This is a genomic window from Capnocytophaga granulosa ATCC 51502 (genome assembly GCF_000411115.1).
In the GTDB taxonomy this organism is placed as follows: domain Bacteria; phylum Bacteroidota; class Bacteroidia; order Flavobacteriales; family Flavobacteriaceae; genus Capnocytophaga; species Capnocytophaga granulosa.
The window spans coordinates 6,684-64,354 of sequence record NZ_KE150259.1 but is presented as its reverse complement, the minus strand read 5'-3'; the positions used below and the strand labels follow the sequence as shown (position 1 = coordinate 64,354).

General features: G+C 43.0%; 45 protein-coding genes (1 of these 45 only partly in view). 24 read left to right on the top strand and 21 right to left on the bottom strand.

The features are described from left to right. Together HMPREF9331_RS11830 and HMPREF9331_RS11825 are read left to right on the top strand one after the other, a co-directional pair. Nucleotides 1–313, top strand: partial view of an NAD(P)/FAD-dependent oxidoreductase gene (locus tag HMPREF9331_RS11830; RefSeq protein ID WP_009641834.1) — the end only. The gene continues 1,007 nt to the left of window position 1, outside the view; only the last 313 of its 1,320 coding nucleotides appear in the window; its start codon lies off the left edge, out of view; the stop codon is at nt 311–313. Nucleotides 314–473: 160 nt separating this feature from the next. Continuing rightward, the gene (locus tag HMPREF9331_RS11825; protein ID WP_016421131.1) at nt 474–1,379 is read left to right on the top strand and encodes a DUF3078 domain-containing protein; all 906 of its coding nucleotides are present in this window, start codon (nt 474–476) and stop codon (nt 1,377–1,379) included. A gap of 161 nt (nt 1,380–1,540) precedes the next feature. Here HMPREF9331_RS11825 and ftsH read toward each other — a convergent pair whose 3' ends face one another. Then, on the bottom strand, nt 1,541–3,454 hold the full coding sequence (ftsH, locus tag HMPREF9331_RS11820) for an ATP-dependent zinc metalloprotease FtsH (protein WP_009641790.1): 1,914 nt from the start codon (nt 3,452–3,454) through the stop codon (nt 1,541–1,543). 2 nt (nt 3,455–3,456) lie between these two features. Then, entirely contained in the window at nt 3,457–3,813 is a 357-nt protein-coding gene (gene rsfS / locus HMPREF9331_RS11815) for a ribosome silencing factor (protein WP_009641776.1), read from the bottom strand. Nucleotides 3,814–3,860: 47 nt separating this feature from the next. On the opposite strand from rsfS, the gene HMPREF9331_RS11810 reads away from it, so the two are divergent. The 3 genes from HMPREF9331_RS11810 (at nt 3,861) to HMPREF9331_RS11800 (ending at nt 6,953) form a co-directional block, all read left to right on the top strand. Further along, a complete protein-coding gene (locus tag HMPREF9331_RS11810) occupies nt 3,861–4,592 on the top strand; it encodes a biotin--[acetyl-CoA-carboxylase] ligase (protein WP_016421130.1) in 732 nt (243 codons plus the stop codon). An 11-nt stretch (nt 4,593–4,603) separates the two neighbouring features. After that, entirely contained in the window at nt 4,604–5,797 is a 1,194-nt protein-coding gene (locus HMPREF9331_RS11805) for a WG repeat-containing protein (RefSeq protein WP_016421129.1), read from the top strand. Between the two features lie 106 nt (nt 5,798–5,903). Continuing rightward, nucleotides 5,904–6,953: an NAD(P)/FAD-dependent oxidoreductase gene (locus tag HMPREF9331_RS11800; protein ID WP_016421128.1), complete on the top strand. Its 1,050-nt coding sequence runs from the start codon at nt 5,904–5,906 to the stop codon at nt 6,951–6,953. A 71-nt stretch (nt 6,954–7,024) separates the two neighbouring features. Here HMPREF9331_RS11800 and hisS read toward each other — a convergent pair whose 3' ends face one another. The 6 genes from hisS to HMPREF9331_RS11770 form a co-directional block, all read right to left on the bottom strand. After that, complete coding sequence (hisS, locus tag HMPREF9331_RS11795; RefSeq protein WP_016421127.1) at nt 7,025–8,398, bottom strand: histidine--tRNA ligase; 1,374 nt, start codon at nt 8,396–8,398, stop codon at nt 7,025–7,027. A 79-nt stretch (nt 8,399–8,477) separates the two neighbouring features. Beyond that, nucleotides 8,478–10,385 carry a cell division protein FtsZ gene (ftsZ, locus tag HMPREF9331_RS11790; protein ID WP_016421126.1) on the bottom strand — a complete coding sequence of 636 codons (1,908 nt, stop codon included), beginning with the start codon at nt 10,383–10,385 and terminating at the stop codon, nt 8,478–8,480. A 421-nt stretch (nt 10,386–10,806) separates the two neighbouring features. Then, nucleotides 10,807–20,514, bottom strand: coding sequence for a T9SS type B sorting domain-containing protein (locus HMPREF9331_RS11785; RefSeq protein WP_016421125.1), 9,708 nt, complete (start codon nt 20,512–20,514; stop codon nt 10,807–10,809). 238 nt (nt 20,515–20,752) lie between these two features. Then, complete coding sequence (locus HMPREF9331_RS11780) at nt 20,753–22,141, bottom strand: dipeptidase (RefSeq protein WP_016421124.1); 1,389 nt, start codon at nt 22,139–22,141, stop codon at nt 20,753–20,755. 120 nt (nt 22,142–22,261) lie between these two features. Beyond that, nucleotides 22,262–23,788 (bottom strand): glutamine-hydrolyzing GMP synthase, encoded by a 1,527-nt coding sequence (gene guaA, locus HMPREF9331_RS11775; RefSeq protein ID WP_016421123.1) that lies wholly within the window; start codon nt 23,786–23,788, stop codon nt 22,262–22,264. Nucleotides 23,789–23,886: 98 nt separating this feature from the next. Further along, entirely contained in the window at nt 23,887–24,474 is a 588-nt protein-coding gene (locus tag HMPREF9331_RS11770; RefSeq protein WP_016421122.1) for a hypothetical protein, read from the bottom strand. Between the two features lie 129 nt (nt 24,475–24,603). Here HMPREF9331_RS11770 and HMPREF9331_RS11765 point away from each other — a divergent pair, with 129 nt between their 5' ends. Beyond that, nucleotides 24,604–25,830: an MFS transporter gene (locus HMPREF9331_RS11765; RefSeq protein WP_016421121.1), complete on the top strand. Its 1,227-nt coding sequence runs from the start codon at nt 24,604–24,606 to the stop codon at nt 25,828–25,830. 105 nt (nt 25,831–25,935) lie between these two features. Here the strand turns inward: HMPREF9331_RS11765 and HMPREF9331_RS11760 are convergent, their stop codons facing one another. Next, entirely contained in the window at nt 25,936–28,863 is a 2,928-nt protein-coding gene (locus HMPREF9331_RS11760; protein ID WP_016421120.1) for a M16 family metallopeptidase, read from the bottom strand. Between the two features lie 137 nt (nt 28,864–29,000). Here HMPREF9331_RS11760 and HMPREF9331_RS13025 point away from each other — a divergent pair, with 137 nt between their 5' ends. Then, on the top strand, nt 29,001–29,180 hold the full coding sequence (locus HMPREF9331_RS13025) for a hypothetical protein (RefSeq protein ID WP_144267036.1): 180 nt from the start codon (nt 29,001–29,003) through the stop codon (nt 29,178–29,180). A 74-nt stretch (nt 29,181–29,254) separates the two neighbouring features. Continuing rightward, on the top strand, nt 29,255–30,091 hold the full coding sequence (locus tag HMPREF9331_RS11755) for an OmpA/MotB family protein (RefSeq protein WP_016421119.1): 837 nt from the start codon (nt 29,255–29,257) through the stop codon (nt 30,089–30,091). A gap of 64 nt (nt 30,092–30,155) precedes the next feature. On the opposite strand, the gene pepT is transcribed toward HMPREF9331_RS11755, so the two are convergent. Both pepT and HMPREF9331_RS11745 read right to left on the bottom strand, forming a co-directional pair. Beyond that, nucleotides 30,156–31,397 carry a peptidase T gene (gene pepT, locus HMPREF9331_RS11750; protein ID WP_016421118.1) on the bottom strand — a complete coding sequence of 414 codons (1,242 nt, stop codon included), beginning with the start codon at nt 31,395–31,397 and terminating at the stop codon, nt 30,156–30,158. A gap of 34 nt (nt 31,398–31,431) precedes the next feature. Further along, on the bottom strand, nt 31,432–31,917 hold the full coding sequence (locus tag HMPREF9331_RS11745) for a hypothetical protein (protein WP_016421117.1): 486 nt from the start codon (nt 31,915–31,917) through the stop codon (nt 31,432–31,434). Between the two features lie 176 nt (nt 31,918–32,093). Between HMPREF9331_RS11745 and tyrS the strand changes: the two genes are divergently transcribed. From tyrS to HMPREF9331_RS11715, 6 genes are all read left to right on the top strand, one after another. Further along, on the top strand, nt 32,094–33,392 hold the full coding sequence (tyrS, locus tag HMPREF9331_RS11740; RefSeq protein ID WP_009641768.1) for a tyrosine--tRNA ligase: 1,299 nt from the start codon (nt 32,094–32,096) through the stop codon (nt 33,390–33,392). A 33-nt stretch (nt 33,393–33,425) separates the two neighbouring features. After that, nucleotides 33,426–34,199 carry a threonine/serine exporter family protein gene (locus HMPREF9331_RS11735; RefSeq protein ID WP_016421116.1) on the top strand — a complete coding sequence of 258 codons (774 nt, stop codon included), beginning with the start codon at nt 33,426–33,428 and terminating at the stop codon, nt 34,197–34,199. Beyond that, nucleotides 34,186–34,755 carry a threonine/serine exporter family protein gene (locus HMPREF9331_RS11730; RefSeq protein ID WP_016421115.1) on the top strand — a complete coding sequence of 190 codons (570 nt, stop codon included), beginning with the start codon at nt 34,186–34,188 and terminating at the stop codon, nt 34,753–34,755. The genes HMPREF9331_RS11735 and HMPREF9331_RS11730 overlap by 14 nt, the downstream gene beginning before the upstream one ends. A 109-nt stretch (nt 34,756–34,864) precedes the next feature. Continuing rightward, a complete protein-coding gene (locus tag HMPREF9331_RS11725; protein WP_016421114.1) occupies nt 34,865–35,293 on the top strand; it encodes a DUF3127 domain-containing protein in 429 nt (142 codons plus the stop codon). Nucleotides 35,294–35,323: 30 nt separating this feature from the next. Further along, nucleotides 35,324–36,523, top strand: coding sequence for an acetate/propionate family kinase (locus tag HMPREF9331_RS11720; RefSeq protein ID WP_016421113.1), 1,200 nt, complete (start codon nt 35,324–35,326; stop codon nt 36,521–36,523). A 20-nt stretch (nt 36,524–36,543) separates the two neighbouring features. Continuing rightward, complete coding sequence (locus tag HMPREF9331_RS11715; RefSeq protein WP_016421112.1) at nt 36,544–37,038, top strand: DUF4878 domain-containing protein; 495 nt, start codon at nt 36,544–36,546, stop codon at nt 37,036–37,038. 82 nt (nt 37,039–37,120) lie between these two features. On the opposite strand, the gene HMPREF9331_RS11710 is transcribed toward HMPREF9331_RS11715, so the two are convergent. Then, nucleotides 37,121–37,699 carry a hypothetical protein gene (locus HMPREF9331_RS11710; protein WP_040357551.1) on the bottom strand — a complete coding sequence of 193 codons (579 nt, stop codon included), beginning with the start codon at nt 37,697–37,699 and terminating at the stop codon, nt 37,121–37,123. Between the two features lie 185 nt (nt 37,700–37,884). On the opposite strand from HMPREF9331_RS11710, the gene rseP reads away from it, so the two are divergent. Further along, nucleotides 37,885–39,204, top strand: coding sequence for an RIP metalloprotease RseP (gene rseP / locus HMPREF9331_RS11705; RefSeq protein WP_016421110.1), 1,320 nt, complete (start codon nt 37,885–37,887; stop codon nt 39,202–39,204). On the opposite strand, the gene HMPREF9331_RS11700 is transcribed toward rseP, so the two are convergent. From HMPREF9331_RS11700 to HMPREF9331_RS11665, 8 genes are all read right to left on the bottom strand, one after another. Further along, entirely contained in the window at nt 39,201–40,124 is a 924-nt protein-coding gene (locus tag HMPREF9331_RS11700) for a DUF6427 family protein (protein ID WP_016421109.1), read from the bottom strand. The two genes, rseP and HMPREF9331_RS11700, sit on opposite strands and share 4 nt — an antisense overlap. Continuing rightward, entirely contained in the window at nt 40,125–40,547 is a 423-nt protein-coding gene (locus HMPREF9331_RS11695) for a Rieske (2Fe-2S) protein (RefSeq protein WP_016421108.1), read from the bottom strand. Between the two features lies 1 nt (nt 40,548). After that, nucleotides 40,549–41,103: a gliding motility lipoprotein GldD gene (gene gldD, locus HMPREF9331_RS11690; RefSeq protein ID WP_016421107.1), complete on the bottom strand. Its 555-nt coding sequence runs from the start codon at nt 41,101–41,103 to the stop codon at nt 40,549–40,551. Continuing rightward, nucleotides 41,100–42,395, bottom strand: coding sequence for a gliding motility-associated protein GldE (gldE, locus tag HMPREF9331_RS11685; RefSeq protein WP_051113228.1), 1,296 nt, complete (start codon nt 42,393–42,395; stop codon nt 41,100–41,102). The genes gldD and gldE overlap by 4 nt, the downstream gene beginning before the upstream one ends. A gap of 51 nt (nt 42,396–42,446) precedes the next feature. Next, nucleotides 42,447–42,905: a single-stranded DNA-binding protein gene (locus HMPREF9331_RS11680; protein ID WP_040357548.1), complete on the bottom strand. Its 459-nt coding sequence runs from the start codon at nt 42,903–42,905 to the stop codon at nt 42,447–42,449. Between the two features lie 33 nt (nt 42,906–42,938). Beyond that, on the bottom strand, nt 42,939–43,979 hold the full coding sequence (gene mutY / locus HMPREF9331_RS11675; protein WP_016421104.1) for an A/G-specific adenine glycosylase: 1,041 nt from the start codon (nt 43,977–43,979) through the stop codon (nt 42,939–42,941). Nucleotides 43,980–43,981: 2 nt separating this feature from the next. Then, nucleotides 43,982–44,641, bottom strand: coding sequence for a phosphatidylserine decarboxylase family protein (locus tag HMPREF9331_RS11670; protein ID WP_016421103.1), 660 nt, complete (start codon nt 44,639–44,641; stop codon nt 43,982–43,984). A 107-nt stretch (nt 44,642–44,748) separates the two neighbouring features. Then, the gene (locus HMPREF9331_RS11665) at nt 44,749–45,105 is read right to left on the bottom strand and encodes an SPOR domain-containing protein (protein ID WP_016421102.1); all 357 of its coding nucleotides are present in this window, start codon (nt 45,103–45,105) and stop codon (nt 44,749–44,751) included. A 610-nt stretch (nt 45,106–45,715) separates the two neighbouring features. On the opposite strand from HMPREF9331_RS11665, the gene terL reads away from it, so the two are divergent. The 9 genes from terL (at nt 45,716) to HMPREF9331_RS11620 (ending at nt 57,284) form a co-directional block, all read left to right on the top strand. Then, a complete protein-coding gene (terL, locus tag HMPREF9331_RS11660; RefSeq protein WP_016421101.1) occupies nt 45,716–47,767 on the top strand; it encodes a phage terminase large subunit in 2,052 nt (683 codons plus the stop codon). 176 nt (nt 47,768–47,943) lie between these two features. Beyond that, nucleotides 47,944–49,560 (top strand): CTP synthase, encoded by a 1,617-nt coding sequence (gene pyrG, locus HMPREF9331_RS11655; protein ID WP_016421100.1) that lies wholly within the window; start codon nt 47,944–47,946, stop codon nt 49,558–49,560. Nucleotides 49,561–49,662: 102 nt separating this feature from the next. After that, on the top strand, nt 49,663–51,519 hold the full coding sequence (gene yidC / locus HMPREF9331_RS11650) for a membrane protein insertase YidC (RefSeq protein WP_016421099.1): 1,857 nt from the start codon (nt 49,663–49,665) through the stop codon (nt 51,517–51,519). Between the two features lie 28 nt (nt 51,520–51,547). After that, on the top strand, nt 51,548–52,840 hold the full coding sequence (gene eno / locus HMPREF9331_RS11645) for a phosphopyruvate hydratase (RefSeq protein WP_016421098.1): 1,293 nt from the start codon (nt 51,548–51,550) through the stop codon (nt 52,838–52,840). A 440-nt stretch (nt 52,841–53,280) separates the two neighbouring features. After that, nucleotides 53,281–54,000 (top strand): bacillithiol biosynthesis deacetylase BshB1, encoded by a 720-nt coding sequence (gene bshB1, locus HMPREF9331_RS11640; protein ID WP_016421097.1) that lies wholly within the window; start codon nt 53,281–53,283, stop codon nt 53,998–54,000. 8 nt (nt 54,001–54,008) lie between these two features. Further along, nucleotides 54,009–54,842, top strand: coding sequence for a hypothetical protein (locus HMPREF9331_RS11635; RefSeq protein WP_016421096.1), 834 nt, complete (start codon nt 54,009–54,011; stop codon nt 54,840–54,842). A 10-nt stretch (nt 54,843–54,852) separates the two neighbouring features. Then, nucleotides 54,853–55,701 carry a hypothetical protein gene (locus tag HMPREF9331_RS11630; protein ID WP_016421095.1) on the top strand — a complete coding sequence of 283 codons (849 nt, stop codon included), beginning with the start codon at nt 54,853–54,855 and terminating at the stop codon, nt 55,699–55,701. A 231-nt stretch (nt 55,702–55,932) separates the two neighbouring features. Continuing rightward, nucleotides 55,933–56,280: an arsenate reductase family protein gene (locus HMPREF9331_RS11625; RefSeq protein ID WP_009642581.1), complete on the top strand. Its 348-nt coding sequence runs from the start codon at nt 55,933–55,935 to the stop codon at nt 56,278–56,280. A gap of 23 nt (nt 56,281–56,303) precedes the next feature. Beyond that, the gene (locus tag HMPREF9331_RS11620; RefSeq protein WP_016421094.1) at nt 56,304–57,284 is read left to right on the top strand and encodes an outer membrane beta-barrel protein; all 981 of its coding nucleotides are present in this window, start codon (nt 56,304–56,306) and stop codon (nt 57,282–57,284) included. Nucleotides 57,285–57,335: 51 nt separating this feature from the next. Here HMPREF9331_RS11620 and HMPREF9331_RS11615 read toward each other — a convergent pair. After that, the coding region (locus HMPREF9331_RS11615; protein WP_016421093.1) for a DUF4294 domain-containing protein at nt 57,336–57,671 on the bottom strand (336 nt) is incomplete at its 5' end.

Below are 57,671 nucleotides of genomic sequence, written 5' to 3'. Positions count from 1 at the left end.
CAAAAACCTCAAGAGAAAAATTGCTGGCAAAAAGAACCTAGTACCTTTCAGCTATTTTGACAAAGGCGCTATGGCTACTGTCGGTCGTAATAAGGCCGTGGTAGAGATTGCAGGTATGCGCTTTTCAGGCTGGTTTGCTTGGATTCTCTGGATGGTCGTACACTTGGCTTTCTTGGTGGGCTTCCGCAACAAAATGGTGGCCTTGGCCAACTGGATTGTGCAGTACTTCCAATACAACAAAGGGGTACGCCTTATTATCCGCCCTTACAAATCGGCTTATGAGAGGGAACAAGAACAAGCCCTCAAACCATAAACTTTTCATTTTTCTTCCATTAAGAGCTACCCCGTATGTTGAGGTAGCTTTTTTAATTCAAAGTAAAAATTTGGCAGTATATCTTGCTTATTCAAAAAATATAATTACCTTTGCCCCCGATTTTACAAATATCATTATTAATTATCTAAATTATCAAACGATGAAAAAAATGATTCTCTCAGCACTTACTCTCTGGAGTTTTGCTGCTTTTGCTCAAGAAGAAACTACTGCCCCCTCTATGTCGGCTCCAGAGCCTTCTGCGGCCTCTGAAAAGACATGGACTCGTGCGGGACTTATCTCCCTGATGTTCAACCAAACAGCTTTTAACCATGATTGGACTGGGGGGGGTACCAATAACTACGGAGGAAACCTCAACCTTTCCTACGATGCCAACTATAAAAAAGGTGCTTGGACATGGGATAACAAACTCCTTGTGGATTACGGTCTTACCAAAGTAGATGGCGATGCTTTCTCTAAAAAATCTAATGACCGTTTCGCCCTTACTTCTCTTGTAGGACGACAAGTATCCGATACTTGGTTTGTTTCTTTCTTTGCCAATTTCCAAACCCAATTGGCCAAAGGGTATAAGTATGACACAGATAACACTGGAAAACAAATCCGTACCGAAACAACCAACTTCTTAGCGCCTGCTTACTTCTCCTTCGGACCTGGTATGTTGTGGAAAAAGAGCGATAACCTAAAGGTTAATATCTCTCCTGCTACTGCAAGATTTATCTTCACTGATAAGAAGTTCACTGAGGCTGGCCCTCACTTCGGGGTAAAACAAGGAGAAACCTCTCGCTTTGAGTTCGGTGCGGCCGTAAATGGATATGCGAAGTTTGACAACTTGGTAAAGAATGTAACCCTTGAGAATACCCTTAGCCTCTATAGCAACTATTTGGACAAACCCCAAAATGTAGATATAGACTATACGCTCAATGTACTGATGAAGGTAAATGACTTCCTTTCAGCCAACCTCACCTTCCAGGCCATCTACGATGATGACGCTGCAAAAGCCTTCCAGATAAGAGAAGCCTTCGGTGCTGGATTCACCTATAAGTTCTAACAAGATAAAAGAGAAAAAGTAAAAGGTAAAAGAGAAAAATTCTTTTACCTTTTATTATTTTGTTACTCATTACTATCATTGGGTACACTCTTCACGCTTCATTTTTCACTATTCACTCTTCATTTTTCACTATTCACTCTTCACTCTTCATTTTTCACTATTCACTTATCATTATCATGTGGGCGTTTCCCGAAGATATGTTCCAAATCTTCCTTGAAGATCACCTCGCGTTCTAAAAGCAATTCGGCTAAAGTGGTGAGCTTTTCCCTATTGGTTCTAAGGATATCAAGGGCGCGCTGGTATTGTTGTTCTATAATCTCCCTTATTTCCTCATCAATCACCTGAGCGGTTTTCTCACTATAAGGTTTGGTAAATCCGTATTCCTCACCTGTAGGATCGTAATAGGTTAGGTTCCCGATCTTATCATTAAGCCCATAAATAGTTACCATAGCACGAGCCTGTTTGGTTACCTTTTCTAGGTCACTGAGTGCCCCTGTGGAGATTTTCCCAAAGGTAATCTCTTCGGCTGCACGACCACCTAGGGCAGCACACATCTCATCTTGAATCTGGTCGGTGCGCACAATCTGTCGCTCTTCTGGTAGGTACCAAGCCGCCCCAAGCGAACGCCCACGAGGAACTATAGTTACCTTGACCAAAGGAGCTGCATGCTCCAAAAGCCAACTCACGGTAGCATGTCCTGCTTCATGATAAGCAATCGCCTTTTTCTCCTCAGGAGTGATGATCTTGTTCTTCTTCTCCAAGCCTCCGATGATTCTATCCACAGCATCCAAGAAATCCTGCTTATCCACCGATGTTTTGCCACGACGGGCTGCAATCAGTGCGGCTTCATTACACACATTGGCTATATCCGCTCCTGAGAAACCAGGGGTTTGTTTGGCTAAGAACTCTACATCTAAGTCCTCGGTTACTTTGATTGGGCGCAAGTGTACTTTGAAAATCTCCTTACGCTCGTTCAAGTCGGGCAAATCCACATAGATCTGTCGGTCAAAACGTCCTGCTCTCAGTAGTGCCTTGTCCAAAATATCAGCACGGTTAGTGGCTGCCAGAACAATCACATTGGTATTGGTACCAAAACCGTCCATCTCTGTAAGTAACTGATTGAGGGTGTTTTCTCTTTCATCATTGGCATTGGTCAGGTTATTTTTGCCTCTGGCTCTACCTATAGCATCTATCTCGTCTATAAAGATGATAGAGGGCGATTTCTCTTTAGCCTGTCGGAACAAATCCCGCACACGAGAGGCACCCACTCCTACGAACATCTCTACAAAGTCCGATCCTGAAAGGGAGAAGAAAGGCACCTGTGCCTCACCTGCTACAGCCTTGGCAAGAAGCGTTTTCCCTGTTCCAGGAGGGCCTACAAGCAGCGCTCCCTTTGGAATTTTCCCTCCTAAGGAGGTATATTTTTCAGGATTCTTGAGAAAATCCACTATCTCCTGTACCTCTTCCTTGGCGCCTTCGAGCCCTGCTACATCTTGGAAAGTGATTTTCTTATCCTTCTCTCCGTCGAAGAGCTTGGCACGAGAGCGACCTATATTGAAGAACTGTCCTCCCCCAAAGCCGCCTCCTGCACGGCGCATTAAAAATATCCAAAGACCAACAAAGAGTACCAGCGGCAATACTACCGTGATGAGCAGGTCTCCTACAAAATTCTGTTCGGTACGGTATACCAGTTGGGTATTGGAGAGATTGTTTTCGGCTACGATCTTATTGAATCTGTTTTCAAAATTCTCTAAAACGCCTATTTCCATTCTATACTGAGGCACATCGGAATCCTCCCCTGTTTTGAACAAAGGGCTTTCGGCACGCACCTTCTTATGGTCTGGCTTATCCATAGCCTCTGGGAAGAGATAGATACGTGCTTGGTGCTTATTGACCACTACCACTTTGGAGATGTCTCCATCTTGGAGGAATTTTTCAAATTCTGTCTGAGGGATTTCCTCAGGTTGTTTCCATAAGCCCGCACTAGAGAGCGGATTAAGGATAAAAAATAGAATAAGCGCGAGTCCTGCATAGAACCAAAAAGCAGAAAATCGCGATGGCTTGTTCTCGTTCATAACTATTCATTTGTTTTTATATGGGTTATCTGGGCATCTCCCCATAAGCCCTCTATATCATAATATTCGCGTACATGCTTTTGGAAGATATGTACCACCACATCCACATAGTCAAGCAATACCCACTCGGCGTTTTGTTCTCCTTCTACATGCCAAGGCTTCTGTGGGGTCTGCCTTTGTACAGCGCCCGATATGGCCACCACCTGCGTATTGGAGCCCCCTGTACAGATGACAAAGTAGCTACATACGGCATTCTCTATACCTCTGAGGTCTAAAATGGTGATGTCCTGTCCCTTTACTTTTTGAATCCCTTCTAGTACAGAAGAGAGGATTTGTTCTGTGTTATTTTTTTCTGTCATTCAATTTTTTTAATTACTTTTGCAAAGCGACAAAGGTATAACATTTTATGGAAATTATCAAACTTAATGCCACAAATTCTACCAATACTTATCTTAAAAATCTTATTAAGGAAAAACCCATAGCCGACCTTAGTTGTGTATGGGCACTTTCACAGACCCAAGGGCGCGGACAACAGGGCGCTAGCTGGGTAGCTGAACCAGGCAAGAACCTTACTTTCAGCGTTTTTAAAAAATTTGACCAGCTCCCTTCCGAGTATCACTTCTTGCTGAATATGGAAGTATCGCTCGCTATTTTTCGTGCCTTAAAAAAATTATATATACCAGACTTAGCTGTCAAGTGGGCTAATGACATTTTGTCAGCCAAAAAGAAGATCTGTGGGATACTGATAGAAAACACACTCCATAAGGAGTATATCACAGCCTCAGTGATTGGAATAGGACTAAATGTAAATCAACTTTTTTTCAATGATTTGCCCAATGTCTCTTCCCTACAGAAAATCATGGGACACCCCTTTGACCTAGAGGAGGTCTTGCTTCTAATCCTCCATGAACTGGAGGCCGCCCTCTTGAGCCTCTCCCCTACCCGCTTTGAGGAGGTATTGGACGAGTATCACATGCACCTATTTCGCAAGGACAAGCCCTCCACCTTTGAGTACCCCGACGGACAGCGCTTTATGGGCTATATCAGGGGAGTTAGTCACAACGGCCAACTCCAAGTAGAACAGGAAGATGCCCTGATGAGTTCTTTTTCACTTAAAGAAGTCAAATTACTTTACTAACCCCTTATCTTATGAAATATTTTCTCATTGCTCTTATCCTTAGCGGTTGTCAATCCCAAAAAGTAGCCATGGAAGCACTTTCAGGGCAAACTTTCTATGCCTATTCATTAAGCAATGGTACGTATCGAGAAAGTCCCTTTCCGCTCCTACCCAAAGATGCTTGGGAGCAACCTTACAAATACCTCCATTTCCAGCTACAGCCCAAGGGCAACTACCTGTATGTAACCTACGATAAGGTAGAAAATGGACAGCTCACCACCCATACCAAGCGCTATTGGGGGCTTTGGCGCAGAAAAGGATTCAGGTACCAATCCCGCTGGCTTATCTCGCCCCTTGTACCCATTTTCTTTGGCTGGGATATGCAGCGCTATTATTTCAAAGTAGATGACAAGCAAAATATTGATTTTACCGAAAAGGGAAGCTGTTGGTTCTTTGTAGGGGGCTTTGGCTATGCCTATGATCCCTATTATGGAGATGATCGCTTTAAGACAGTAGCTCATACCGAGCAACCTATGGTCTATTTTGACCAAGGACGTTATGGCATTAGGACAAATAAAGATACCCTGACCGCTCCCCTTTACGATGAGTTGAGTTGGTTTGAAAATGGAGTAGCCCGCGTGCGAAAGGAGTACGCTTGGGGAGTAATTGATACCCTTGGCAGGGAAGTCATTCCTCCTATATACAATCAAATTACCTACGAGAGATGGAGTAAACCTCCTTTCTTCTTAGTCCAAAAGGACAGTCTCAGTGGTATATTTTCCCTCAAGGGGGAACTGCTCACCCCTGTACAATACAAACACTTAGAATACAATTGGCCAGGTGTGCTCTTAGCCCAAAAAGATAGCCTATGGGGCTTTATTGGCATAGATGGCAAAGAAAAACTGGCTATTATCTACGATCGTATCGAGAAAAATGATTATGGTTACACCCTTATCAAGGGAGATAAAGTAGGCTTTTTCAGATACGGAGGGCAATATGCGCGGTTTATCCCTGCGGCCTATACCCAAATATATTTTCCCTCTACCACCAAAGCATTTGCCGTGGTTCATAGTGGCGATAAACTCCTACTGATAGATCGCAAAGGTGTTGTTCACCAGGCCGTCCCTACTAAGGTAAAGGGTATTGATATCTTCTTGGATAAGCTCGAAGGCGTCGCCGAGTACCAAGGACAGTACTATAAACCAGCACCAATGACCAATGACTAATGACTAGTGACCAATGACTAATGATTAGTGACTAATGAACTATTTGTCTTTTGTCACTTGTCATTTGCCACTATTTTTGTATTTTTGCAGAATCAAACTAACTTTCATGAAAGAAACAGATATCATCATCATAGGGGCAGGGCCTACAGGGCTTTTTGCCGTTTTTGAAGCAGGCCTTTTGCGCCTTAAGTGCCACCTGATAGATACGCTCCCCCAACCTGGGGGACAACTCACTGAACTCTACCCTAAGAAACCTATCTTTGATATCCCTGGTTATCCTAGTGTAGGAGCCGCTGAGCTGGTAGATAACCTTATGGAACAAATCAAGCAGTTCCAACCCGAATTTACCCTTTCGGAGACCGCTGTAACCCTTAAAAAACAAGCTGATAACACCTTTGTTGTTACCACCGACAAGGGCACCCAAGTCAAAGGCAAGGCCGTAGCTATCGCAGGAGGCTTAGGTACCTTTGAACCTCGTAAGCCTGAGATAAGTAACCTTGCTGATTATGAAGATAAGGGCGTAGAATACTTTGTACGCAAGCCCGAACGCTTCGCTGGTAAGCGTGTAGTTATAGCCGGAGGCGGCGATTCAGCTCTTGACTGGAGTATTTTCTTGTCCAATGTCGCCCAGTCGGTTACACTGGTACATCGTCGCAATGAGTTTCGTGCAGCCTTGGATTCAGTAGAGAAAGTTAAGGCACTCAAGGCAGCAGGCAAAATCAACCTTATCACCCCCGCAGAGGTAGTCGCTCTCAAGGGAGAGGGGCAGCTCTCCGCTGTTGTCCTTGAAAAAGAAGGAGTACAGGAGGAACTACCTACCGACTACTTTATCCCGCTCTTTGGTCTCACCCCTAAGCTAGGACCTATTGCCGATTGGGGATTGGAGATAGAGCGCAATGCCATCAAGGTCAATAATGCTCTTGATTATCAAACCAATATAGAAGGCGTCTATGCCATAGGCGATGTGAATACCTACCCTGGCAAGCTCAAGCTCATTCTCTGTGGTTTCCATGAAGCTACCCTTATGTGTCAAGGGGTCTACAACCGCCTCTACCCTACCAAGAAGTATGTACTGAAATACACTACCGTTGCAGGCGTTGATGGCTTTGACGGCTCCCGCAAAGAAGCAGAAAAAGCAGTCATCCAGTCCATTTAAGTGAAAAATGAAGAGTGAAAAGTGAATAACACATTACGTGCTTGCACTTTTCACTCTTCATTCTTCACTAATCACTTTTCACTAATCACTTTCCCTATTTCTCCTATGGGGTAAGAGGCTTGTTCTCCTGTTTGCATATGCTTAAGAATGGCAGTACCTTCGGCCAGTTCGGTCTCTCCGATGAGTACTACATACCTTACCTTACGACTGTCGGCATAGGCCAATTGTTTTTTGAGTTTGGCAGCTTCAGGGTAGAGTTCTACTCTATAGCCTTGGGCTCGCAATTGTTGTATCACGCCAAAAGAAGCCAAAGTCTCCTTATCTCCAAAATTAACACACAATACATCCAAGGTGTGCTCTAAGGTCTTGGGGAACAAATTCAATTGCTCTAAAACAAGATAGATTCTGTCCAATCCGAAGGAGATGCCAACCCCACTCATGCCCTTAAGACCAAATATCTCGGTAAGTTCGTCATAACGTCCGCCCCCACCTATAGAGCCTAAGGCAACTTCACGGGGTGCTGCTACTTCAAAAATAGCTCCTGTATAGTAATTTAGTCCGCGCGCTAAGGTTACCTCCAGCTCTAAAGAAGCCGTCTGTAAGCCCAACTGTTGGGTTTGCGCATAGATAAACTCCAAGTCGGCTACTCCTTCCAGTCCTGTAGGAGAAGATGCAAGTAAGTCCTTGAGTCTTGTAATCTTCTGGAAAAAATCCCCCTCTAGGGAGAACACAGGTTGGATTTTGGCTATGGCCTCAGGGGTAATACCTCTTTGGAGCATCTCCTCCTCTACCTTCTCCTTTCCTATCTTATCGAGCTTGTCCAAAGCCATGGTAAAGTCAATCAACTTATCAGGCGCCCCAATAATCTCGGCAAAGCCAGAGAGGATCTTGCGGTGATTCATCTTGACTGTAACCCCTTTGACTTGTAGAGCGGTAAAGACACTGTCGTAGAGCTGTACAAACTCCACTTCCTGCCAGAGTCCCTTAGCCCCTACCACATCGGCATCACACTGATAGAACTCACGATAGCGCCCTTTCTGTGGACGATCGGCACGCCATACGGGCTGAATCTGGTAACGCTTGAAAGGAAAACTAAGGTCGTTCTGGTGTTGTACCACATAGCGTGCAAAAGGCACCGTAAGGTCATAGCGCAGTGCCTTCCCACTGATATAAGTGGCCAGCTTAGCACTACTATGCTGCTCATATACCTCTGCGGGTACTTCCGAGAGGAAATCTCCTGCATCCAAAATTCTGAAAATCAGCCTATCTCCTTCCTCTCCATATTTGCCCATGAGCGTTTCTGTCTTCTCAAAGCTGGGGGTCTCAATAGGTTGGAAACCATAGCGCTCGAAGGCTTGGCGAATGGTCTGAATGATATAATTACGCTTGGCGACTTCCTCTGGGGAGAAATCACGCGTTCCTTTGGGTATACTGGGTTTTTGCATTATATTCTGGTTATTGTAATAAAAAACAGCTAATTTTCATTAACTGTTTTTTATTTGGTATTTGATTTTAATCTAATGACTAATCCACATTGTCGTGCAGATAGCTATTATTCTCTCGTATCTGAGCTATATTATTAGAATCCAAACTAATAGAGCTACGAGAAACTGATGGTGTCATAGTCGTGGAAGAAATATCCACATTCTTTCGCATATAAGCAGGGGTATTCTCTAAGTCCTCTATCTTATAATTGGTCTGGGAAGAGAACTGATAGCTCATATTCTTAAAGGTCGTTTTACGGTTAGCCGCATTTTCTTTAAGTGCTGAAAGATAAGCATTTTGGTTGGTCTCCTTCGGTTGGGTCGTCTTAGCAGGTTCTTTGATTCTCAGTTCCGCCTTGAACTCTTCCTCCTCTGTATCTCGCTGTGGAGAGCGTGCTTGGGTGAGCATTTCCTCTACTTCGAGGTAGTTCTCAAGGGTGTGTACAATTTTGCCATTTTCCTGAGCGGGAGCGGAAGCCGCTTGCATCATAGGGGCTGCTTGGGGCTTTTCTTGCTCGAAATAGACCACTTTACGCTCTGCTACTTGCGGTCTTTGTGGAGCAGGAGCGGTTACCTTAGGGGCGGTTGTTTTTTTTTCTTGGTATATCACAAAATCCTCCTGCTGGATAGGCACTACACGTTCCACTATATCAAAATGGACAGGAATATGGTATAGGCTCTCATCCACCTTTAGGGGCTTTATTTTTTTTTCAGGGGCTGTATGTAGGGTGATACCCATGCTACTTTTGGCAGTTGCATCTGTCACAGGTACTTGCTCTGGGGTATCATCGAACTGATAAACCACTTTTTCCTTTTTCTTTAGCGAATTTTCAAAAGAAATGTCGGTAAAAGAAGATGTTGTATCCAATTCTTGTACAAATTGGGTATTATCATCCAAGGAATGGACTATTTTTTTAGGTTCAGCATCAATAATTTCATGTTGTTGCTCGGTTGAGAAGCCAGTAGCCACCACTGTCACCATGATCTTATCCTCAAGGGCGGGTTCCTCACCCATACCCATGATGATATTGGTCTTATAGCCTGTAGCCAATTCTATTCCATGTCCTGCCTCACGCTGTATGTATTCGTTGATTTCACCTACTTCATCCATGGTGATTTCATCATTTCCGTAGAGGATCAAAAGCAATACATTCTTAGCTCCTGTGATACGATTATCATTAAGCAGCGGAGATTCCAAAGCTCCTTTGACAGCATCTAGAGCGCGAGTCTCTCCTGTACCATAACCTGTACCCATGATAGCAGTACCGCTATTGGAGAGCACAGTATGAGCGTCACGAAGGTCAATATTCACTTCAAACTCCTTGGTAATCACCTCAGCAATCCCTTTGGCAGCAATGGTAAGTACTTCATCGGCTTTGGCAAAACCTGTCTTGATACCTAGGTTGCCATAAGTATCACGTAACTTATTATTATTGATTACAATCAAAGAATCCAACTGCTTGCGCAAGTTCTCAATTCCCTTTTGGGCTTGGGCAAGGCGTATTTCCCCTTCGAACTTGAAAGGACTGGTCACGATTCCCACGGTAAGGATCCCCATGTCCTTACATATCTTAGCGATAATAGGAGCAGCACCTGTACCAGTACCCCCACCCATACCTGCGGTAATGAACGCCATCTTGGTATTGTCTCCCAGCATGGCCTTTATTTCCTCTATGCTTTCCATAGCGGATTGTTCTCCTACCTCAGGGTTGGATCCAGCCCCTAAGCCCTCGGTAAGTTCCACACCTAAGTAGATTTTATTTACGATCGGACTTTTGTCTAAGGCCTGACGGTCGGTATTACAAATGATGTAATCCACCCCGCGTATATCCTGTTTGTACATGTAGTTTACGGCGTTTCCACCACCTCCTCCTACACCTATTACCTTGATTAGATTTCCTGTGCTTTTTGGAAGATCAAATGTCGCATTGTCAAATTCTATCGCCATATTTTTTTGCTGTTTTTTATTATTTCGTCGATTTGTGGTTAGTGGTTAATGATTAGTGATTAGTGGTTAATGATTAGTGGCTAGCCTTAAACAATTAATTATCAATAGCTTTAATCATTACTCATTAACGACATTTCTCATTCTTGGTTTCGTGACAAAATTATTGCTTTTTTTCTTAGTTATCAACCAAAAAACGAAATTTGTTTATAACTTTTCTCCTGTTAAAATAATTAATTAATATTCATACAATTAAGATATTTCTTTGACAATATTTTAAAGCACTCCACTTTTATTTTAAATAAGAAAAATGATTAAGAATTAGCCTATTAAAGTAAAAAGTGATTAGTGGTCAGTTGTTAGTGGTTAGCCCTTTTTATGACTAACTACTAATAACTAACCACTAATCTCTATAACAGACTAATTAGTACTTAAGGTACAACCATCCTTTTTCGGTATGGGGTTGATCATCGGAGTCTTCATACTCTAAGATATAGTAGTAAGTTCCTTGTGGGAGCTTGCTATCTGCACTTATGGTCGCACGTCCGTTGGAATGACCGTCAAATGGTGCTTCGTTACTATAACCATCCTTTTCATAGACTAGTACACCCCAACGGTTGAATATCTTCAGGTTATTCTTAGGATAGTACTCTATACCGTCTATCTTGAAATAGTCATTGTGTCCATCTCCATCGGCTGATACACCATTGTAGATAGTGAGCGGTTTGTCTTTGATCACTTCCACTCTTACCTTAGCTGTCTTACATACTCCTGGGTGTTCCTTCATACAGAGATTATACTCTAAATCATAAACACCTACTGGCGTACCTTGAGGAATTATCAAGTTACCTTGCTCATCTATATAAGCACCTGAAATACCTCCATTATTATCCTCTATTTTAGCAGTTACCTTATCTAAATGATCAAGGGCATTCTTGCCTGCATATTCATCATTTGCTAAGACATTACCTACTTTTACAGCTCCTTTAGTGGTATTCACTGGTTTAAAGTCAAGGTCATCCACTGTCTTAAGAGCTGGAAGAAGCTTAAGTACGCCCTTAGCCGTCTTACATTCATTAGGAGCTGCTATCTTACAGATTGTATAGCTATAAGTATAGACTCCATCAGGGGTATTAGGCTCTATAGTAATGGAACCATCCTCTTGGTTAATCACAATACCTGGCACCTCATTACCATCTTTATCCTTCACCTTGTTTGGTGTAAATATTACATTCTTTCCTGGTTCAGGACGCTTACCATCTATATCATCGTTTCTTAAGACACTTGGGATCTTTTTCTCTTTGGTTCCTTCATTAATAACTTCATCCTCATCATCTACCGCCGTGAAAGAAACTACTTTTATCTTTATCACCGCATTAGAGGTATTGGCTGGATTAGCCTTTTCCTTAATCGTATAATAATAGAGGTAAGGTTCTGGACGAGCTACTATCCCTGGCTTAACTGTTACACGACCATCTGCTTCTCTCACAAGGTGGCTATCTGCTCTGGCTTCACCTTCTGTATCTTGTATTTCCACATCACCAGTTGTGAGACCTACTTTGCCTTTGAGTATATCATTGATCAAGATACTTGGGGTAAGTCCTCCTGAAGTACCAACCTCAAACTCATCATCTTTGGCTAAGATCGTATTATCTACTACCTCAAAGGTTGCTTTTGCTTCTTCACTACAGTTGGTAGGTACGGTCTTCTCACAGATAGAGTAAGTATAAGTATAAACACCTACTGGAGTACCTTGTTTTACGGTAATGCTTCCGTTATCATTCATAGTGATAGTACCTGCTGAAACAGCTGTACCATCCTGACGTGTTACCGCTCCCTTATGAAGGATCACATCAGTCTCTGGAGAGAGGATGCCTGGCACACCTTCCAAGGTGTCTACACCTGTTGAGAATACCGTATTGGTAGTGGTGTAATCCACTGTATTAGGTACCTTACCAAAGTCATCATCTACAGCCTTGATAGGACGGCTTGGTGTCGCATCAGGGGTTACAGTTATCTTCGCCTTAGCGGTATCACAAGGAGAAGTTGCTCCTTTGACACAGATTCTGTATTCTACTTCGTAAGTTGCTGGTGTAGCATTATCTGGCACCTTAATCTTACCAGTGGCAGGATCTGCGGTTACACCTGTAAGGCCTCCGTCATTGGCGATAGTAATATCCACATTGGCAGCAGTGGCTGGATCTCCATTTACACGGTCGTTAGTTAAGACATCTACCACACCTCCTTTGGCTACCTGTGTTTCAGGGTCATCGTTGGCATTGATAGTAGGTGTTGGTACTACATCTTCGGTTACTATGATTCTCACCTTAGCGGTATCACAAGGAGCCGTTGCTCCTCTTACACAGATTTGGTAAGTAATATCATAAGCTCCTGGAGTAGCATCTGTTGGTATCTTAATCTTACCTGTGGCAGGATTTATAGTTATACCAGTAAGACCTCCATCGATTGGGATGGTGATATCCACATTGGTTGGGGTAGCAGGGTTACCATCTACCTTATCATTATGGAGTACATCTACCTCTCCTCCTTTGGCTACCTGTGTTTCAGGATCATCATTAGCCTCTATTGTATGGTTGGTATCAGAGGTTACTGTGATTTTAGCTACAGCTGTATCACAAGTATTAGGATCGCTTAACAGACATATCTTATAGGTTACATCGTAAGTGTCAGGCGTTGCTGTGTTTGGCACTACGAGCTTACCTGTGGTAGGATCTACAGTTACACCTGTAAGTCCTCCGTCTGTAACAATGGCAATAGCTACATTAGTTAGTGTAGCAGGGTTACCTCCTACCGTATCATTGTGGAGTACATCCACCTGACCACCTCTTGGGCTAATGGCTACATCATCTACAGCCTCAATAACTGGTACTGTTTCTACTACCTTGATTTCAGCAATTGAGGTCTTTTCAGTACCACATTCGCCTGTTATCTCTGCCCAGTAGAAGAGACTTCCTACTGTGTCAGTGGCTGGAGTGTAGGTGTTATTTCCTCCTACTTCAGTACCTCCTACATAGCTATTGGTAGTATTCCTATACCACTTATAGGTAAGGGTTCCCTCTCCTGTTGCTGCTGCTGTAAGTGGTGTAGCAGACGTATCCTTCACATAAACAGCACTTTGTGGGTTAGCCCCTATGATAGTAGCTGCTTTCTGAGCTTTGATTTCAAAACTATCAGAAATATCAGAGGTACAACCATCTTTTTCTGCTTTCACCTTGTAAGTACCTGCTGCAAGACTTGAAAGTACTCCATCGGTAGCTATAGTTACCCCTGTTACAGGTGTACCATCAGCCTTAGTAAAGGTATAAGTTACACCACTTGACACATAATTGCTGATCTTAGCCACAGTAGCAGCAGTACAGCTTTCCGCAGTAAGGTCAATTGTTGGTTTGTCAGGTGCTGCCTTCTGAGCTTTGATTTCAAAACTATCAGAAGCTACAGACTCACAATTGTCATTATTCTTAGCTGTAATGGTATAAGTACCTGCGGCAAGACCAGTAATCTCATGGCTGGTGTTATCCACAGTAAGTTGTGTGGCTCCATTCCAGTAGGTTTGTCCTGGTACATAGTTACTAATCACAGCCTTGGTAGGGGCTGCACAGCTTTCCGCAGTAAGGTTAATTGTCGGTTTGGCTGGTACTGCCTTCTGAGCTTTGATTTCAAAACTATCAGAAGCTACAGACTCACAATTGTCATTATTCTTAGCCGTAATGGTATAAGTACCTACTGCAAGACCTGTAATCTCATGGCTGGTGTTATCCACAGTAAGTTGTATGGCTCCATTCCAGTAGGTTTGTCCTGATACATAGTTACTAATCACAGCCTTGGTAGGGGCTGCACAGCTTTCAGCGGTAAGGGTTACTGTTGGTTGGGCTGGTGCTGCCTTCTGAGCTTTGATTACAAAGCTATCGGAAGCTACAGACTCACAATTGTCATTATTCTTAGCTGTAATGGTATAATTACCTACAGCAAGACCTGTAATGTCATGGCTGGTGTTATCCACAGTAAGTTGTGTAGCTCCATTCCAGTAGGTTTGTCCTGATACATAGTTACTAATCACAGCCTTGGTAGGTGCAGTACAACTTTCCGCAGTAAGGGTTACCGTTGGTTGGGCTGGTACTGCCTTCTGTGCTTTGATTTCAAAGCTATCGGAAGCTACAGACTCACAATTGTCATTATTCTTAGCCGTAATGGTATAAGTACCCGCGGCAAGACCTGTAATCTCATGGCTGGTGCCATCCACAGTAAGTTGTGTGGCTCCATTCCAGTAGGTTTGTCCTGATACATAGTTACTAATCACAGCCTTGGTAGATGCAGTACAACTTTCAGCGGTAAGGGTTACCGTTGGTTGGGCTGGTACTGCCTTCTGAGCTTTGATTTCAAAGTTATCAGAAAAATCAGAGGTACAACCATCTTTTTCTGCTTTTACCTTGTAAGTACCTGCAGCAAGATTTGAAAGTACGCCATCGGCAGCTATAGTTACCCCTGTTACAGGTGTACCATCGGCCTTAGTAAAGGTATAAGTTACACCACTTGACACATAATTGCTGATCTTAGCCACAGTGGCAGCAGTACAGCTTTCCGCGGTAAGATCAATTGTTGGTTTGTCAGGTGTAGGTTTCACCTCTACTTTTACAACATCACTGAGTACCTCTCCACAAGTACTATTGGTTATCTTTACATAATAGTACAAAGTTACTGCTGTAGTAGTTAGTGGTACATAGCTATTGGCATTGGTGCCTACTGGGGTTCCTCCTGTAGTGCTATTGCTAGTATTACTATACCACTGATAGGAGAGTGTTCCTGTTACCCCATGGGTATTGGCTGTTACAGTAAGTGCCGTAGCGGTTACTCCCTGACAATAAGCAGCAGGCGCTACAGGCTGGGTAGAAATACTTGGCGTAGGCTGTACGGTTATCTTTACCTCTTGAGTCGCTTCACAACCATTGGTACGCTTTACTGTAAGTATATAGGTAAAGGTCGCTGTGGCGGTGAGCTTAGTACCATTGTAATGGAAGTTTGGTTCCTTCACATTTGCGGCAGATAGGTAATCAAGCTTATCATTAGCGGTCTTACCTGTCCAAGTGTATTGGTCATAGGAAGCTCCAGCAGCGCTATAGGCTACTTTCTTGGTTTCGCTTTCACAAACGGTAAGGTTGTCCACCAAGCCTGTAATCTTCTCTGGCGCTGTAAGTGGTGCCACTACATCCCCACAGAGACATACATTATCCTCATTTTTAAGCACTAAGAGCAAGCGACATACCTTATCTTGATCCACCACAAAAGTAAAACTTTGTTCAGCTGAAGTAGCTCCTTTAGCCAAATTAAGTGCGGTAGTGGTATGGGTAGAGAGCTCGATATCTCCTGTATCCACTATATTATTATGATTAGCATCATAATAGAGAGCGGCCTTTACGGTTGCATTAGCAAGAGCAGCAACATCCGTCCCCGTACCATTCTCTATCTTATACTTGATAGTGAGATTTTCCTTACCTGCTTGTGCAGTGGAGGTAGCAGAGACATCTTTAAGAGACAGTTTTGGACGTTCGTTCTTAATCGCTACCTTTTCTTCTTTGGAAGTACTCACCGTCATAGGAGGACAAGCTGTTCCACCACACATCACTCCCGTTTTGGTATCAGTAGCAATTACCTTAAGTTCCTTAGGAGTGGTGCAATCTATCAAAGCATTTGATTTCTGTATTATATGTATACCAAACTCAAAGAACTGTCCATTGGTCATTCCTGCAGGAATCTCCATAACCAACTCACTACCAGAAGCTAAAGTTTTCTCTTCTGCCTGTTTTCTCACAGGAGTTGACCAAAGCGCCCCAGGCCCATAAGGGGTCCTAGCATAGTAGCGTGCATACGAAGGTGCTAACTCATAGCCTTCTGGAATGGTAAATCTTAGGCGTGCATTAGGCCCCATTTGGAAAGTTGAGTTACTACTATTTACCGTTACACGCGTTTTATAAACAACACCACCTCCACATAGGCTTCCATTACCACTTACATAGGTCAGCGGATCCAATGTAATAGTATAGTCATTGATATTCACTCCAGCAATACCCGCAATAATAGCACGGGTCTTATCTCCTGCAGCAGAGGTGCTACAAAGGTTATTACCCTCTATATCTATATCAAAGGACGAACCTGCAGAGAATTCACAGTCAGGTTTTACCTTAAAGGTCAGTTTGAACTTGCGTTTATTACCATTTACAGGCTCTGAGATAGAACCAGGCAAGGTACCTCCTGGCAGTACATTACTCAAGTCATAGATATGTTTGTTGCCCTGGGTTGTATGGAGGATTCTTTTAACGCCCGTATTTTCATAATATTTGGTACCACTACCGAGAGGATATTCTATTTCCACATCAGAGAAAGTGATTCCATTTCCCTGGTTCACTATAAGTTTAGTATCATAGAGGTCTCCCTCATCAGCACTATTGATCTCATAGCTATAAGGAGTAGCCACACACATAGGGATACTTCCTTTCTTGTCAGGATTACTCTCCCCTGGGTTAGTAGCATCCGCCCTGATTTCCTTTTTGCTCTGGGCTACTGTTATATTATAGGTAATGAACTTATCACTACAAGTATTGCGATAACCTGAGGTAGGATTCTCATTACAGTTCCAACCCGCATATACTTTTAGCTGTAGGGCAGCGGCACAGTTGGTAATCTTATACTTGAGTTTAAACTGACGCTCTGTATTTTTAAGAACCTTACCATCATTCCCCTTATCACTAAGAAAGAACATTTTTTCTCCTGTAATAGTATTTTTAGCAATATAAGTATACGTATTACCTGGGGTAGTCTCTTCTAAGGAGAGCACCTCAATACCTGCTACATCAGGAACAGAGATCCAGCCGAAAGGAGCATCGTATTCCTTAATATTCTTAAGCTTGAAAGTAGCTTCCATCACACGCTTATTAGCTTTTACAGTTAATTGTGATATAGCCTCTATGGTAATCTCTGGTTTCTTATTTGCTGCAAAAAGTATAGGACGATTATTCTGAAGATCAACAGCAACAGAAGAATCACCTGTGTCTGCATAGTGATAATAGAAATCCTCATACTCTATCTTTGAGTCTATTTTCTCTTGCTTTGTTAGGGCTTCTGCCTCTTGCTGTCCTATCGTCTTGTTAACATCTACCGTTTTAGCCTTACAAGAAGGTTGTATGAAAGCCTTTATATGCTCATTATACTCATTCTCTACGGTTATCATTCCTGGAGGCAAATATCCTGGGGTACCTTTAGGAGGATTCTCATAGGTATAAGTTTTCCAAGTACCATCATCGGTCATGATAAGCTTACTCATATCTACTGTTGCAGGATTAGTGGCTCCTATCTTATAAGTATAAGTAAACTGCATGTTTTTGATTTGGTAAGCACTAGGCATCTTAATCGTTATCTTTTTGATAAGACGAGCAGGGCGGAATTCTTGTGAAAAATAAGTTCCTCCTGGCTTGAACCTACGTGCTGCATAAATAAGATTTGAACCCAAAGTTGCGGCATCACAACCTGAAAGCTCTGTATAACGGTTAGTAGCCAACAAATGTCGTGTTTCAGCTATATAAAATACAGGTGTTAGGCTCGCCCCACAGTGTTTTTGTGCAGTATGATAGCCCTCTGTACTAATAGCAACATCAGTAGCAGGATTATCAAGTGTATAGAAAAATGATTCTGTACCCGATTGTACATCCAAAGTTCGGTCATTACCATTAGAGTTGTTAGCATTCTTCACTTGGTAGGTAGCCACTGTGCTGAAAGTAGCTCCTGCAACAAGAGTACCTGCGGGCAATAACGAAGTCAGATTCCATCGGAAGTATTTCTTACCTGCTGCATTGGTTCCTCTCATAGGGTTATTAGCCGTGGCTATAAGGATCTGTTCAGATCCACCATTTACCTTAAGGGTTATCTTTTTAGGTTCTAACTCCGCTGTATTTTCGACCTTTACATAATAGAAAAGGTTGGTAGCCGTCTTGCCAGTGTGCTGCTGTCCTTCGGAGATAAACTCTATATCATCCAAGTAGAGAGCTCGCATACGCTCTATAGACGATACATTAGCACGGGTTTGTCTAACAGCCATCGTATAGTCCTTCCAACCATACGAATTATCGGCACGCTCTACCTTAGTGCTGAGCATACGTGGCCCTTGTATGGCGCAAGGTGTAGAGCAAATAGCAGGTACATTAGTAACTTGATTGCAAACCAAAGGAATATCACAATAGGTCCCATCCCCATTCTTAAGCATCATATATACTGAATAGGTAATAGGAGCGGTACCTCCATTACAATTTTGCAAAAGCACATCGAAAGTAAGATAACCAGGTGTACCGAAGGGAATGTCTGAAGGTTGATTATTAGTGATAATTGTTCTCGTGCTATTTGGCTCTATATCAGGCTGGTTAACAGCTGCTTCTGTTGAAAGACCAAATACATTTGCCTTGCGATAGAGCTTCACATTCTGTAGCTTCATCCCGGCAGGAGTTGTTATTACATATTTGAACTGACGTTCAACATTTACAACATTTCCATTTTTAAGTCTTTGCCCTGCTCCAAGGGAAGGCCAGTTCATTCCAGGGGCGATATAAGCTGCTGAAGGTACATTCTGTACCAATTGAGCAGGCAGCTTAGAAGCATCATTTACCCCATTGAAGTACACTCGTAAGGTGCTGTAGTCCAAAATATGTTGGTCGGAAGGAATAAGATCTCCACATACATTGTTGGAGAGCACTTGAGATCTAGGCTGTATACTTAAAAAATTCCTTACTCCTATTCCTGGTTGCAGGCAAGTAATACCTTCCTTTTTCTTTAAATCAAAAGCAATCTGAAAATAGGCTCCTTTTTTAAGGTCATCTCTAAAGCCATCATTATCTGCATCAGTAAGTCCCAAATCTGTAGATCCTAATGAAGCATCAGATAAAGCAGACAAGTTATTGAGCGATATACGACGTATATCTCCCGTACCTACAGTAGCTGTAAGGGGAATAGTCGTACCGTTTTTAGCTATCAAGCGAATGTTAACTGGCTCAAAGAGGCTAAATCTCTGACTCTCATCTGCATCAAAAAGGCGTATCTCTAAGTTATAAGCCGTCCCTTTAGCATCAGCTGCTACATTATCATAACGCACATAATAAGTCCCTAGAATATTTCCACAAAAACCATTTTCCCATTCAAAATAGGTAAAGGCATTACTATCATTGTATTTAATAATAGGCGTACCTGTGCTTACACTAATGTTTCTAGTGTTAGAATTAGTTTCAAAAATATCATTACTATTTGCAATACCACTTCCCCAATAAGCATAATAGGTGTTTTGCCTACCTGTGGTACATTTGTTTACGGTATATTTTTCGGTAATAGTAACTACTCCGTTATTTGCCAAGTTAGCATTAGCAATTTTATAGATAGGCTTCCCTGCATTAGGAAATCCTGTAGGTACTGTCCCTACTGCCGTAAGCGTAGATCCGTTGTAGGACACACTATTACCCACTACATCGGCAGGATAGGCAATAGAGAAATAGACATCGCGTACCTTTCCCAGTCCTAAATTGCGAATATCAAAAGTTTCAGTACGTGCTCCCAACTCATCAGTCTGAGTGGTTGGTAGCTGTACTACCAAAGTAGGGCGTGGCAGCTGATAGGAGACTACATTCTTAACCGCTGGACTGGGTGATAGCCCTTGTACGGTAAGGACAGCCTCATCTTGTAAGCCTCCAGCAAGGGCAGGGTTGGTAAGCACTGCCTTAGTCGCCTTACGCTTGAACTTCACTGTTACACTGCCTGAAGCCCCTGTAAGGGTGAAGACAGGCTTATTGGCATCAGTAGAACCCGTTTTGAGGGATACAGTAGCCCCAGTAGCAGTTACTGTACCAGACATATACTCAATTCCTGCTGCCAAGTTTACTTGCAGCTCTCCCGAAGTTTTCCCCGTAGGCATATTAAAGGAAACAGTAAGCTCCCCTACAGAGAAATCACTATTTCCAGCAAAATCTACCGGCGACTGAGCTATTACACTATTAATAGTTACCTGCCCCCATACAGCTCCCGTGGAGAGGGTTAACAGCGTGAAAATTAACAGTCTAACAAAAGAAGTTGTTCTTTTTCTCATTTCTTTCATGATTTAAGAAAACATTGTTTAATAAATTGGGCGCAAAAATAATATATTTTTCATATATTTACCATCTTTTCATGAGAAAAAGTTATCAATATTTGACAACAAAAATTTAAGTAATTTTTGTCTTTATCTTTATTCTTTGAATTACATAAGAGTGGTTAGTGGTTAGTGATTAGTGACAAATGACCAGTGACTAACCTTTGTGTGAGAATTAGCCACTGGTCACTTGTCATTAGTCGTTTGTCATTGAACTGTAGTACTCATAGAAGTATGGAATAGTTTCTATGCCTTTGAAGAAATTAAACAGACCGTAGTGTTCGTTGGGTGAGTGGATAAGGTCGGAATCCAAACCAAAGCCCATTAGGATAGACTTGGTGCCAAGTTCCTTCTCGAAGAGGGCTACAATCGGGATACTACCGCCTTCTGCAGCAGGGATAGGGGCCTTACCAAAGGTCTTTTCCATAGCTTTCTCTGCGGCCTTGTAGCCTTTATTCTCTATATCCATAGCATAAGCAGGGCCTCCGCTTAGGTCTTTTACCTTGACTGTCACCCCTTTAGGAGCGATCTGCTCAAAATATTGAGTAAATAGGCTTACCACTTCCTTGCTGTCTTGGTCTGGTACCAATCGCATAGATATCTTGGCATAGGCCTTGCTTGGGATAATGGTCTTAGCCCCCTCGCCTGTGTAACCTCCCCAGATACCATTGACATCCAAGGCTGGACGAATGGTAGCACTCTCCAAAACAGAATACCCCTCTTCATGCTTAGCCTCGGCTATACCTAAGTCCTTGTTGTAAGCCTCCAAAGAGAAAGGCGTTTGGGCAAACATGTGGCGTTCCTCTGGCAGGAGCTCTTTCACCTTATCATAGAAATGAGGGATTGTGATACGATTCTTCTCATCATAGAGCTTAGCTATCATCTGGCTAAGTACTGTGACAGGATTCAGTACGGCTCCTCCATACACCCCGGAGTGTAGATCGCGGTTAGGGCCTGTCAGCTCTACTTCTACGTAGCTAAGCCCGCGCAATCTTAGGGTTACCGAAGGCACATCATTGGCTATGATACTAGTATCAGAGATTAGGATAATGTCGTTTTTGAGTTTTTCTCGGTTGGCATGTACAAATGCGCCAAGATTCTTAGAGCCTACTTCCTCTTCGCCCTCAATCATAAACTTCACATTACAAGGAAGTTTGCCTTCCTTAACCATATATTCAAGTGCCTTTACGTGCATGAACATCTGTCCTTTGTCATCACAGGCACCACGAGCAAAAATCGCACCATCGGGGTGTGTTTCAGTCTTTTTGATTACAGGCTCGAAGGGGTCGGTATCCCACAATTCCAAAGGCACCGCAGGCTGTACGTCATAGTGCCCATATACCAATACCGTAGGCAAGTTATCCCCTACGTGTTTTTCCCCATATACTACAGGGTTACCCTCGGTAGGGCAGATTTCTGCTTTGTCGCAACCTGCCTTCAAAAGGGCTTCTTTTACCCACTTGGCTGTATCCTCTACAGAGGACTTATATGCCGAATCCGCACTAATGGAGGGCATACGCAATAGCTCGAACAACTCGCTTAGGAAGCGGTCTTTGTTCTGCTCAATGTAAGTTTTTATATCCACGTCTTTTTAATTGTTAATTATCAATTGTTAATTGTTATCTCCTGTGGTATTTAGTTGTTAGTTGTTAGTTGTTAGCCATCAGCAGTCATTGATAATTAACAATTAACAATCAACAATTATCTACTCCCACTCTATGGTTGCAGGCGGCTTGGAGCTGATGTCATACACCACGCGATTTACGCCTTTTACCTTATTAATGATTTCATTGGAGACCTTTTGCAGGAAGCTATAAGGCAAATGTACCCAGTCGGCTGTCATACCATCGGTACTTTCCACAGCTCGTAAGGCAACACACTTCTCATAAGTACGCTCGTCTCCCATTACCCCTACACTATTGATAGGCAATAGAATCGCTCCTGCTTGCCATACTTTGTCATATAAGTTATTGTCCTTGAGGGCATTGATAAATATCGCATCTACCTCCTGAAGCGTAGCCACTTTCTCTGCGGTGATGTCACCTAAGATACGTATGGCCAAGCCTGGGCCTGGGAAAGGGTGTCGCCCCAGTAGCTCCGCTGGAATCCCCAAAGAGGCACCTACACGGCGTACCTCGTCCTTGAAGAGGGTACGTAAAGGCTCTACGATCTTCAGCTTCATATAATCGGGCAAGCCTCCTACATTGTGGTGGCTCTTAATGGTGGCCGATGGCCCTTTGACAGAGACTGACTCTATCACATCGGGGTAAATAGTCCCTTGTGCCAAGTAGGTAACATCGGTGATTTGGTGGGCTTCCTTGTCAAATACTTCTATAAAGACACGCCCTATAGTCTTACGCTTGGCCTCTGGGTCTGTAACCCCAGCCAAGGCGGATAGGAACTCTGCTGAAGCATCTACTCCTTTGATATTCAGCCCCATACCTTTGTATTGTTCCAAAACACTTTGGAACTCACCCTTGCGCAATAGTCCATTATTGACAAAGATACAATGTAGCTGGCTACCAATAGCTCTGTTTAGGAGCACAGCTGCCACGGTGGAATCTACTCCTCCCGAAAGGCCTAAGACCACTTTCTCTCCACCTATCTGCGCTTTGAGCGAGGCCACAGTAGTCTCGATAAAGTTGTCCGCTGTCCAAGAGGGGGTAAGCCGCGCTATCTTAAAGAGGAAGTTGGCCAAGAACTGTTTACCGTCGGTGGAGTGATACACTTCGGGGTGGAACTGTATGGCGTAAGTTGGTTCACCCTCTATACGATAGGCAGCATTCTCCACATCGGGAGTGCTGGCTAGGCGTACCCCACCGGTGGGTAGTGCTTTGATAGTATCACTATGGCTCATCCATACTTGACTATTGGCAGGAACATCTGCTAAGAAGGGTTCGTTTTCCTTGAGATAAACTAAGTGTGCACGGCCGTACTCACGTACATCGGAAGGCGCTACTTCACCTCCAAAGAAGTGAGCTAAGTATTGCGCTCCATAGCAAACGGCCAAGATTGGCTTTTTGCCCCTAAAGAGCGACAAATCAGGGTGAGGGGCGTCGCTGGCACGCACCGAATAAGGCGAACCTGAAAGAATCACCGCGGAGAAGGTCTCTACCTCCTCAGGCAAATGATTGTAAGGGTGTATCTCACAATACACACTAAGCTCTCTCACCCTACGAGCAATAAGCTGTGTATATTGGGAACCAAAATCTAAAATAAGTACTTTATCCATTTACAAGTTTTGAGTTTTGAGTCTTGAGTTTTGAGTCTTGAGTTTTGAGTCTTGAGTTCCAAACTAACTAAAAACTAAGAACTCAAAACTCAAAACTTTTAAAAGTAGTATACCGCCCCCACTTGCAGCACCAAGTTATTAAGTTCCGTATTGAAGGGGGTGCCTCCGTAATAATCCGTATAGTTGTTGATCCCTCCCCTACCCGATTTGGCGCGCGCCTCAAGGCTTAGAAAAGAAAATATGGGCACTTCCACCCCTACGAGTCCTGCCACATCAAAGGTTCTGGGCGAGGGTACTTTGCTGTCTTTTTTGATCAAGAGGTCGGTGGTCAGCCCCGCATCCAAATATAGGTGTTCAAAAAGGCGAAAATGAATGATATAGCCCAAGGAGAGATAGCCCGTGGTATAACTGCCTGCATAGGCTGGCTCATAGGTTTCCCTATAGCGAGCTCCCTGTCCTGAATAGAGCAGTTCTAACTTCCCGCTAATGGTGCGGTCAGTAAGTACTGAAAGGGTCGCGCCTCCATAGAAGCTGGGTACATAGCTAAAATCCTCCCGCTGGTAGAAGAAGCCACGAGAAAAGGTGGCCAAGGATAAGCCCGCTTTGGCGCCTACCCGTACATTGCTCTCCTGCCCCCATAGGCACAGAGAACATAAGCATAAAAAAGACAAAATCACCTGCCTCATAGCAAACTCTTATAAGTGGCAAAGATAGCAATATTATGTGACAAATAAAAATAGTTTATAAAAAATCTTTCAGTAAGAGAGAAAAAAGTCAGATAATTCGTACTTTTGCATCTTCAAAATTATATCTGCATGAAAACCAAGCAAACCACCAACTATCTGATCATCATTCTCATCTCCCTCTCCCATGGTCTGAACGATCTATTACAAGGTATCTTACCCTCTATCTATCCTGCTCTGAAACAGGAGTTTGCACTCTCCATGGCGCAGGTGGGACTGATTACCTTCTGTTATCAGGTGTCTGCCTCCATTTTGCAACCCTTGGTGGGAGCTTATACGGATAAGCACCCCAAGCCTTATGCCCAGGTGGTAGGTATGGCCTTCAGTGCCTTAGGCATTGGGCTACTCTCATGGGTGAATAGCTATGCGCTGGTGCTGCTCTCGGTGATTTTTGTGGGGATAGGCTCCTCTATCTTTCATCCTGAGGCCTCGCGTATTGCCTTTTTAGCCTCTGGAGGTAAGCGCTCTTTTACCCAAGCGGTATTCCAGCTTGGGGGCAATTCAGGAAGTGCACTGGCACCTCTTCTGGTGATTATGGTTGTCTTTACCAAGAAAATAGTAGATGGCCAGCTGGTGGAAGAGAGTCATTTGGAACGCCTTGTATGGTTTGTCCTCTTCCCTGCCCTTGCTATTGTGATTCTACTTTTTATAGGCGCTTGGCGCAAAAAGCTCCTCAAGCAGGCGCAGACGCTCAAAAAGCGGGAGATTCCCCTACCCGACCTTACTCATGCACAGGTACGCAACTCGGTGATTATCCTCATGTTCCTTGTTTTCTCTAAGAACTTCTATACCGCAGGCATCAGTAATTACTTCCAGTTCTATACCATCAAGACCTTTGGCTTTACCAATGCCGAGGCACAGCTCTACCTCTTTTATTACCTAGGGGCAGCGGCAGCAGGCACGCTTATTGGCGGCTTTTTCGGAGACAGAGTAGGCAGGAAGTTTATCATTTGGTTTTCTATCTTAGGAGCTGCACCTTTTGCCCTATGGCTTCCCTATGCCGATGCCAAAACGACAGCGGTTTTAGTAGTGCTCATTGGCTTTATCATCTCCTCTGCCTTTGCTTCTATTTTGGTCTATGCCCAAGAGCTACTACCTAAGAAGATCGGTATGATTTCGGGGGTTTTCTACGGATTTGCCTTTGGTATGGCAGGCTTAGGCTCCGCTGTATTAGGCAAACTGATTGATATGACCAGTATTACTTTCGTCTATAAGGTCTGTTCCTTCCTCCCCCTTATGGGACTGACCGCCTATTTCTTACCTAACCTAAGAAAAGTAAAAACAAAATTAAGTGAATAACGAAAAGTGAAGAGTGAAAAGCGAACGAATAACGTCACTTTTCACCCTTCACTAGTCATTGGTCACTAGTCATTGGTCATTGGTCATTGGTCATTGGTCATTGTCTTAGAATCCAAACAGTTCCTCAAGGCTTACTTTCTTGAACTCACCTATTTTTTGGAGTTCTGCTTGAGGGAGTTTCTTCTCAGAGGCCAAGATAACATAGGTATAAGGCTTCTTAGAGAGGTATTTATCATGGAAAGCCTGTATATCCTTGAAGGTGATCTTATCTACATTTTGATAAACTGACTTTCTGATATCTTCCTTAAGCCCTAATCGCTGTGCATTCAAATAGTCGTAGATGATATCATCTTGCGTAATACGCTCGGTTTGTATATCCTTTCTAAGTTGTTCTTTGGCCAATTCGAAGTTGGCAGGTAGCTCTGGCATAGTGGTAAGTAGCTCATTCATAGCTGCCACTGCTTCCTGGAATTTATCAGCCTGTGCTCCTACATAGGATAGCATATAGTACTTATCCTCTTTCTTTGTTGGGATTTTGTAAAAACCATAAGTACTGTAAGCCAAGGCTTTACTTTCACGAATGGTTTGGAATACCAAAGAGCCCATACTGCCACCAAAATAGTTATTGAATACCCTGATAGTAGTAGTTTCTGCTGGGTTGTAAGTATCTGTATTTCTCACCCAACGAGTTTCGGCCTGTACCATTTCGTAATCGGTAAAGAGTACTGTGTTCTTAGTCTGTGTCTCTTGCTTAAACTGCTGTGCTTGAGGCACTTTAGCAAACTTAGCTGGTACCTTGTGGAGCTTGCCAAGCTGCTTGGTTAGCTCAGAGATAGAGGCAGGACCGTAATAGATAATAGTTTGCTCTACATCGTTGAGTTTCTTAAGCCTATCTACCAACTCAGCTGCAGAAGTAGCTTCCAACTCAGCATTAGAAAGAACATGGTTATACTTGTTCTTTGCCCCATAGAGCGCATAGCTGGTCAGTGCCTGCATGATTTGGTTTCGGTTGGCCTTTACATCTGTACGATACTTGGCCATACGTGCCTTAAGTGATTTAAGTGCTTCTTCGTCTAATTTGACATGGCTTACCAAATCCTCATAAAGAGCTACTGCGGCGGCAAAATTCTCCTGCAAGCCTTCTATATTTACATAAGTATAGTCCTCACCTGTAGACACCTTAAAACTGGAGGCTATTTTGTAGAACTCTTTAGAGATTTGCTCTGCTGATTTCTTATCGGTTCCTAAGAACTGGATATACTGAGCGGCTAAGCCCATTTTCAGGTCATTAAAAGTACCTATTTTGTAACGGAAACTCAATCGGAAAAGGTCATTGTCCTTGTTCTGTACAGCGAGTACTTCTGCCTTGCCCAATTTAGATTTCTGTATATCCTTGTTATAATCCAAGAAAAGAGGCTCCACAGGAGTACTTGGCATATCGTTAATCATCTTCACAAAAGCCGATTGCTTGTCAGCATTGGTCTCCACAGGGGTAATAGCAGGTTTTTCTATCTTCTCTACATTGGTACGTTCTCCTTTTTTCTTATAGACAGCCACATAGTTGTCTCCTAAGTATTTGTTAGCAAAAGCTACCACATCGGCTTTAGTAATTTTCTGAAGATCATTTACATAAGCCACTTGGTCTCTCCAGTCTATCTTTCCTGTGAAGGCTTGCATCAATAGGTTGGCTCGTCCACCATAGGTTTCTGCCTCCTGAATGGCATCTTTCTTGAAATTATTTACGATAGAAGGCAATAGGTCATCGTCAAAATTTCCTTTTTTAAGATTATCTATCTCATTGACAATCAATTTTCTCACCTCATCCAAAGACTGTCCTTGGGAAGGTGACGCAGAGATATAGAGCAAGCCATAATCCACCAATAGGTAAGGGAAAGCACCCGCACGCAAGAGTTTTTGTTTTTTAACCAAATTTAGGTCAATAAGCCCAGCCTTGCCATTGGTAAGGATAGAACCAATAAGATTAGCCAAAAGGGCGTCCTTCTCTTGTGTACTTGGCAAGCGATAGGCCATGGTAACACTCTCTGCATCAGGCCCTACTACTTCCTTGATAATAGGAGCGGTGATAGGGTCTTCCTTCTCAAAGGTGTACTGGGGCACTTCCTTGTATTTCATATAAGAGAATGCCTTGTCTATCTTAGCAATAGCACTATCAGGGTTGAAATCACCAGAGAGAATCACCGCCATGTTATTAGGTACATAATAGGTATTGAAGTACTTGCGAATCTCCTTCAGTGATGGGTTCTTGAGGTGTTCTACTGTACCTATAGTGGTCTGTTGGCCGTAGTTGTGCTTCTTGAACACATTGGACAAAAGAGTTTCAAATACCAAGCTACCATCACTGTCCAAGGAGCGATTTTTCTCCTCATATACTGCCTCCAATTCTGTATGGAAAAGACGTAGCACAGGGTTGCGGAAACGCTCTGCTTGTACCGCTATATACTTATCCAAGGCATTGGCAGGGACATCATCTGTATAAACTGTCTGTTCAAAGGAGGTAAAGGCATTAGTACCTTGTGCTCCCATAGCCGAGAGCATTTTGTCGTACTCATTGGCAATAGCATACTTACTAGCTATGCCTGAGACCCTATCTATCTCCTTGTAGATTTCCTTGCGCTGAGCGGGGTCTTTGGTTTGGTTGTACTTCTCATATAGGGCATCGATCTTTTCTAGCTCTACTTTTTCCTTGTCCCAGTCCAAAGAACCATACTTATCAGTTCCCTTAAAGAGCATATGCTCTAGGTAGTGTGCTAGCCCTGTATTGGTAGCAGGGTCGGTCTTGCTTCCCGCTCTTACGGCTACATAACACTGAATACGTGGTTCCTTATTAGTAGGGCTAAGAATCACCGTAAGGCCATTCTTTAGCGTATAGAACCTTGCATTGGTTGGGTCATTGGTTACATACTTATAGGTGTAACCTGCACTTTCTGCTTCCTTCCACTGATAGTTTTGTCCAAAAGCTGACAAGGAAGAGGCAATTGCAGAAATGCCTAAAAATAAATTCCTTTTCAACATAGTAAAATCATTTAGACCACAAAATTAATAAATTTTCCGCAATCTACCAAATCAATTATTAGTTTTTAGTTATTAATACGGGTCAACAATTAAAATATTATTTACTAACTTTCTAAGACGCAATAAATTGCGCCTTAATGAATTGGATTATACAATATGTTTTTCCTATGTATAATGAGCAAAAATGTTGCTTCTCTGGGGCACTTAGCCTTTGCCTACACGAGCCTGCAACCCATACCTGTGGAGTAGGGGCAAATGGCTCACATACTCCGCTCTGGCGGACTTTACCCCTACAATCCTTGAGTTTTAACTTTTAAATATCCTTTCATAAGGGATAATTTTAACGAAGAAATCGTACTTTTGCCCCATAAAATACTTAAAAATTTCACGTATGAAAAAATTTGTACTTATTTTATTAGGCGGATTGGCTTTGACCTCTTGTGTCTCCAACAAGAAATTCCGAGCCTTACAAGACCAGCTCAAAAGCACTGAGGACTTGCTCAATACCGCTACTGTAAAGCTCAACAGTTGCTTGAAAGACAGAGAGCTTCTGCAATCCAACAACGAACTGCTTCGCAAGAACAATGAGGGATTGCTTACCAACCTTGGCAATATGACCATGCTTACTCAAAAAGGAGCCGATAACCTCGAACGTTCCTTGGAAAGTATCAAGGAAAAAGACCTCACTATCAAGAACTTGCGTGATGCTGTTACCCGTCGTGACTCTATCAACCTAGCCCTTGTACAGAGCCTTAAAGGGGTATTGGGCAACTTGGACGATGAGGATATCACTGTACAGGTAGACAAAGGTGTGGTTTATGTCTCTATCTCCGACAAAATGCTCTTTAGCAGTGGTAGCTACAACGTAACCCCTCGTGCCCGCGAGGTACTTGGTAAAGTAGCTAAGGTTGTCAATAACAAGCCTGATTTTGAGTTCATGGTAGAAGGACACACCGACAATGTGCCTATCAAGAATAGTTGTATCAAGAACAACTGGGACTTGAGCGTGCTAAGGGCTACTGCCGTAGTGAATATCCTCCAAAACGATTTTGGGGTATCTCCTTCGCGTATGACTGCCGCTGGGCGTGGGGAATATGTACCTGTTACCTCCAACTCAACTCCTGAAGGGCGTGCTATCAACCGCCGCACCCGTATTGTGGTATTGCCTAAGCTCGACCAATTCTACAATATGATCGAACAAGGTATGAAAGACCCGAAAATAAACTAAAAAATAAAAAGTAAAAGGTAAAAAGTGGTTTGTCACTTTTTACCTTTTTACTTTTTTCACCTTATTACTTTTTACCTTTATCAGCTGTTATTTCCGCGATTTTGACAATCACATCTACGGCCTTGAGTAGGCTCGGTACTGGCAAATATTCGTACTTACCGTGGAAATTAACCCCTCCTGCAAAGATATTGGGACAAGGCAAGCCCTTGAAGCTGAGTTGTGCTCCATCGGTACCCCCACGAATGGCCTGTACTACAGGAGTAATACCCAATTCCTTCATTGCCTGCTCGGCTATCTCTACGATATGAATCACAGGCTCTATCTTCTCACGCATGTTGTAGTATTGGTCTTCTACCTCTAGCTCAAAGACAGCATCTTTGTGGATCTTTTGTAAGTCTTTTACTACTGTGTGTAGCAACTCCTTACGTGCATTGAACTTATTACGGTCATGGTCACGGATAATCATATTGATATACACATCTTCCACATCTCCCTTGATGTTCATCACATGGAAAAAGCCCTCACGGCCTTCGGTACGTTCTGGAATTTCATTCTCTGGAAGAGATTCTATCAGTTCGCTGGCAATAAGAATAGCATTAACCATACGACCCTTGGCTGTACCTGGGTGTACACCCTTGCCTTTGATGTGTATCTTAGCTCCAGCGGCATTGAAGCTCTCATACTCCAACTCCCCTATATGACTACCGTCCATGGTATAAGCCCACTGCGCACCAAACTTTTCTACATCAAACTTATGCGGTCCCTTACCTATCTCCTCATCAGGAGTGAAGGCAATACGGATCTTCCCATGCTGTATCTCAGGGTGTGCCAAAAGATACTCCATAGCCGATACGATCTCAGCTACCCCTGCTTTATCATCAGCTCCTAAGAGCGAAAGACCATCAGTAGTGATGATCGTCTGTCCTACGTATTTCTTCAAATCAGAGAAGTAAGAGGAAGATAGAACAATGTTCTCTTTCTCGTTAAGCACTATATCTCCCCCATCATAGTTATGTACAAACTGTGGATTTACATTCGCCCCAGAAAAGTCAGGCGATGTATCATAGTGTGCAATAAAGCCTATGGTAGGCACCTCATGCGACACATTGGAGGGAAGTGTAGCCATAATGTAGCCATACTCATCTACACTGACCTCTGAAAGGCCTATTTCCTTTAGCTCATCCACCAAAAGGTGAATAATATCCCATTGTTTTTGGGTACTTGGAGTAGTGGTACTCTCAGGATCGGATTGCGAATCCACTTTTACATAGCGGATAAAGCGATCTATAATTTTTTTCTCTTGCATGTGTAAAAATTTAACAAAAACTCTTTATTTAAAACTAATTCTCTTCTTCCCATTGAGCAAGTGGAATAATTGTCCCTTCTATAGGATCTTCTATACGAATATCACTCCTATCTTGCTTATTTACATAGAGCAGATGATAGGTTTCGTAACGGTCATTCCCATTATAACCTATCCTTACCACATAGTACTTTTGCCCATGCTCTATAGTCTCCTCTGGCTCTACCATAACAGAGACTCCTTTTTGCCCCTTGGTCGCTTCATTGATTTGTTTATTGGCTCTTTGGGTGATAGGCAAGGCCAGTACCAAATCTACCACCTCATCTTCGCTAAGGAGCTTTTCAGTGGTATCCCCTATAGCGGCATTAGGTGTTTCTTTTTGAGACTCCTGTACCTCCACAGCTGTAGCCTCCTCCACAGCCGATTTTGGTTGGTTTTGGCAAGATGTCAGCGATAGTCCTACCAACAAGAGCATGCACAAAACCTGCCTAGAGGTAGAAGAAGTAATAAATTGTGTTTTCATAGGAACATGTGTTTATATCACGCAAAAATACGAATTTTCTCTATGAGTTACAAACAATCTTAGTGTTTTTTTTCTCTCTTTTTTCATTGCTATCTTAGTTTTATTTCTTACCTTTGCAAAGCAAAAACTAATCTCTAAAAACTAACCACTAATTACTTAACAACTAAAGAAAGAAAATGAAAAATTTCGTAGAAGAATTGCGTTGGCGTGGTATGATTCAGGACATCATGCCAGAGACCGAACAGCACCTTATGGAAGGCCTTCGTGCCGCTTATGTGGGAATAGACCCTACTGCGGACTCTCTGCATATAGGACACTTGGTGGGTGTGATGATGCTCCGCCATTTCCAAAACTGCGGCCATAAGCCTTATGCACTGGTGGGTGGAGCTACAGGTATGATAGGTGACCCCTCTGGCAAATCTGCTGAAAGAAACCTCCTTACCGAAGAGGCCTTGGCTCACAATATACAGGGTATCAAAAAACAATTGGCCAAATTCCTTGATTTTGAAAGTACCGCCTCCAATCGTGCCGAACTGGTTAATAACTACGACTGGATGAAGGGCTTTTCTTTTCTCTCCTTTATTCGTGATATTGGCAAGCATATCACTGTGAATTATATGATGGCTAAGGATTCGGTAAAAAAACGCTTTGACCCCAATGAGAATACCGAGGGTATGTCCTTCACCGAGTTCTCTTACCAACTGCTACAAGGCTATGACTTTCTGCATCTTTACCAAGAAAAAAATGTAACCCTACAGATGGGAGGCTCCGACCAATGGGGCAATATCACCACTGGTACCGAACTGATTCGCCGCAAAGTAGGTGGAAAAGCCTTTGCCCTTACTTGTCCTCTGATCACCAAAGCCGATGGTACCAAGTTTGGCAAATCCGAAGGAGGCAACGTATGGCTAGACCCTGAAAAGACCTCTCCTTACAAATTCTACCAATATTGGATCAACACTTCCGATGCTGATGCCGAGCGCTATATCAAGATCTTCACCATGCTCCCTAAGGAGGAGATAGAAAGCCTTATCGCTGCTCACCGCGAGGCTCCCCACCTAAGAATTCTACAGAGTAAATTGGCCGAAGAACTGACCCTCTTAGTGCATGGACAGCAGGAATGGGAAAAGGCCGTACAAGCCTCCCAAATTCTCTTTGGCAACTCTACCTCTGAAGATCTCAAAAAGCTCGATGCTAAGACCTTCCTTGAAGTATTTGACGGGGTACCACAAGCGGAAATTTCCTTAGCAGACCTCAAGGGGGGGCTTGACCTTATCGGGGCGCTTTCTGCCAAAACAGGCTTTATCAAGAGTAACTCCGAAGCGCGCCGTGCCATAGGCGAGAACTCTATTTCGGTGAATAAGGAGAAGGTAGCTGACGGCCATCTCCTTGGAGAAAAAGACCTGCTCAATGAGCGTTTCATCCTCTTGCAACGTGGAAAGAAAAACTATTTCTTGATTATAGTAAATAAGTAATACTAAAGATAATTAGAACTAATCTGTATAATCATGAGAGCAATAGAACGGGTGGCACAGCTCTTGGCCGAAATCAACTTTGTCCTCTTCACAGGGGGGGCTAATACACGTAGGGTGCTGAGAAACACCACCCGCATAGCCGAGGCCTTGAACTATCACTGCGATATTTTCTACTCGTATTCGGCTATTATCATCACCGTCTATGACAATGCTACCAAAGAAAAAGAGACCATCGTTAAGAGTATTCCTCATCATGGAGTCAATTTCAATGCAATCTCAGACATCAGTATCCTCTCATGGCGGGTCTTGGAAAAGAAACTCCCTATAGAGGTGATAGAGCGGGAAGTGGCTTATATCAAGCAAAAGTCCCACTACAATATGTACCTGATGTGGTTCTTTGTCTCCTTGGCGGGGGGCTCTCTGGCGTATATCTTCGGGGGGGACAACCACAATAGTTACCTTGAGATGGGCATCTCTTTCTTGGCGACTCTAACAGGGCTTGCTGGCCGGCGCTTATTGCAACTGAGAAAGTTCAATGTCTTTATCTGCTGGGCGTGGGCGGCTTTTGTTTCGGTCAGTGTGGTGAATGCTTTTCGCCTTATGGGAGTAGAAGAATACAAGAACGCCTTGGCCGCTTGCGTGCTATGGCTTATCCCTGGGGTGCCCCTTATCAATGGTTTTATAGACATGCTCACAGGTTATATGGTATCAGGGATGGCCAAGCTCGCCTATGCCCTGATGCTTGTCTTTATGATTTCTATAGGTTTTTATCTCTCTTTATTTGTCTTTGGTTATGAACTTCTTTGATGCTTTTGGACTATTGGCCGAACGTATATTTTGGTCTATGTGGGTATCGGTGGGCTTTGCCCTGTTGTTCAATACCCCTCGTAGGGCACTCTGGGCTACAGCACTACTGGGTGCAGTAGGCTGGAGTATTAAGTTCTTGCTTATCAAAACCATTATCCCAGACCAAGTAGTGATTGCTTCCTTTGTGGGCGCCTGCTCGGTGGGTTTTTTAGGCATGTATTTTGCCCATAGGGTACATACCCCGCCTATGGTATTTACCATTCCTGCGGTGATTAACATGATTCCAGGGAAATCAGGCTACGAGTTCATGATGGGACTGATCAAAATGGTTACCATCACCCATGAGCACGACCGCTCCTTGGAGACTATTTTTGAAACCCTAAAGCTGGGCTTACAGACAGGCTTTATCACCTTAGGCCTTGCCTTTGGAGTAATTGCCCCTGTGCTTCTGCTAAACACTTATACCATTAAGGACAAGGATTTGAATAAGTTTATTGTCAAGAAATTCAAGCGTATCAAAAAGCGTATCAAAAGGGAAGAAGCCCCTGTAGAATAGCGTTTGATAAATATTTTTGGACAAAATCCCTACTTATTCCACTTTTTTTATTACCTTTGTCGCATATTTACTTTTTTTATCTCTGATTTTTAAAATAACATCATAACACATGGAATTACAAGGACGCATAAAAGTGATTACTCCTGTGCAAACCTTTGGAGCTAATGGCTTTCAAAAGAGAGAGCTTATTATTGTTACTGAAGAACAATATCCACAGACCATCTCTATTGATTTCACCCAAGGCAACTGCGAGTTGCTCAATGGCTATCAAGTAGGGCAAGTGGTCAAAGTTACCTTTGATATTCGTGGGCGCGAATGGACCAACCCTCAGGGAGAGGTAAAGTATTTTAACTCCCTAGTGGCTTGGCGTATTGTCAATGTAGATACTGCTGCGCAAGCTGCCCCTACACAAGGACAAGTACCTCCTCCACAACCTATACCTGCGCCTGCACCTCAGCCAGCCACTACTTTTGCCCCTAAAGCTCCTGCACCTGCACCTCAAGGAAATGATTTAAATGATGATGACCTTCCTTTCTAATACAACAACTGATTAATTAACATAAAACCAATGAAAGTACTTATTATCAACGGCGGTAGCTCTTCTTTCAAATACCAACTTATCGAAATGGACACCGAAACGGTATTAGCTAAAGGGCTTGCCGAACGTATTGGCTTAGAACAAAGTAAAATCACACACGAATACTGGGAAAAAGGAGAAAAGCATAAGATCAGCAAAGAAACACACTTCCCTACCCATGAAGAGGCCTTCAAGGTAATTGCTCAGTATCTTACCGATAAAGAATTCGGGGTGATCAAATCCACCAGCGAAGTAAAATACATCGGTCATAGAGTGGTACACGGTGGTAAATTCACCGCACCTGTACGAGTAACTCCTGAGGTGATTGAAGAACTTCGCAAAGTGATTCCTTTGGCTCCCTTGCACAACCCTGCTAGTATCATCGGTATAGAAGCCGCTCAAAAGATATTCCCTAAGGAAACAGAGCACTTCACTGTATTTGACACTGCCTTTCACCAAACTATGCCTGAAAAAGCGTTCCGCTACGCCATTCCTAACCACTACTATACAGAAGACAAAATCCGTGTATATGGGTTCCATGGCATCAGCCACAAGTATGTAGATGCACGTACACGTCGCCACTTTAACAACCCTAAGATGAGAAACATCACCCTTCACCTTGGTAATGGAGCAAGTATGGCTGCTGTCAATGAGGAAGGCCACTGTATAGATACCTCTATGGGATTCGGTCCTGGTGACGGACTTATCATGGGTACCCGTGCAGGAAATATAGACAGTACTGTGATCTTCTTCCTTGGCGAAAAAGGACTCTCTACCCAAGAGATTTCTAAGATTGTCAATAGCGAAAGTGGTATGAAAGGCCTTATCGGTAGCCCTGACGCACGTGACCTCGAAACCCTTGTCAATCAAAATGATCCTAAGGGAAAACTATGCTTGGATATGTATGCTTACCGTATCAAAAAATTCATCGGTGCTTATATTATGGCACTCGGAGGCTTGGATTCACTTATCTTCACCGCTGGAGTGGGTGAAAACTCTGCTATGATCCGCGAGGCTGTATGCGAAGGCTTAGAGTATTTCGGTATCAAATTGGACAAAGAGAAAAACGTAAACCTCAATCACCCAAGCGATATTGTAGAAATAGAAGCTGCCGATAGCAAAGTAAAAATTGTAGTAGTAGCTACCAATGAGGAAATCCAAATCGCTCGTGATGTCCTCTCTCTTGTATAACCCTTTAATCCCTTATAAACATGAGAAAAATTCTTTTAACCTTTTCGCTTCTCTTAGGGCTTTTCTTGGTCTCTTGCTCTAGTAACAACCCTAAAGCGGTGGCTGGGAAATTCCTAAAAGCAGTCAACAAACTTGATTTTAAAGAAGCAAAGAAATATTGTGACAAGGACACTCAGGATCTCCTCTCCCTTATGGAAAGCTTTTCCAAAGGTGAGGAAGCTGATAAAGCAAAAGCCAATGCCCATGATGACGATTTTATTATTACCAAAGTAGAGGAAAATGGTGACAAGGCAAAGGTATATTACAAAACAAAGGAATCTGAGAAAGAGACTTCCCTTGATCTAAAGAAGGTAGATGGCAAATGGCTTGTCTCTATCGACAAAGAACAAGGAGGCAAAGAGCAAGGTGGTGGTGCGCATGACCATGATGAAGATGAGACAAATATCCCTGAAGAGGACGACACTACTCCTGACGATGCACCTGAAGCTCAAGATAGTATCCCTGCTGCACAATAGAACTTAAATTGTACTAAAAAAGGTTGCCTGAAGAGGGCAACCTTTTAGTTTCTAGTAATTATTAGTCACTTTCCTTTAGTCACTAATTAAGTCTTTGTACTTCTATCTCTAAGTCATTTACTTTAGATTGAGCATCTATAAGCTTAGATTTTGTTTTCAATAGTTTAGTACGTAGCTTTAACTCTTTTTCAGCAGAGAGCTTACCTTTTGCTGATTGTTCTTTTATTTTCAAGTCTTGCTTGTCGTACTCTGCTTGTACTTTGCTAACCTTTAACTTCGCCTTAGCGAGCTTGTCTTGTGCTTTCTGTTTTTTCTCTGCACGTTTTTGTTGCTCTTTTGCAGCCTTTTCTGCTGCTTTTTGCTCTCTTTCTTTGGCTTTTTGCTCTCTTTCAGCTTGTTTTTGTTGTTGTTTTGCCAATTTCTCAGCTTCTTTTTGCTGTTTTTCTTTGAGCTTCATTTCCTTTTTAGCCATTTCGTTAGCTGCTTCTTGTTGTTTTGCAGCTTCTTTTTGAGCTTCTAATTGTTGCTTCTCTGCATCGGCTTTTGCTTTGAGCTCTTCTAATCTTTGCTCGTTAGTAGTATCCAATTTTAGAGTGTCCAAAGACTGTGCAGAGGCAAAAGAACCTACTGCTAAGAATAATAATAATGTGATTTTCTTCATCATATTAATTTTTAAATTTTCGGGGCAAAAATACAAAGTTTATTTGTTAATGATTAATGATAATTTGTTAATTAACGAGACTTTGATTGATTTGTCAATTTTCCAATTAGCTCATTGACTCATTGTCAAATTATTTTGCTAATTAGCTAATTAATTCCTATTTTTGCAGCCTAAAAATAATACTAATGGAAGCATTTTTTATTCGTGCAGGTCAGCTACTGTTATGTTTATCTATCTTAGTGATTCTCCACGAGTTAGGGCACTTCATACCCGCCAAATTATTTAAAACAAGGGTAGAGAAGTTCTTCTTGTTCTTTGATGTCAAGTTTGCCTTATTCAAGAAGAAAATAGGGGAAACAGTCTATGGTATCGGTTGGTTACCCTTAGGAGGCTATGTGAAGATAGCTGGCATGATTGACGAGAGTATGGATAAGGAACAAATGGCGCAACCCGCCCAGCCTTGGGAGTTCCGTAGCAAACCCGCATGGCAACGCTTGATTATTATGATCGGTGGGGTTACGGTCAACCTTATCTTGGGTATCCTTCTCTACGCCATGATCTTCAGTATATGGGGCAAAGATGAAATCCGCCCTTCCGATGTACCCAATGGGTATGAAGTAAGCCAAACTATGAAGTCCTATGGCTTCTCGGATGGGGATATTCCCCTAAAAGTTAATGGGAAAGACCTTACCAACACTTTCGCTATCAATCGTATGATCCTCACCCGCCATATAGAGAACATCACCGTACAGAAAGCCGATGGCTCCGTGCAGACCATTGCAGTACCTGATAGTCTCGGTATGCAGGTTTTCCACTCCGATAAGGTGCCCTTGCCCTTCATAAAGCGCCGTACGACCGAGATTGATAGTGTTATGGTAAACTCTCCTGCAAGCAAAGCAGGACTTGAAAAGGGCGACCATATCGTGATGATCAATGGGCAGAAAATCGCCTTCTTTGACCAGCTCAAGCCGCTTATCAAGGAAGGAGAGAACACCTTGCAAATCCTTCGTGGTAGCCAGCTCAAAGACCTCACCATCACACCTAAAGAGGGAATCTTAGGGGTTATAGCCACACAATACTATGACAACAAAACAACCCATGTGGATTACTCCTTCTTCTCCTCTATCTCCGAGGGGATTAGCTATGGTTACTGGACACTACATGATTATGCCGTACAGTTCAAGTATATCTTCACCAAGAAAGGCGCTAACCAAGTAGGGGGCTTTGCTTCCATGGCCAAGATGTTTGACATCTCTTGGGATTGGCAACGCTTCTGGGAGAGTACAGCGCTGATTTCTATTATATTGGCTTTCATGAACATACTCCCTATCCCTGCCCTAGATGGGGGGCATATTGTTTTCCTCATTTATGAGATGATTACAGGCAGAAAGCCCAGCGAAAAGGTCTTGGAATATGCCCAAATGGTAGGCTTCTTTATCCTTTTGGCCTTACTACTCTATGCCAATGGTAACGATATCTACCGCTGGATTACAGGCGGTCATTAGAGCAAATAGGGGCGGCCTATCATAAGAGCGGCCACTTGTAATAAGACAAAGAACCACAACAAGGATTCTCTAAGCCAAGGTCGCTTAATGCCCTCTATGAGCATCATAGCCGAAAGTGCTGTAGGAAAGGTAAAATAAAGCCATCCTACAGCATTTTTGTTTTCATGTAGCACTACCCCTACGATACCTACCAAAACTAAACTGATAAAGAAAGTGGCATAATAGCGCTTATAGGTCTTCTTCAGTAGCCATGAAGTAAAAAAGAGATTGAACAAAAGAATCCCTAAGAGTGGCACATATTTGTATTGTAAAAATGAAAAAAAATCAAAGGTAGGTAGGTAATAAAAACGTAAAAACAACTCATTTTGCCAGCCCAAAAGAAGTGCTACTGCCAAAAGAATGACAAAAAGCATCGCAAAAACAACCAAAGGAATCAGAAAATTACGAAACTTCTTCCCTCCAGAGGTAAGTATCTGTATCCAAAGTAGCAATAAGGCCAAGAAGGACGGCAAAAAGAACAAACTGGCTAAGAAAATCAGTACCGAAATATCAAAAAAAGCCTGTCTGCCATCCGCAATACTATGTGACTGCATAATTTGGAGAATAACCAGTAGAATACAGGTGTTGGCCAGCATAACCATACTATCCTTATACAGTTCAGGGAAAAGCATACTCAGAGCTAACCAAAAAAACAAGACTAAGAGATTGCCCTCACTGAGTTGGTTTTTTCTAATTATAAAGCTTATAGTAGAGGTATTAACCAAAAGCAGCAAGCACATCAGTAGGGTTTCGGCTATGGAAAATGCCGTTATAGGTAGCTCCAGCAGCAGATACCTATAGAGTATCATCTGCAAGACACCCAGCCCATAGAGCAGAAAAAAATGGCTGTTTTTGTTGGTTTGGAGAAAGTTATAAAGCATCTAATTGGATATTATTAAAGCATCGCCTTGCTTGACTACCTGATAGTTGAGCATAGGATAAGTGCTTGCCCCTGACTGGGGTTGGCCATTGAGCAGGTTGTATCTTACCCCATTACAAGGACATAGCATGAATAGGTGATCGTCCTCAAGGGTCATCTGGCTACAAGTGGAAAGCGCTTGCGAGGGGCAGGCACGCTCCCAAGCCATATAGTTATTGCCTATATTGGCTACCACAATTCCCCGCAGCCCTACATTATCTACCATAACCACTCCCCCTGGAATTCTCAGTTTATTATACTCGGCTAAGCGCAGATTAAGCATAGTGGTGAATTTGGCCTCCTGCAAAAAGGGGTTGCGCTGGTAATCCTTGCGATCACAAGAGAACAGCAGTGAGGTAAGTATAACAAATATATACTCTTGCATCTTATTTCCAATGAGTGGTTTCCATAATACGGCGTATATCCTTCTTCAGATACATCGCTGCTGGGTAGATAGAGTCATAGTTGGGGCGTACTCTAAAGTAGATAGAGCCTGTGAGAAAGTGCCGCGTACTATCGGTAATATAGAATTGGGATTGCGAGGCCGCATTGCCATCTACTTCATAGAACATGCCATATACCTTGTCTTTGGTATTTAGGTAAGGCTGCTCCACTATATTGGTAGCCTTGATGGTATGCTCATAGGTAAGGTTCTGAGCATCCTTGAGCAGCTTTACAAGGTTGTCCTTCACGGGCTTATAGGTAATATATATAGTGGCTCGCATGGCGGGATAGTCCAGATTAAGACTATACCCCTGCTTGGTGCTTACTTTGGCATAGGTGTTTTTCTCAAACGAAAAAGGCGTTTCCCCCTTGAGGGTATCATACTGTGCCTCTGGATAATCCAAACGCAGAAAGGCCTTGGGTTTAGGCTGTAAATCACCTCCACAGGCTACCAAAAGCAGCCCTATACAACAACTCATTAGTAATTTGCTCCTCATTTGATGGTTACTTTTAGCTGTTTGATTCGTTTTTTATCTATATCCTCTATGGTAAAGGTGTAGTTTTCAAAAGGTATTACCTGTTTTTTCTCTGGGAAAGCCTCAATAAGTTCCAAGAGGAAGCCTGCTAAGGTCTCACTTTCCCCTCGTATCTTCTCAAAATGCTCCTCTACATCCTCTGGTACGGCAAGTACGCGGTAGAAATCCTTTAGGGAAGTCTTGCCGTCAAAAAGGAAGTTATTCTCGTCCAACTTGGTATAGAAGGCATCTTCTGCATCGTACTCATCGCTGATTTCCCCTACGATCTCCTCTATGACATCTTCAAGGGTTACCACGCCTAAAGTGCCTCCATACTCATCCACCACTATGGCTAAGTGGATTTTCTTCTGTTGAAATTCTGCCAACAGGTCATCGAGCTTCTTGTTATCTGGTACAAAAAAGGCCTTGCGCTTGATACGCTTCCAGTCAAAATCCTTTTCATCGAGATAAGGCAAGAGGTCTTTGGCGTAAATAATCCCTGTGATATTATCTATATTATCCTGATATACAGGCACTCTAGAATAACCATTTTCTTGGATAAAAGCCAATACTTCTGGGTAAGTCATTGTCTCATCTATAGCCGAGATATCTATACGAGGGTGCATGACGGCTCGTATATCGGTATTACCAAAGGAAACAATGCCTGAGAGAATTTTATGCTCCTCACGAGTGGTGTCCTCCTGCGAGGTAAGCTCCAGTGCTTGAGAGAGTTGCCCTACCGAAATAGAAGAACTTTTGCGGAGCTTATTATTGACAAACGAGGTGAAGAGGGTCATAATAGCACTCACTGGGGTCAAGCATAGATCCATAAACTTAATAATGGGGGCTACGCGTTGGGCAAAGATAAGATTATTGCGACTAGCGTATATCTTAGGCAGGATTTCCCCACAAAGAAGTATGACAAAAGTAAGGATACCTACCTCAAAGATTGCCCTTACCCACTCGTTCATACCTCCAAAAAGGAAATCTCCCAAGGGGTCAAAGACCAAAACGATAGACAAATTTACCAAGTTATTGGCTATAAGCAAAGTAGCCAATAGTTTCTGTGGTCGCTTGAGTAGTTGTACTATAAGTGAACTACTGTCCTTCTGCTCTTCCTCTTCCACCTCGGTCGAAGACAGCGAGAACAAAGCTGTTTCTGATCCCGATATAAGGGCAGAACAAGCTAAAAGTAGTATAAAAATAAGCGCTCTGATGAGCAAATCCACCGTAGAGGGGGTTAATGATTGGAGTATCGACGATTCTGTGTCCAAAATTAAATGTTTAGTTATACAATAAGGACTTCACGAGTGTCCTTTTCTCTTTTAGAAGGGTACATTGCCCTCTTGTGAGGGGGTATCCGTCAGTTTTTCAGGCGTTTCAGCTGCCTTTTGAGGGGTACTAACTGTTCCTTGAGTTGTAGCTGTTCCCTCTTGTGGGGTATTTCTCTTAGAAGAAAGAAAACTGGTATCCTGCGCTACCACCTCTGTCACATAGCGGGTGGAGCCGTCCTGTGCCTGATATTGTCGGGTACGCAATCTTCCCTCTACATAGATCAAGTCGCCTTTCTTGGCATATTTTTCTACACGTTCGGCCAACTTGTTATATAGCACTATATTATGCCATTGGGTGTTTTCCACCTTCTGCTGGGTGGTCTTATCGGTATAGGACTCATCGGTGGCCAAAGATACCTGCCCCACACAGCTATCCTTCTCAAAATAAGTGAGTTTTACATCACTTCCTAAGCGACCGATCAGCATGACTTTATTTAAAGTTCCGTTCATTTTATAATAATTAATAGTATCAACCATTGACAATTAACAATTATCAATGTATTTTTGTATCACTACAGGCATTGGGTACTGTTTCAAGTCCACAAAAGGAATTCCCTCTGTAAGATTTTCTACCAAGGTTATATGCCAAAACGACACGTGCAAATGCTGGTGGGTGAGCTTGTGCATATAGGTTTGCTTGGGGTAGGCAATAGTTGCTGCTTGGGGATACTTCTCGTTGAGCAAAGCCCAAACTTCCTCCTGCGATAGAGCGGTCTGAGTTTCCACCAATGGAAATTCATAAAGTCCATGCCATATATCTCCCTCTCCACGCCTTTGCACTTGTGTATATCCGCGTCTATCGGAGAGTACACAATAGTGAAAATAGCGTTGGCGTATCTTCACCTTGGGTAGCTTTACAGGTAGCTGCTCCACCTTGCCTCTGTGGTAGGCTAAGCACTTGGCTTGCATCACACAGCCCATACAATCAGGTGATTGTGGCTTGCACTGGAGAGCGCCAAACTCCATTATCGCTTGGTTGTACTCCCCTGCCCGCTCTTTGTCTAACAGCTGGTAGGCTAGTTTCCTAAAATACTTTACTCCTTCGGTGGTATTGATAGGTGTTTCTATATCAAAAATACGGCTTAGCACCCTATATACATTGCCATCTACCACAGCCTTGGCTTCATTATAGCAGATAGAGGCTACAGCACTGGCAGTATAGTCACCTACTCCCTTGAGTGCAAGCAAGCCCTCATAGGTGGTTGGGAATACGCCCCCCAGCTCTCGCATGATATACTGGGCGGCCTGTTGTAGGTTCCTTGCTCTTGAATAGTAGCCCAAGCCTTGCCATACCTTAAGAACCTGCTCTTCAGGGGCATTGGCCAAATCGGCAACAGTAGGAAACTGTTCGACAAAATTCAGGTAATATGGTAGCCCTTGACTAACCCTAGTCTGTTGCAAGATAATCTCAGAAAGCCACACATAATAAGGGTTTGGCTCTCCACGCCATGGCAAATCTCGCTTATGGGCGGCATACCAACGACAGAGAATCTGTGAGAAATCGGCAAATGGTGCTTCTTCCAAGGCTATACCTCTGCTATAATGTCTATGGCTCCCTTCACTTTCTGCCCAAGGGTAACCTTCACCTTAGCCGACAGCGGCAGATAGATATCCACACGTGAGCCAAACTTGATAAAGCCTGCATCTGCGCCTTGTACAGCCATATCGCCTTCCTTGGCATAGTTGACAATGCGTTTGGCCAAGGCGCCCGCTATTTGTCGGTAGAGTACTTTTCCAAACTGCTCATTTTCAATCACCACTGTGGTACGTTCATTCTCTTCGGAGGCCTTAGGATGCCATGCCACCAAGTACTTCCCTGGGTGATATTTGCTATAGACCACTCGCCCACTCATAGGATAGCGGGTAACATGTACATTCAGGGGCGACATGAACACCGAGATCATTCGGCGCTTGTCCTTAAAGTACTCATTCTCTTCTACTTCCTCTATGACCACCACCTTCCCATCTACCGAGGAAAGGATATGATTAGGGTTCACAGGCGCCTGACGCTTTGGATTCCTAAAGAACTGTAGGATAAGAATAAAAAAGACCAAAACCACCAGCATAAGGGCGATTCTAAGCCATTCTATTAGAACAAACTGGTCTATAAGTATAAAAAGTAGCGCTGCTATAATGGTACTTACCAATATAATCTTCGCTCCTTCTCTATGGGCTTTGTAAAACATTTTTATTAATGATTAATGATTAAATGATTAATGGTTAATGATTAAATGATTAATGGTTAATGATTAATGGCATTATTGCTGGCATTAATCGTTATTGGCATTAATCATTAGTAAGGTGCTATCACAAATGCTGCTGGATACATATTTTTGACCTTAGTAAGGGCTTTTTCCGCTTCCAAACGGGTGCGAAATTGCCCCATACGCACCTTGTAGTTAGGGGTTTCAAAGGCCAAAAAACATGGATAAGAGTACTTTCCAGAGGCGCGCTTGATCTCCTCATTTGCCTCGGTGATAGTGCCGTTATATATCTGGATTTGGTAGGTCTTTTCCTGCTGCCCAAATTCTTTTTTGACCTCCATAAGGTCTTTAATCTGCTGGCTTTGATTGATTTTCATCTGTTGCCCTACGGCATACTGCCCAAAAAGGAGTAGGCCTATAGTTGCTATAAAACAAGTCCTTTTCATTAACTAAGATTTTTAGGGGCAAATATACAACTTTTTTCTCAAACACCTTCTTTACATTTTTCTATTTTTTTTCAACTGCTGACTGCTAACTACTAACCACTAACCACTGTTAAATACTTAACACCATTTTTTATTGTATAAATTCTTACTTCTCACTATGCGTTTTCTTGACTTCCCCAACCGAAATGTTGTAATTTTGCAGCGTTATTCAGTGGTCAGACGTCTGATGTCAGTAATCAGCCATTAGTCGCAACAGACTGAAAACTGACCACTGACGTCTGACCACTGATCCCCCCCTTCGCTGGCGCGAGCTTGCAGCTCGTACCTACTATGATTAGAGCCTTTGGCTCTTTATGAAGAAACTACAAATGCCAATCAATAGTAAAAAATGATTGTATAGTCCAATTCATTAAGACGCAATAAATTGCGTCTCTACGGATGACTACGCTCATCAGGAGTTGTCTTAGCCAGCGTTAGGGTAGAGACGTGAGTTTATTGCGTCTTACAAAGATTAGCACATTTATTAATCATTGTTGGCATTAATCATTAATCATTGTTGGCATTAATCATTGTTGGCATTAATCATTAATCATTGTTGGCATTAATCATTATGGAAGAGGCCTTAGAAATTCTTTGGACATACGCTCGTCGCGAGCCTTTGGATAGTAATGGAGAGACTATTGTCCCTACCATCAACAATAGTATTGCCGCCATTCGTATCATTATACGCTTGGAAGGATGGGCAATGGGAAGTGAAAAGGGAAAAATAAAGCCAAGCGAAAACTTGGAGCTTGGGTATGTGGGTGAAAAGCAGGCAACGCATAATAAGCCAGCACGCGGTTGTAGGGGCGAATGGCAATTCGCCCAATCGCAATATGCTCAACCCCAATATCCTCAACACAACACGGATAATAACACGAACAATCATAATCCCAACATGGGCGAATTGCCATTCGCCCCTACACCTGCTCAACCCCTTTTTGCCCAAACAAAATTTGCCCAATGCGATACAGACAACAATGACAATTACGACAAATACGATGGCGAATTGCCCAACATGGGCGAATTGCTCACATACTCCGCTCTCGCGGACTTTACCCCTACACCTGCTCAACACCAATATCCCCAACCCAATACAGCCCACAACAATTACCCCTCCCAAGCCTGCGCCTGCTTAGTAGCCTCCTCGCCTTCTCAGATGGGGTTGGGGGAGAGGAACTCCACTGCTGGCGCGAGCTTACAGCTCGTGCCCCAAGAAGACCTCCTCTCCTTCACCCGCCATACACTCCCTTCTTTTGCTCCTGCGCCTTTCCACTTTGCCTATTACGAGGTGCTAACCCGCTTCGCCATGGGAGAAATCAAAAAGCTGATGATCACCATGCCGCCCCAACACGGCAAGAGCGAAGGTGCTACCCGTCGCTTGCCTGCTTTTGTCTTAGGACAAGACCCTGACAAACGTATCGCTATTGTCTCCTACAATGCTATCAAAGCGCGCAAGTTCAACCGCGAACTCCAACGCATCATGGACGATGACCGCTATTACGAGTTGTTTCCACAAACGCTCCTCGCGGGTCAGGCAAGCTACCAAGAACAAGGCCGACGCAGTCGCAACTATGCCCGCAACTCCGATGAGTGTGAGATTGTAGGCTACCAAGGCAGTTTCAAGACGATTGGCGTAGGAGGTTCCTTAACTGGCGAACCTGTGGATATGCTCATCATGGACGACTTGTACAAAGATGCTTCGTCTGCTTGGTCGCCTGTCATCAGACAAAACGTGGCCGACTGGTATGATACAGTAGCCTCTACCCGTTTGCACAACGATAGCCAACAACTGTTAGTCTTTACTCGTTGGCACATGGAGGACTTGGCAGGTAGACTCTTAGAGCAGGAGGGTGTATATGACCCTATAGAAAATCCGCAAGGTTGGCTACTCGTTAGTTTCCCTGCTATACAGAACAGACCACCAAGCGAACAAGACCCCAGAGCAGAAGGAGAACCCCTATGGCCTGAAAGACATAGTTTGGAAAAACTCTTGGAAATCAAAGGTCGTTCTCCTACAGTCTTTGAGAGTTTGTACCAACAAAATCCGCAACCTTCCCAAGGGTTGATGTACGAAGAGTTCAGCTGTTATACCGACTTGCCTTCTCGTTCCTACTCAGTAGCGTATATTGATGCTGCCGATAGTGGGGCGGACTACCTATGCGCTTTGTTTTACAAAGAAGCGGAGGACGGCAACTATATTACCGATGTACTCTACACCAAAGACCCTATGGAAGTCACCGAGACTACACTTACTTATATGCTACAGCAACACCAAGTAGAGCGCTGTCATATCGAGAGCAACAACGGCGGCAACCTCTTTGTCAGCAACCTACAACAACGTTCGTGGGATATGGGCAACCGACTGACGCGCTTTAATCCTTTTCATCAGAATCAGAACAAAACAGCAAGGATTTTTGCCGCTTCTGCTTCGGTACAAAAGCTCATCAAAATGCCTTTGGACTGGAAAAAGCGTTTCCCGAAGTTTGCCCGCGACCTTACGGGTTACCTCCGCGTGGGTACCAACGCCCATGACGATGCCCCTGATGCCCTCACTGGCTCCATAGAGTGTCGCCAACCCCCGAAGAGGGTCAGCGTGGCGGAGATGTTTGGAGTAAGGTAATGATTAATGTTTAATGATTAATGTTTAATGTTTAATCATTGCTGGCGTTAATCATTAATCATTAGTGGCATTAATCATTGCTGGCATTAACCATTAATCATTGCTGGCATTAATCATTGATTTAATTTGTTTTATTCGCAAAATATACTTACTTTTGCGCTATCTTTATAAAGCTCATGGACAATACTAAATATATATTTGTTACAGGGGGCGTTACCTCTTCTTTAGGGAAAGGAATCATCGCCGCCTCGCTGGCTAAACTACTGCAAGCCAGAAATTATCGGGTTACCATCCAGAAGTTAGACCCTTATATCAACATTGACCCAGGCACACTCAACCCCTACGAACATGGGGAGTGTTATGTGACCGAAGATGGTGCCGAAACCGACCTAGACTTGGGGCACTACGAACGTTTTCTCAATGTGTATACCTCTCAAGCCAACAATGTTACCACAGGGCGTATCTACCAGAGTGTTATTGAAAAAGAACGCCGCGGTGAGTTCCTTGGAAAAACAGTACAGGTGATCCCGCACATCACCAACGAGATCAAAGACCGTATCCAGCTCCTTGGCAAAAGTGGTCAATACGATATTGTCATCACCGAAATCGGGGGGACTGTGGGCGACATAGAATCCTTGCCTTATATAGAAGCTGTCCGCCAACTCCAGTGGGAATTGGGCGATAACAATGCCATTGTAATCCACCTGACCCTTGTGCCTTACTTGGCTGCCGCGGGCGAACTGAAAACCAAGCCTACCCAGCACAGTGTAAAAGCTCTTATGGAGAGTGGCCTTAAGGCCGATGTGCTCGTATGTCGTACCGATCGCGAACTGCCCGATGACCTCCGACAAAAACTCGCTCTTTTCTGCAATGTAAAAAAGGAAGCCGTCATCCAGTCTATTGATGTCGCTACGATCTACGATGTACCCAACCTGATGCTCTTGGAAGGCTTAGATACCGTGGTACTCAAGAAGTTAGCCCTCTCCGATGCCGTGGCACCCGACCTTACCAAATGGAATAATTTCTTACAAAGACATAAGAACCCCAAGCACCGTGTACGTATCGGCTTGGTAGGCAAGTATGTAGAGCTGCCCGACGCGTACAAGTCTATCTTAGAGGCTTTTATCCACGCTGGGGCAGAGAACGAGGTAAAAGTGGAAGTGCTCATGATACACTCCGAGTATTTGGACGAGACCAACCTGCAAGACAAGCTCAGCGGCCTAGATGGCGTGCTGGTAGCACCAGGCTTTGGCGAACGTGGTATTGAAGGAAAAATCAAGGCCATACAGTATGTACGTGAGCATAAGATTCCTTTCTTAGGTATCTGCTTGGGTATGCAGATGGCCGTCATTGAGTTTGCCCGACATGTGGTCGGCTTTGAGAATGCCAACACAGCCGAGGTGAACCCCAATAGCCTCTACAAGGTCATTGACCTTATGCAAGAGCAAAAGCACGTAACCCAAAAGGGCGGCACCATGCGCTTGGGGGCTTGGGATTGCGAGCTTCAAGCCGGTAGCAAGATCTATGAGGTATACCAGCAACCACTTATCTCCGAGAGACATCGCCACCGCTATGAGTTCAATAGCGAATACCGCAAACCCCTTGAGGAATCAGGCTTGCGCTGTTCGGGTATCAACCCCAAAACAGGCTTAGTGGAGGTCATCGAACTGCCCTCTCACCCTTGGTTTGTAGGGGTTCAGTACCACCCTGAGTACAAGAGTACCGTAGCCAAGCCACACCCGCTATTTGTCGCCTTTGTCAAAGCCGCCTTGGAATACAAACTTAAAAAATAATTTAAAAATCACCTAATATTTCAGAGAAAAATATTGGTCATTTGGTTATAAAATTGTATCTTTGCCCAATATAAAATAGCTTAATCAAATCAATCACTCTTTATGGAAGAAAAACGTTCCAACCTTACCTCTATGATAGGTATGATGCTCATGGCCATAGTGCTTCTATTCTTTTTCTATCGCAATCAGCCTACCCAAGAGCAACCAAAAAACAATACAACCGAGAACACCCAACCCCAACAACCTAATAACACCACTGTTCCTGCCACTACCATCCCTACGGATTCGGTAGGACTAAGCAAATACAAAGAGACCTTAGGAGCCTTTGCTTATTCCGCTACACTGCCTTCTGCCAAAGAGGGGGCTGTTACTGAATTGGAAAACAGTTTACTCAAGCTACAGGTAAGCAACAAGGGCGGACAGATTACCAGCCTACAGGTAAAAAACCAAAAGACCTACAACGGACAGCCTGTAGAGCTGATTAAGGATAAGAATGCAAGTTTCTCCTTAGAACTCTCCACTGCGGACAATCGTACGCTAAGGACTGAGGACTTGTTCTTTGAACCTTCTCTCTCTGGCAATGTCCTTTCTATGAAGCTCCGTGTATCGGCCACTCAATATCTTGAATATGTATATACACTCCGTCCCGATGAGTATTTTTTGGATATGACCGTGCGCAGTGTGGGACTTTCTTCTGTCTTGAATACCAGCAAAGCTCCTGAGCTTACTTGGAAACTCAAGGCTCGCCGTATGGAAAAGAGTGTCACTTATGAAGACCGTTATGTACAGGCCGTAGTACAATACGAAGACAACCGCAATGATAAGCTCAGCGCCGGCGGCGAGGACTCCGAAGAGTTCAAGCAAGTTAAGTGGGTCGATTTCAAGCAACACCTCTTTAGTTCTTTCCTCATTAGCGATAAGGCTTTTGCAAGTGGGAAATTTTCTTCTAAAAATTTAGCCTCTTCCGAAGGGGATAATGTACAGTATACCAAGAACTTTGCCGCTGTATTCCCCCTCGAATATACCTCTGGTGAACTCAATGAAGCACTACATTTCTTCTATGGGCCTTCTGACTATCATATCTTTAAAAAATATGATAAGCAGTATAGTCTTACCAAAGCCATTCCTCTAGGCTGGGGAATCTTTGGCTGGATCAACAAATGGTTTGTGATTCCTGTCTTTGACCTACTTTCTAGCTATATGTCCATGGGACTGGCCATCATCGTCCTTACCATTATTGTACGTATACTACTCTCCCCTATCCAATATAAGTCTTACCTCTCTCAAGCTAAAATGAAGGTATTGCGCCCTGAGATAGAGGAAATTAACGAAAAATACAAAGGTCAAGACAATGCCATGAAGCGCCAACAAGAGACCATGGCGCTCTATAGCAAGGCAGGAGTAAATCCGCTCAGTGGTTGTATCCCTGCGCTCTTACAGATGCCTGTTTTCTTTGCCCTCTTTAGCTTTTTCCCTACAGCCTTTGTGCTTCGCCAGAAAGCCTTCTTGTGGGCTAACGACCTTTCCTCTTACGACTCCATAGCCCAATTGCCTTTTAGCATTCCTTTCTATGGAAACCACGTGAGCCTTTTCCCTATCTTGGCCTCTGTTACCATGCTCATATATATGCTTATGACCACAGGGCAAATGCAACAACCCCAGCAGGAGGGTATGCCCAATATGAAGTTTATGATGTACATCTCCCCTGTGATGATGCTCTTCTTCTTCAACAACTACGCCAGTGGATTGAGCTTGTATTACTTCATCTCCAACCTTATTACCATATTCATTATGTTGGCTATTAAGTATTGGATTATTGATGAAAAACGTATCCATGCCAAGATACAAGAGAACAAACAGAAGCCGCGTAAGGAAGGTAAGTTCCAACGCAAGTTCCGCGAAATGATGGAACAAGCCGAAGCACAACAACGCGCCCAACAAAACAACAAAAAGAAATAACCGATTATTAACCTTAATTGCTAACAATATGAGTCTTATCTTAGATGTACATGCAAGACAAATCCTCGATTCAAGAGGTAACCCTACCGTAGAAGTTGATGTAATTACCGATAACGGTTTTCGTGGCCGTGCAGCGGTACCCTCAGGAGCTTCCACTGGTGAATATGAAGCTGTAGAACTTCGCGACGGAGGTAAAGAATACCTCGGAAAAGGAGTGCTAAAAGCCGTTGAAAACGTCAATGACATCATCGCCGAAGAAATCGTTGGTATGAATGTATTTGACCAAAACCTCATTGACAAAACACTCATTGATTTGGACGGTACGCCTAACAAATCCAAGTTGGGTGCCAATGCTATCCTTGGGGTATCCCTCGCTGTAGCCAAAGCGGCCGCTGAAGAATTGGGCATTCCGCTCTACCGCTATGTAGGGGGCGTAAGTGCCAACAACCTCCCTGTACCTATGATGAACATCATCAATGCAGGTTCTCACTCCGATGCGCCTATCGCTTTCCAAGAGTTTATGATCATGCCTGTAAAAGCTGAGTCCTTTTCTCAAGCTTTGCAAATGGGTTCTGAAATCTTCCATAACCTCAAAAAAGTACTCCACGATCGCGGACTTAGCACTGCCGTAGGGGACGAAGGAGGTTTTGCTCCTACCTTTGAAGGTACTGAAGACGCCTTGGATACTATCAAAAAAGCAGTAGAGAAAGCAGGTTACAAGTTTGGTGAAGAAGTAAAAATCGCCCTTGACTGTGCCTCTTCCGAATTCTACGAAGATGGCGTATATGACTACACCAAGTTCGAAGGCGAAAAAGGTAAAAAACGTACCTCTGCCGAACAAGTAGCTTACCTTACTGAATTGGTGAACAAATACCCAATCATCTCCATAGAAGATGGTATGGACGAAAACGACTGGGACGGCTGGAAACTCCTCACCGATGCCATTGGCGATCGCGTACAGCTCGTTGGGGACGACCTTTTCGTAACCAATGTGAAACGTCTTGAAAAAGGAATCGACTTGGGAGTAGCCAACTCTATCCTTATCAAAGTAAATCAGATTGGTACCCTTACCGAAACCATCGCCGCTGTGGATATGGCACACCGTGCAGGCTACACCTCTATCATGTCTCACCGCTCTGGAGAGACCGAGGACAACACCATTGCCGACCTTGCCGTAGCGCTTAACACCCGCCAGATTAAGACAGGTTCTGCCTCTCGTTCTGACCGTATGGCCAAGTACAACCAACTTCTTCGCATAGAGGAAGAATTAGGTGATGTAGCTTTCTATCCTCAGGAAAAAGCCTTCCGCGTAAAGAACTAAGACAGCCCTTACTCCTAAGAGAATAAGTATATTTTTTTAGTGAGTTCAAAAATTTTCGACAAAAACTTTTTCAAAGTCTTGCACTTTGGAAAAGTTTTTGTATATTTGCACAAATTATAGAATCCATTATTAATGATTAATGCCAACAATGATTAATGATCAATTAATCATTAATCACTAGTGTCCCTTTAAATTTTATAGTTCTTGTATTGTAGTTATGTGCTGGCGCGAGCTTGCAGCTCGTGCCTTACATAGACAGAACTTGTAGCTCTTTTGTCTAAAGATAGAGGTTCTTTGTAATAGAAAAGAAAAATCAAATCCGTTCTATTTAGAAAATTCTATAACTAACTATATATCAAATATTTAAAATAATATTTTATTTTTTTAATGGGACACTAATGAACATTAACCATTAACCATTAATCATTGAACATTATTTTATGAAATTAGACATTTTAGCATTTGGCGCACACCCCGACGATGTAGAATTGGGCTGTGCAGGTACCCTTGCCAAGGAAATTAGCTTAGGCAAGAAAGTAGGTATTATAGACCTTACCCAAGGCGAATTGGGTACCCGTGGAAGTGCCGAACTCCGCCGAAAAGAAGCCGATGAGGCCGCTCGTATCCTCCAGATTAGTGTTAGGGAAAACCTCTGCTTTGCCGATGGGTTCTTCCTCAATGACAAACATCACCAGTTAGAAATTGTCAAGAAGCTACGTAAGTATCGCCCTGAGATTGTGATCTGTAATCCCTTTGAAGATCGCCATATAGACCATGGCAAGGGCGGCAAGCTCGTCAGTGATGCTTGCTTTTTGAGTGGTTTGCGCCGTATAGAAACCACCGATGAAAATGGAAACCCACAAGAGGCCTGGCGTCCCAAGGTCGTTTATCACTATATACAGTGGAAAGACCTCCGTCCCGATTTCGTGGTAGATATCACTGGTTTCTTGGAAAAAAAGATTGAGGCTGTATATGCCTATCGCTCTCAGTTCCTCCCCGACGAAGGCAATGACCCTCAGACTGTTATCACTAGCCAGAACTTCCAAGATAGTATCAAGTTCCGTGCTCAGGAGTTGGGGATGCTCATCAACCGCGACTATGCTGAAGGGTTCAATGTAGAACGCTATGTTGCCGTAGACAACCTTAGCGACCTGATTTAAAACTATTTATGAATTATCTATTAAGCTCTTTTCTCTTCTTTCTTTGTGCGCTCTGCTGGGAGCAAAAAGAAAAACAACGATTTGCTTACCAGCTACAAGGCGAAGTAAAGACCCTAACAGTAACCAAGGAAGAACTCCCTGAGTCGCAAGGAAACTTAAATGTGGATAACTTTGACGACAATCAGCAGATTACCTTTGCCCCCCAAGGGCGTATCATTGAGTTTGTCAGTTATCGCAAGGGAAAAAGACCTACAACCATCAAGAAAACAAGCTATGATGCTAAGGGTAGACTGACCAGAGAAATCCTTAGTATCGCTGCTGAAGACCTAACACAAACTACCATTTATGAGTATGATGATACACAGAAAAGGGGAAAAGCTACCTCCACTTCTACTGGATTTCCTAACAAAAAATCCAAAATGGAACTGACTATGACCCCTAATGATCAAATCGCTGAGGTGATTGCCTATGGTTTCGAGGGAGAGCTAATAACAAAATCTGTACTTGAATACAACAAAAACAAATACCTAACCCAATCTCGTACTTATAATGATAAAAACCAACTTGAACATAAGTCTTCTTATGAGTATGATCATAACAATAGACTAACAAAAGTAGAAAATACAATTATCCGACCTCACTTTGAGATAAAGAGTTCCTTTGAATATATCTACGAGAATAATATTTACCCTATAAAACATATCTTTACGCTTAACCAAGAAGCACCAATCTCTTATTCTTTCCAATATAAGTTAGATCACAAAGGTAATTGGATAGAAAAGACATATTTGCACAAGGGAAAAGCTGTTGCTATTATCAAAAGAGAAATTACCTATTATTAGAATACCCATCATGAGAGCTTTAGCTTATTTATTGTTTGCCTTATATACTTACACTTCCTTTGCTCAGGATGATGAACCACTTAAATATTTCTTTTTAAGAGGAAAAGTAAAAACTATACGTATGTATCCTTACAAAGTAAAAGAAAACGAAGATAAAACAATAGAAAAAATACTTAGTAATGGTGTATTATACGACAAAAATGCTTTTATAAAGCTCAACAAAGCAGGTAAAGTAACCAAAAGAATATTCTATGATGACAAAAATAAAGTCTTAGGAAAGAGAAAAATCTTTTACGATCACAAAAATAGGCGAAAAAAAGAAAAAGTATACGACAGCAAAGGCAAATTGACTAGAGAATTCATCATGACGTATGATGAAAAAAGAAAAGAAAGTCGAGAAGTTTTCCATTTAGAAAAAGACCGCGATTTTCAGCGTATCACCCTTTGCCGATTAGATGATAATGGTAACCCTGTTGTTTGTATTACCTACTATTCCAACGGAGAGATTATTGAGAAATGTTATATAAGGTACGACGATTTTGGTAACCTCGCTGAACGCATATTTATAACCCCCGATGATGAGAAAAAATACGTCTATCAAAATGAATACAACCTTATAGGGTTTCCAACCAAGTTAGTCAAAGAGGATTACGTCAATTTCACCGACAATTTCAGAGTCAATTATTTCTATAAAGACAACCATCCTCCTTATGCACAATCCATCAGTGCCAATGGCGTACTGCCCGCCTACTCCGAACTCTCTTATCAGTATGACAAAAAAGGAAATTGGATACGCAAAGAAGTCCGCTACAAAGACAAATTAGTATTTATCGTAGAACTAAAACTCACCTATTATTAATGATTAATGCCAACAATGATTAATGATTAATGCCAGCAATGATTAATGATTAATGCCAGCAATGATTAATGATTAATCCACCCTATACTATTAAATATTAATCATTGAACATTAATCATTGAACATTAATCATTAAACATTAATCATTAAACATTAATCATTAAACATTAATCATTAAACATTAATCATTAATCATTAATCATTAAACATTAATTATTAAACATTAAAGAATTGATCATTTATCACAACTCCCATTGCAGCAAGAGCCGAGAGTGCTTAGCTTTCCTCAAAGAGGAAGAATACCCTATTGAAATTGTAGATTACCTTAAAAATCCCCCTTCTGTAGAGGAAATAAAGGAACTACTACGCAAATTGGCGATCAAACCTATTGATTTGGTGCGCAAAAAAGAAGCTATTTGGAAGGAAGTCGGCAGCGATACCCTATCCGACGAACAAATCATAGACCTACTACACCAATACCCCAAACTTATAGAACGCCCAATCCTTATAGATGGGGAGCGTGCTATCATTGCACGCCCTTTGAGTACTGCCCAGCAGTGGCTCCATACACCAGAATAAAAATCAAACTTAATTATTACATAATGAAGAGAATTTTCTTATTAGCTGGCCTACTTGTAGGTAGCTACACAGCCTCTGCTCAGGTATATGTATCTGCTACAGGAGGATACGCTTGGGGAGTACCTTCCACCAAGATAGGCGAAGAGAGTATCAACGGCAAAGAAAGTGTACGCTTTGGCACTTTCGGGGAAGGGGTCAACTCCCAACTTAGAGTGGGGTATTTCTTTAACAAGACTTGGGGCGTAGATGTCAGCGTAGGCTATCTCCATGGGAAAGACCAAGTGGTAAAGCGTGAAGTTAGCGAAAAGAATATTGCCGGCACCCCTCTGAAAGCCACCATTGACGGCGAAGTCATCGGGCGTGGACGTGCCTTTGGAGCTGCCCTTTCTGTAACCTACAACTTTACCGACAACTTCTACGGACGTTTTGGCTTACTTACCAAAATAGGCGGAAAAACTGAAGCAATAGCACATTCCTACACCACTACCCAACAAGATATTCCTGCGCCTATTGTAACTATCCTAAAGACTGTAGTACCTGCATTGGCCAAAGTGGATGAAGGAGCATCCATCTCCTCTGGTGCAACCATTGAGACTTCCTATACAGAAGATTTCAAGGGGAAAATACCTTTTGGTACGATTGCTGCCTTGGGGTATAACTATCATATTGATGATCACCTATCTATCTTCGCCGAATTGGAGTATATGAATATCGCTGTAAAGCGTGACTATTCTCAGCTGAGAGACTTCAAACAAACCTTCAAGGCCAACCTTAGTATAGGAGGTGCTACCCGCACTATAGAAGTGCCTCTAAAAGACTTAGATGGCTTTACCAATGATACTTACAACGATGCCCTCCGCGGACAGGTATATCATAAGCGTACCAACTATGTAGAAGAGGCTAGCAAAGAAGAGCTTGAAAACAAATTAAACAACAAAAAACTCACTGAAAAGGCTTCTTATTCTTCTCTTGGACTTAATTTTGGTATCAAATATACTTTCTAACAAACAAAAAAGGGCGAACCTTTGTTTTGTTCGCCCTTTTTCCTTAATTCTTTACTGATTAGCTGGCTTTGTACGCCATTTTTTCTCTATAGCCTCATAGTTTATCGCTATAGCAGGAGGTTGCATCTCCAGTTCTCCCTGAGAGAAAGCCCTCAAAAGGATATCCTCTATCCAAAAATCTTCCTCCTCACTCTCTGGAGCATAGATACTCTTGAGTGAGAGGTCGTAGAACCAAGCCGTATTGTTATACCAAAAAGCCCGCCAACCACTGCGTAGGTGCTTGACCAAGTCATAAGCCGAATAGCCCGTCTGCCTGTAGATGAGCTTGATGAGAATACGCCCTTGTGAGCGAGAAAGTTTCTTTAGTTCATCTGTGAAACGCGCCTC

What these genes read in the sequence shown, in the direction of transcription:
- HMPREF9331_RS11825 (WP_016421131.1), top strand. Translation starts at nt 474, where the DNA reads ATGAAAAAAATGATTCTCTCAGCACTTACTCTCTGGAGTTTTGCTGCT.
- ftsH (WP_009641790.1), bottom strand. Translation starts at nt 3,454, where the DNA reads ATGAACGAGAACAAGCCATCGCGATTTTCTGCTTTTTGGTTCTATGCA.
- rsfS (WP_009641776.1), bottom strand. Translation starts at nt 3,813, where the DNA reads ATGACAGAAAAAAATAACACAGAACAAATCCTCTCTTCTGTACTAGAA.
- HMPREF9331_RS11810 (WP_016421130.1), top strand. Translation starts at nt 3,861, where the DNA reads ATGGAAATTATCAAACTTAATGCCACAAATTCTACCAATACTTATCTT.
- HMPREF9331_RS11805 (WP_016421129.1), top strand. Translation starts at nt 4,604, where the DNA reads ATGAAATATTTTCTCATTGCTCTTATCCTTAGCGGTTGTCAATCCCAA.
- HMPREF9331_RS11800 (WP_016421128.1), top strand. Translation starts at nt 5,904, where the DNA reads ATGAAAGAAACAGATATCATCATCATAGGGGCAGGGCCTACAGGGCTT.
- hisS (WP_016421127.1), bottom strand. Translation starts at nt 8,398, where the DNA reads ATGCAAAAACCCAGTATACCCAAAGGAACGCGTGATTTCTCCCCAGAG.
- ftsZ (WP_016421126.1), bottom strand. Translation starts at nt 10,385, where the DNA reads ATGGCGATAGAATTTGACAATGCGACATTTGATCTTCCAAAAAGCACA.
- HMPREF9331_RS11785 (WP_016421125.1), bottom strand. Translation starts at nt 20,514, where the DNA reads ATGAGAAAAAGAACAACTTCTTTTGTTAGACTGTTAATTTTCACGCTG.
- guaA (WP_016421123.1), bottom strand. Translation starts at nt 23,788, where the DNA reads ATGGATAAAGTACTTATTTTAGATTTTGGTTCCCAATATACACAGCTT.
- HMPREF9331_RS11770 (WP_016421122.1), bottom strand. Translation starts at nt 24,474, where the DNA reads ATGAGGCAGGTGATTTTGTCTTTTTTATGCTTATGTTCTCTGTGCCTA.
- HMPREF9331_RS11765 (WP_016421121.1), top strand. Translation starts at nt 24,604, where the DNA reads ATGAAAACCAAGCAAACCACCAACTATCTGATCATCATTCTCATCTCC.
- HMPREF9331_RS11760 (WP_016421120.1), bottom strand. Translation starts at nt 28,863, where the DNA reads ATGTTGAAAAGGAATTTATTTTTAGGCATTTCTGCAATTGCCTCTTCC.
- HMPREF9331_RS13025 (WP_144267036.1), top strand. Translation starts at nt 29,001, where the DNA reads ATGAATTGGATTATACAATATGTTTTTCCTATGTATAATGAGCAAAAA.
- HMPREF9331_RS11755 (WP_016421119.1), top strand. Translation starts at nt 29,255, where the DNA reads ATGAAAAAATTTGTACTTATTTTATTAGGCGGATTGGCTTTGACCTCT.
- pepT (WP_016421118.1), bottom strand. Translation starts at nt 31,397, where the DNA reads ATGCAAGAGAAAAAAATTATAGATCGCTTTATCCGCTATGTAAAAGTG.
- HMPREF9331_RS11745 (WP_016421117.1), bottom strand. Translation starts at nt 31,917, where the DNA reads ATGAAAACACAATTTATTACTTCTTCTACCTCTAGGCAGGTTTTGTGC.
- tyrS (WP_009641768.1), top strand. Translation starts at nt 32,094, where the DNA reads ATGAAAAATTTCGTAGAAGAATTGCGTTGGCGTGGTATGATTCAGGAC.
- HMPREF9331_RS11735 (WP_016421116.1), top strand. Translation starts at nt 33,426, where the DNA reads ATGAGAGCAATAGAACGGGTGGCACAGCTCTTGGCCGAAATCAACTTT.
- HMPREF9331_RS11730 (WP_016421115.1), top strand. Translation starts at nt 34,186, where the DNA reads ATGAACTTCTTTGATGCTTTTGGACTATTGGCCGAACGTATATTTTGG.
- HMPREF9331_RS11725 (WP_016421114.1), top strand. Translation starts at nt 34,865, where the DNA reads ATGGAATTACAAGGACGCATAAAAGTGATTACTCCTGTGCAAACCTTT.
- HMPREF9331_RS11720 (WP_016421113.1), top strand. Translation starts at nt 35,324, where the DNA reads ATGAAAGTACTTATTATCAACGGCGGTAGCTCTTCTTTCAAATACCAA.
- HMPREF9331_RS11715 (WP_016421112.1), top strand. Translation starts at nt 36,544, where the DNA reads ATGAGAAAAATTCTTTTAACCTTTTCGCTTCTCTTAGGGCTTTTCTTG.
- HMPREF9331_RS11710 (WP_040357551.1), bottom strand. Translation starts at nt 37,699, where the DNA reads ATGAAGAAAATCACATTATTATTATTCTTAGCAGTAGGTTCTTTTGCC.
- rseP (WP_016421110.1), top strand. Translation starts at nt 37,885, where the DNA reads ATGGAAGCATTTTTTATTCGTGCAGGTCAGCTACTGTTATGTTTATCT.
- HMPREF9331_RS11700 (WP_016421109.1), bottom strand. Translation starts at nt 40,124, where the DNA reads ATGCTTTATAACTTTCTCCAAACCAACAAAAACAGCCATTTTTTTCTG.
- HMPREF9331_RS11695 (WP_016421108.1), bottom strand. Translation starts at nt 40,547, where the DNA reads ATGCAAGAGTATATATTTGTTATACTTACCTCACTGCTGTTCTCTTGT.
- gldD (WP_016421107.1), bottom strand. Translation starts at nt 41,103, where the DNA reads ATGAGGAGCAAATTACTAATGAGTTGTTGTATAGGGCTGCTTTTGGTA.
- HMPREF9331_RS11680 (WP_040357548.1), bottom strand. Translation starts at nt 42,905, where the DNA reads ATGAACGGAACTTTAAATAAAGTCATGCTGATCGGTCGCTTAGGAAGT.
- HMPREF9331_RS11670 (WP_016421103.1), bottom strand. Translation starts at nt 44,641, where the DNA reads ATGTTTTACAAAGCCCATAGAGAAGGAGCGAAGATTATATTGGTAAGT.
- HMPREF9331_RS11665 (WP_016421102.1), bottom strand. Translation starts at nt 45,105, where the DNA reads ATGAAAAGGACTTGTTTTATAGCAACTATAGGCCTACTCCTTTTTGGG.
- terL (WP_016421101.1), top strand. Translation starts at nt 45,716, where the DNA reads ATGGAAGAGGCCTTAGAAATTCTTTGGACATACGCTCGTCGCGAGCCT.
- pyrG (WP_016421100.1), top strand. Translation starts at nt 47,944, where the DNA reads ATGGACAATACTAAATATATATTTGTTACAGGGGGCGTTACCTCTTCT.
- yidC (WP_016421099.1), top strand. Translation starts at nt 49,663, where the DNA reads ATGGAAGAAAAACGTTCCAACCTTACCTCTATGATAGGTATGATGCTC.
- eno (WP_016421098.1), top strand. Translation starts at nt 51,548, where the DNA reads ATGAGTCTTATCTTAGATGTACATGCAAGACAAATCCTCGATTCAAGA.
- bshB1 (WP_016421097.1), top strand. Translation starts at nt 53,281, where the DNA reads ATGAAATTAGACATTTTAGCATTTGGCGCACACCCCGACGATGTAGAA.
- HMPREF9331_RS11635 (WP_016421096.1), top strand. Translation starts at nt 54,009, where the DNA reads ATGAATTATCTATTAAGCTCTTTTCTCTTCTTTCTTTGTGCGCTCTGC.
- HMPREF9331_RS11630 (WP_016421095.1), top strand. Translation starts at nt 54,853, where the DNA reads ATGAGAGCTTTAGCTTATTTATTGTTTGCCTTATATACTTACACTTCC.
- HMPREF9331_RS11620 (WP_016421094.1), top strand. Translation starts at nt 56,304, where the DNA reads ATGAAGAGAATTTTCTTATTAGCTGGCCTACTTGTAGGTAGCTACACA.